Source organism: Mycobacterium sp. 1164985.4, assembly GCF_001668575.1.
In the GTDB taxonomy this organism is placed as follows: Bacteria; Actinomycetota; Actinomycetes; order Mycobacteriales; family Mycobacteriaceae; genus Mycobacterium.
Map to the genome: position 1 here is coordinate 1 of NZ_LZMD01000095.1, position 55,065 is coordinate 55,065.

General features: G+C 66.9%; 51 protein-coding genes and 1 pseudogene. 28 read left to right on the forward strand and 24 right to left on the reverse strand.

The window, feature by feature from the left end:
- Nucleotides 1-73: 73 nt before the first annotated feature.
- Both A5650_RS22320 and A5650_RS22325 read right to left on the reverse strand, forming a co-directional pair.
- The gene (locus tag A5650_RS22320; RefSeq protein ID WP_067296955.1) at nt 74-505 is read right to left on the reverse strand and encodes a Zn-ribbon domain-containing OB-fold protein; all 432 of its coding nucleotides are present in this window, start codon (nt 503-505) and stop codon (nt 74-76) included.
- Nucleotides 505-1,650 carry an acetyl-CoA acetyltransferase gene (locus A5650_RS22325; RefSeq protein WP_067296958.1) on the reverse strand — a complete coding sequence of 382 codons (1,146 nt, stop codon included), beginning with the start codon at nt 1,648-1,650 and terminating at the stop codon, nt 505-507. The genes A5650_RS22320 and A5650_RS22325 overlap by 1 nt, the downstream gene beginning before the upstream one ends.
- A gap of 5 nt (nt 1,651-1,655) precedes the next feature.
- Here A5650_RS22325 and A5650_RS22330 point away from each other — a divergent pair, with 5 nt between their 5' ends.
- The 4 genes from A5650_RS22330 to A5650_RS22345 are packed head-to-tail and all read left to right on the forward strand — an operon-like array spanning nt 1,656 to nt 5,563.
- On the forward strand, nt 1,656-2,519 hold the full coding sequence (locus tag A5650_RS22330; RefSeq protein ID WP_197501952.1) for an HpcH/HpaI aldolase family protein: 864 nt from the start codon (nt 1,656-1,658) through the stop codon (nt 2,517-2,519).
- A 32-nt stretch (nt 2,520-2,551) separates the two neighbouring features.
- Nucleotides 2,552-3,667 carry a TauD/TfdA family dioxygenase gene (locus A5650_RS22335; RefSeq protein ID WP_067296965.1) on the forward strand — a complete coding sequence of 372 codons (1,116 nt, stop codon included), beginning with the start codon at nt 2,552-2,554 and terminating at the stop codon, nt 3,665-3,667.
- The gene (locus A5650_RS22340) at nt 3,664-4,737 is read left to right on the forward strand and encodes a hydroxyacid dehydrogenase (protein ID WP_067296968.1); all 1,074 of its coding nucleotides are present in this window, start codon (nt 3,664-3,666) and stop codon (nt 4,735-4,737) included. The genes A5650_RS22335 and A5650_RS22340 overlap by 4 nt, the downstream gene beginning before the upstream one ends.
- Before the next feature lies 1 nt (nt 4,738).
- Nucleotides 4,739-5,563 (forward strand): enoyl-CoA hydratase/isomerase family protein, encoded by an 825-nt coding sequence (locus tag A5650_RS22345; RefSeq protein WP_067296972.1) that lies wholly within the window; start codon nt 4,739-4,741, stop codon nt 5,561-5,563.
- Between the two features lie 79 nt (nt 5,564-5,642).
- On the opposite strand, the gene A5650_RS22350 is transcribed toward A5650_RS22345, so the two are convergent.
- Nucleotides 5,643-6,830, reverse strand: a complete 1,188-nt coding sequence (locus A5650_RS22350) for an amidohydrolase family protein (RefSeq protein ID WP_067296975.1) — start codon at nt 6,828-6,830, stop codon at nt 5,643-5,645.
- Between the two features lie 224 nt (nt 6,831-7,054).
- On the opposite strand from A5650_RS22350, the gene A5650_RS22355 reads away from it, so the two are divergent.
- On the forward strand, nt 7,055-7,843 hold the full coding sequence (locus tag A5650_RS22355; RefSeq protein ID WP_067297092.1) for a TetR/AcrR family transcriptional regulator: 789 nt from the start codon (nt 7,055-7,057) through the stop codon (nt 7,841-7,843).
- Here A5650_RS22355 and A5650_RS22360 read toward each other — a convergent pair.
- On the reverse strand, nt 7,832-8,992 hold the full coding sequence (locus A5650_RS22360) for an acyl-CoA dehydrogenase family protein (protein WP_067296978.1): 1,161 nt from the start codon (nt 8,990-8,992) through the stop codon (nt 7,832-7,834). The genes A5650_RS22355 and A5650_RS22360 overlap by 12 nt on opposite strands.
- Before the next feature lie 101 nt (nt 8,993-9,093).
- Here A5650_RS22360 and A5650_RS22365 point away from each other — a divergent pair, with 101 nt between their 5' ends.
- Nucleotides 9,094-10,104 (forward strand): acyl-CoA dehydrogenase family protein, encoded by a 1,011-nt coding sequence (locus A5650_RS22365; RefSeq protein WP_067297094.1) that lies wholly within the window; start codon nt 9,094-9,096, stop codon nt 10,102-10,104.
- Between the two features lie 6 nt (nt 10,105-10,110).
- On the opposite strand, the gene A5650_RS22370 is transcribed toward A5650_RS22365, so the two are convergent.
- Nucleotides 10,111-11,019 carry an enoyl-CoA hydratase gene (locus A5650_RS22370; protein WP_067297096.1) on the reverse strand — a complete coding sequence of 303 codons (909 nt, stop codon included), beginning with the start codon at nt 11,017-11,019 and terminating at the stop codon, nt 10,111-10,113.
- Between the two features lie 121 nt (nt 11,020-11,140).
- Here A5650_RS22370 and A5650_RS22375 point away from each other — a divergent pair, with 121 nt between their 5' ends.
- Nucleotides 11,141-12,223 carry an NAD(P)H-dependent amine dehydrogenase family protein gene (locus A5650_RS22375; protein WP_067297099.1) on the forward strand — a complete coding sequence of 361 codons (1,083 nt, stop codon included), beginning with the start codon at nt 11,141-11,143 and terminating at the stop codon, nt 12,221-12,223.
- A 32-nt stretch (nt 12,224-12,255) separates the two neighbouring features.
- On the forward strand, nt 12,256-12,870 hold the full coding sequence (locus A5650_RS22380) for a nitroreductase family protein (protein ID WP_067297104.1): 615 nt from the start codon (nt 12,256-12,258) through the stop codon (nt 12,868-12,870).
- Here A5650_RS22380 and A5650_RS22385 read toward each other — a convergent pair.
- The 3 genes from A5650_RS22385 to A5650_RS22395 form a co-directional block, all read right to left on the reverse strand.
- A complete protein-coding gene (locus A5650_RS22385) occupies nt 12,840-13,838 on the reverse strand; it encodes a YihY/virulence factor BrkB family protein (RefSeq protein WP_067296980.1) in 999 nt (332 codons plus the stop codon). The two genes, A5650_RS22380 and A5650_RS22385, sit on opposite strands and share 31 nt — an antisense overlap.
- Nucleotides 13,839-13,931: 93 nt before the next feature.
- A complete protein-coding gene (locus A5650_RS22390) occupies nt 13,932-14,891 on the reverse strand; it encodes a DNA polymerase domain-containing protein (protein ID WP_067296983.1) in 960 nt (319 codons plus the stop codon).
- Nucleotides 14,892-14,918: 27 nt separating this feature from the next.
- Nucleotides 14,919-15,944 carry a CobW family GTP-binding protein gene (locus A5650_RS22395; protein WP_067296985.1) on the reverse strand — a complete coding sequence of 342 codons (1,026 nt, stop codon included), beginning with the start codon at nt 15,942-15,944 and terminating at the stop codon, nt 14,919-14,921.
- 147 nt (nt 15,945-16,091) lie between these two features.
- Here A5650_RS22395 and A5650_RS22400 point away from each other — a divergent pair, with 147 nt between their 5' ends.
- Together A5650_RS22400 and A5650_RS22405 are read left to right on the forward strand one after the other, a co-directional pair.
- Nucleotides 16,092-16,589, forward strand: coding sequence for a CsbD family protein (locus A5650_RS22400; RefSeq protein WP_353615197.1), 498 nt, complete (start codon nt 16,092-16,094; stop codon nt 16,587-16,589).
- A gap of 24 nt (nt 16,590-16,613) precedes the next feature.
- A complete protein-coding gene (locus A5650_RS22405) occupies nt 16,614-17,279 on the forward strand; it encodes an IF2 family translation initiation factor (RefSeq protein ID WP_067296992.1) in 666 nt (221 codons plus the stop codon).
- On the opposite strand, the gene A5650_RS22410 is transcribed toward A5650_RS22405, so the two are convergent.
- A complete protein-coding gene (locus A5650_RS22410) occupies nt 17,276-18,688 on the reverse strand; it encodes an NCS2 family permease (RefSeq protein WP_067296995.1) in 1,413 nt (470 codons plus the stop codon). The genes A5650_RS22405 and A5650_RS22410 overlap by 4 nt on opposite strands.
- 10 nt (nt 18,689-18,698) lie before the next feature.
- Nucleotides 18,699-19,133 carry a MarR family winged helix-turn-helix transcriptional regulator gene (locus tag A5650_RS22415; protein ID WP_067296998.1) on the reverse strand — a complete coding sequence of 145 codons (435 nt, stop codon included), beginning with the start codon at nt 19,131-19,133 and terminating at the stop codon, nt 18,699-18,701.
- Between the two features lie 51 nt (nt 19,134-19,184).
- Here A5650_RS22415 and A5650_RS22420 point away from each other — a divergent pair, with 51 nt between their 5' ends.
- The gene (locus A5650_RS22420; protein ID WP_067297001.1) at nt 19,185-19,820 is read left to right on the forward strand and encodes a TIGR03086 family metal-binding protein; all 636 of its coding nucleotides are present in this window, start codon (nt 19,185-19,187) and stop codon (nt 19,818-19,820) included.
- Here the strand turns inward: A5650_RS22420 and A5650_RS22425 are convergent.
- From A5650_RS22425 to A5650_RS22435, 3 genes are all read right to left on the reverse strand, one after another.
- Nucleotides 19,804-20,175: an NYN domain-containing protein gene (locus tag A5650_RS22425; protein ID WP_067297004.1), complete on the reverse strand. Its 372-nt coding sequence runs from the start codon at nt 20,173-20,175 to the stop codon at nt 19,804-19,806. The two genes, A5650_RS22420 and A5650_RS22425, sit on opposite strands and share 17 nt — an antisense overlap.
- A gap of 128 nt (nt 20,176-20,303) precedes the next feature.
- The gene (locus tag A5650_RS22430) at nt 20,304-20,714 is read right to left on the reverse strand and encodes an STAS domain-containing protein (protein WP_067297006.1); all 411 of its coding nucleotides are present in this window, start codon (nt 20,712-20,714) and stop codon (nt 20,304-20,306) included.
- Nucleotides 20,715-20,836: 122 nt separating this feature from the next.
- Nucleotides 20,837-22,081 carry a DNA polymerase domain-containing protein gene (locus A5650_RS22435; protein ID WP_067297009.1) on the reverse strand — a complete coding sequence of 415 codons (1,245 nt, stop codon included), beginning with the start codon at nt 22,079-22,081 and terminating at the stop codon, nt 20,837-20,839.
- 55 nt (nt 22,082-22,136) lie between these two features.
- On the opposite strand from A5650_RS22435, the pseudogene fadD2 reads away from it, so the two are divergent.
- Nucleotides 22,137-23,831 (forward strand): annotated as a pseudogene (gene fadD2 / locus A5650_RS22440) (long-chain-fatty-acid--CoA ligase FadD2); the annotation flags it as partial.
- A 191-nt stretch (nt 23,832-24,022) separates the two neighbouring features.
- On the forward strand, nt 24,023-24,802 hold the full coding sequence (locus A5650_RS22445) for an SDR family NAD(P)-dependent oxidoreductase (RefSeq protein WP_067297012.1): 780 nt from the start codon (nt 24,023-24,025) through the stop codon (nt 24,800-24,802).
- On the opposite strand, the gene A5650_RS22450 is transcribed toward A5650_RS22445, so the two are convergent.
- The 5 genes from A5650_RS22450 to A5650_RS22470 all read right to left on the reverse strand — a co-directional run bounded on the left by A5650_RS22450 (nt 24,799) and on the right by A5650_RS22470 (nt 29,837).
- Complete coding sequence (locus tag A5650_RS22450) at nt 24,799-25,110, reverse strand: hypothetical protein (RefSeq protein WP_067297015.1); 312 nt, start codon at nt 25,108-25,110, stop codon at nt 24,799-24,801. The genes A5650_RS22445 and A5650_RS22450 overlap by 4 nt on opposite strands.
- 40 nt (nt 25,111-25,150) lie before the next feature.
- Nucleotides 25,151-25,396: a hypothetical protein gene (locus tag A5650_RS22455; RefSeq protein WP_231992736.1), complete on the reverse strand. Its 246-nt coding sequence runs from the start codon at nt 25,394-25,396 to the stop codon at nt 25,151-25,153.
- Between the two features lie 89 nt (nt 25,397-25,485).
- A complete protein-coding gene (locus tag A5650_RS22460; RefSeq protein WP_067297022.1) occupies nt 25,486-27,690 on the reverse strand; it encodes an acyl-CoA dehydrogenase family protein in 2,205 nt (734 codons plus the stop codon).
- A 9-nt stretch (nt 27,691-27,699) separates the two neighbouring features.
- Nucleotides 27,700-28,719, reverse strand: coding sequence for a 2-hydroxyacid dehydrogenase (locus tag A5650_RS22465; RefSeq protein WP_231992738.1), 1,020 nt, complete (start codon nt 28,717-28,719; stop codon nt 27,700-27,702).
- Nucleotides 28,695-29,837 carry an alpha/beta hydrolase gene (locus A5650_RS22470; RefSeq protein ID WP_067297026.1) on the reverse strand — a complete coding sequence of 381 codons (1,143 nt, stop codon included), beginning with the start codon at nt 29,835-29,837 and terminating at the stop codon, nt 28,695-28,697. The genes A5650_RS22465 and A5650_RS22470 overlap by 25 nt, the downstream gene beginning before the upstream one ends.
- Before the next feature lie 194 nt (nt 29,838-30,031).
- Here A5650_RS22470 and A5650_RS22475 point away from each other — a divergent pair, with 194 nt between their 5' ends.
- Nucleotides 30,032-30,607, forward strand: coding sequence for a VOC family protein (locus A5650_RS22475; RefSeq protein ID WP_067297029.1), 576 nt, complete (start codon nt 30,032-30,034; stop codon nt 30,605-30,607).
- Between the two features lie 5 nt (nt 30,608-30,612).
- On the opposite strand, the gene A5650_RS22480 is transcribed toward A5650_RS22475, so the two are convergent.
- Nucleotides 30,613-31,230 carry a TetR/AcrR family transcriptional regulator gene (locus A5650_RS22480; protein ID WP_067297033.1) on the reverse strand — a complete coding sequence of 206 codons (618 nt, stop codon included), beginning with the start codon at nt 31,228-31,230 and terminating at the stop codon, nt 30,613-30,615.
- Between the two features lie 80 nt (nt 31,231-31,310).
- On the opposite strand from A5650_RS22480, the gene A5650_RS22485 reads away from it, so the two are divergent.
- From A5650_RS22485 to eccE, 13 genes are all read left to right on the forward strand, one after another.
- The gene (locus A5650_RS22485) at nt 31,311-32,201 is read left to right on the forward strand and encodes an oxygenase MpaB family protein (protein ID WP_067297037.1); all 891 of its coding nucleotides are present in this window, start codon (nt 31,311-31,313) and stop codon (nt 32,199-32,201) included.
- Nucleotides 32,202-32,253: 52 nt separating this feature from the next.
- A complete protein-coding gene (locus A5650_RS22490) occupies nt 32,254-33,144 on the forward strand; it encodes a class I SAM-dependent methyltransferase (RefSeq protein WP_067297041.1) in 891 nt (296 codons plus the stop codon).
- 109 nt (nt 33,145-33,253) lie between these two features.
- Entirely contained in the window at nt 33,254-35,095 is a 1,842-nt protein-coding gene (gene eccA / locus A5650_RS22495; RefSeq protein ID WP_286150393.1) for a type VII secretion AAA-ATPase EccA, read from the forward strand.
- The gene (gene eccB / locus A5650_RS22500) at nt 35,092-36,657 is read left to right on the forward strand and encodes a type VII secretion protein EccB (RefSeq protein WP_067297048.1); all 1,566 of its coding nucleotides are present in this window, start codon (nt 35,092-35,094) and stop codon (nt 36,655-36,657) included. Before eccA ends, eccB begins: the two co-directional genes overlap by 4 nt.
- Nucleotides 36,657-40,634 carry a type VII secretion protein EccCa gene (gene eccCa, locus A5650_RS22505; RefSeq protein WP_067297052.1) on the forward strand — a complete coding sequence of 1,326 codons (3,978 nt, stop codon included), beginning with the start codon at nt 36,657-36,659 and terminating at the stop codon, nt 40,632-40,634. The genes eccB and eccCa overlap by 1 nt, the downstream gene beginning before the upstream one ends.
- Nucleotides 40,634-40,942, forward strand: coding sequence for a PE family protein (locus A5650_RS22510; RefSeq protein ID WP_067297056.1), 309 nt, complete (start codon nt 40,634-40,636; stop codon nt 40,940-40,942). Before eccCa ends, A5650_RS22510 begins: the two co-directional genes overlap by 1 nt.
- 2 nt (nt 40,943-40,944) lie before the next feature.
- A complete protein-coding gene (locus A5650_RS22515) occupies nt 40,945-42,510 on the forward strand; it encodes a PPE family protein (RefSeq protein WP_156744276.1) in 1,566 nt (521 codons plus the stop codon).
- A gap of 52 nt (nt 42,511-42,562) precedes the next feature.
- The gene (gene esxG, locus A5650_RS22520; protein WP_067086999.1) at nt 42,563-42,856 is read left to right on the forward strand and encodes a type VII secretion system protein EsxG; all 294 of its coding nucleotides are present in this window, start codon (nt 42,563-42,565) and stop codon (nt 42,854-42,856) included.
- A gap of 29 nt (nt 42,857-42,885) precedes the next feature.
- Complete coding sequence (locus A5650_RS22525) at nt 42,886-43,176, forward strand: WXG100 family type VII secretion target (RefSeq protein WP_064346860.1); 291 nt, start codon at nt 42,886-42,888, stop codon at nt 43,174-43,176.
- A 6-nt stretch (nt 43,177-43,182) separates the two neighbouring features.
- Nucleotides 43,183-44,046, forward strand: coding sequence for an ESX secretion-associated protein EspG (locus A5650_RS22530; RefSeq protein ID WP_067297063.1), 864 nt, complete (start codon nt 43,183-43,185; stop codon nt 44,044-44,046).
- A gap of 44 nt (nt 44,047-44,090) precedes the next feature.
- Complete coding sequence (gene eccD / locus A5650_RS22535) at nt 44,091-45,476, forward strand: type VII secretion integral membrane protein EccD (RefSeq protein ID WP_067297067.1); 1,386 nt, start codon at nt 44,091-44,093, stop codon at nt 45,474-45,476.
- A gap of 52 nt (nt 45,477-45,528) precedes the next feature.
- Complete coding sequence (gene mycP, locus A5650_RS22540) at nt 45,529-46,890, forward strand: type VII secretion-associated serine protease mycosin (RefSeq protein ID WP_067297110.1); 1,362 nt, start codon at nt 45,529-45,531, stop codon at nt 46,888-46,890.
- Nucleotides 46,887-47,804, forward strand: a complete 918-nt coding sequence (gene eccE / locus A5650_RS22545; RefSeq protein WP_067297070.1) for a type VII secretion protein EccE — start codon at nt 46,887-46,889, stop codon at nt 47,802-47,804. The genes mycP and eccE overlap by 4 nt, the downstream gene beginning before the upstream one ends.
- On the opposite strand, the gene A5650_RS26990 is transcribed toward eccE, so the two are convergent.
- Nucleotides 47,791-48,993: an alpha/beta hydrolase family protein gene (locus A5650_RS26990; RefSeq protein ID WP_156744279.1), complete on the reverse strand. Its 1,203-nt coding sequence runs from the start codon at nt 48,991-48,993 to the stop codon at nt 47,791-47,793. The two genes, eccE and A5650_RS26990, sit on opposite strands and share 14 nt — an antisense overlap.
- A 33-nt stretch (nt 48,994-49,026) precedes the next feature.
- Between A5650_RS26990 and A5650_RS22555 the strand changes: the two genes are divergently transcribed.
- Nucleotides 49,027-49,788, forward strand: a complete 762-nt coding sequence (locus A5650_RS22555) for a trans-aconitate 2-methyltransferase (RefSeq protein ID WP_067297075.1) — start codon at nt 49,027-49,029, stop codon at nt 49,786-49,788.
- Here A5650_RS22555 and cysC read toward each other — a convergent pair.
- The 4 genes from cysC to A5650_RS22575 all read right to left on the reverse strand — a co-directional run bounded on the left by cysC (nt 49,776) and on the right by A5650_RS22575 (nt 54,788).
- Nucleotides 49,776-51,647 (reverse strand): adenylyl-sulfate kinase, encoded by a 1,872-nt coding sequence (gene cysC, locus A5650_RS22560; RefSeq protein ID WP_067297078.1) that lies wholly within the window; start codon nt 51,645-51,647, stop codon nt 49,776-49,778. The two genes, A5650_RS22555 and cysC, sit on opposite strands and share 13 nt — an antisense overlap.
- The gene (gene cysD / locus A5650_RS22565) at nt 51,647-52,558 is read right to left on the reverse strand and encodes a sulfate adenylyltransferase subunit CysD (RefSeq protein ID WP_067297083.1); all 912 of its coding nucleotides are present in this window, start codon (nt 52,556-52,558) and stop codon (nt 51,647-51,649) included. The genes cysC and cysD overlap by 1 nt, the downstream gene beginning before the upstream one ends.
- Nucleotides 52,555-53,355, reverse strand: coding sequence for a trehalose 2-sulfotransferase (gene stf0, locus A5650_RS22570; protein WP_067297086.1), 801 nt, complete (start codon nt 53,353-53,355; stop codon nt 52,555-52,557). Before stf0 ends, cysD begins: the two co-directional genes overlap by 4 nt.
- Nucleotides 53,356-53,420: 65 nt before the next feature.
- Nucleotides 53,421-54,788 carry a sulfatase family protein gene (locus A5650_RS22575; protein WP_067297089.1) on the reverse strand — a complete coding sequence of 456 codons (1,368 nt, stop codon included), beginning with the start codon at nt 54,786-54,788 and terminating at the stop codon, nt 53,421-53,423.
- Between the last annotated feature and the right edge of the window lie 277 nt (nt 54,789-55,065).

Consider the following 55,065-nt stretch of genomic DNA (forward strand, 5'->3'; position numbering starts at 1 on the left):
AGATGATTTTTGAACATATCGGGCGGCTCGACGATGTGATCATCGACGCTGATCAAGATCATGTCGTCCTTGTTCATTTCCGGTTCCTCTCTGTGCTTTCAGTCGCCGGTCGAAAAACCGGTACGACGAATCCGTCGTCGTCCTCGCGGAAGCCGATCTCCAGTTCCATGCCCGCACTGAGCCGCTCGGTCGGGCAGTCGACGATCTCGGTCATCAGGCGGGGGCCCTCATCGAGGTCGACCATTGCGACGACGTAGGGCACGACATCGAACGGCGCGACGTTCTGGTGGATGACGCTCCACGTGTAGAGCCGCGACCGTCCGGTGGCCGGGGTGAGACGCACGTCCTCGCTCCAGCAGTGAGGGCAGAAGGGCCGGGCGTACAACGAATTGCGCCCGCAGGAATCGCATGCGTTGATCATCAACGCGCGATCCTGAACCGCCGCCCACCAGCTTTCGCTGTCGCTGTCGATGGTCGGGCGGTTCGGACCGCTGGCCGACTGCATCACTGCCTCCCGAGGATCATCGTCGCGCTGTGGGTGAAGAACCCGCCCATCGCGTGCACACATGCCAGGCGCGCACCCTCGACCTGTCGTTCCCCGCATTCGGCGCGCAGTTGCCTAACCGCTTCGACCATCAGGAACATCCCGCGCATCCCTGGATGACACGACGCCAGCCCGCCGCCTTCGGTGTTGGTGGGCAGCGGGCCGCCAGGACGAAGCGCGCCGGAGCCGATGAACGGACCACCTTCGCCCTTGGCGCAGAACCCGAGATCTTCGACAGTCAGCAAGACGGTCGAGGTGAACGAGTCGTAGAGCTGACAGACATCGATGTCCGCAGGGGTCACGCCCGCTTGCGCGAATGCGCGCGGACCCGATTGTGCGGCCGCCGATGTCGTGAAATCTGGCCATTCGCTCATGCTCACGTGCGATGCGGCGTCTGAGGCGCCGAGTATCCAGATCGGCTCCTTTGCACAGCTTTTCGCCACCCTCTCGCTGGCGAGCACGACCGCGCCGCCGCCGTCTGTGCGCAAACAGACGTGCTTCGACGTGAACGGCTCGGCGAGCATCGGCGCTGCGGCGACATCGTCGGCGGTGATCCGGTCACGCTCGAAGGCGTTCTCATTCATGGCAGACCACTCGTGGGCGGCGACGGCGACCTCGGCCAATTGTTCCTCGGTTGTCCCGTACTCGATCATGTGACGCCTTGCCGCCATAGCGTACTTGGCGATCAGCGTGGCACCGTACGGTGCTTCGAACTGCATCGCGCCGCCGGTGCTCAGCGCCGCGGCAGAGGCCCGAACCCGGCGCTTGACGTCCGAGCGAGCGGTCGAACCGTAGGTCAACAGGGCGACATCGATCTCGCCCGCAGCGATGGCCGCGGCGGCGTGCCGCCCCATGACCTCCCACGAAGATCCGCCGACGTTGGTGGCGTCGACCCACGTCGGCCGCAGGCCCAGGTACTCGCTCACCTCGATGGGCGGCAACAGTGTCCCGTGGCCACCGAAGCCGTCGATGTCGTCCTTCTCGAGGCCGGCGTCTGCAACGGCCTGCCGAGCGGCCTGCGCCATCAGCGCCATCGCCGTCTTGTCCGGCACCCGCCCGCAATCGGACAGCGCGACGCCGACCACCGCGACCCGGTTCTCCGACATATGTAATGGTTACCACAGGCGATAATGGCGTTAACGCCATAGTGGAATCATCGTTCTCGCTCGGTTACCGTGGGTGGGTGCCGGAAGCGCTGCGAGATGCCTTGAAGGGCGATCGCCTGGTGCTGTGCCTCGCATTGCTGAATGCCCGCACGCCCGACGTCCCCGCGATTGCGGCGGCCAGCGGATATGACGCCGTATATGTCGATCTCGAGCACACCTCGTGCTCGCTCGAAACGGCGGGAATGCTCTGTGTGGCCGCACTCGGCGCCGGTATCTCCGGCCTCGTGCGAGTGCCGTCGCACGATCCCACTGTGATCGCGCGCGTACTAGACGCGGGCGCAGTCGGAGTGATTGTGCCGCACGTGAACTCGGCGCAGGAAGCGCAGGCTGTGGTTGACGCGGCCCGCTTCCCACCGGTGGGCCATCGGTCCATCTCCGGACCGAACGCGGTGAGCGGTTACGCACCTCGTCCTGCCGCCGAACTCACGGTCGAACTCGAGCGTCACACCGTGGTGGCGGTGATGATCGAAACGCCCGAGGCGGTGGCGGCGTCCGACCAGATCGCGAACGTCGACGGGGTCGACATGGTGTTACTGGGACCCAGCGACCTGACGGCCGAGATGGGGATCCACGGCCAATATGAGAATGAGCATTTCCACCGTGCAGTAGACTCTGTCGCAGCGGCCTGTCGTGTACACGGCGTGGCACTGGGAGTGGCTGGAATCAAGTCCATTGACCTGCTGGAACGCTTTGCGGGGCTGGGACTGCGATTCATCTCGGCGGGAACCGACGTCGGGATGATGACCGAGGCCGCCACCGCCCGTGCGCACGCCCTGCGTGAGCTCGAGAGGCGCGCGGCGAGCCGATAACCGAGAGCCTCGTCACGACAACAGGAGGACGGATGCCCACCGCGATCTACACCGAGCAAGTCACCGACCCCATGGCATGGACCGGCGCGGACTTCAGCAGCAAAGAGGACTTCGCCTTCGACCTGTCGTCACGCAATATCGCGGCGCTGGAATCCGTTCTGGCCAAGACCGCTCACAAGGATCGCGACGACATCACGCCTGAGGATGCCCGGCACCCGGATCTCGACGAGGACCTCGCGCGGCTGTACCGGGAACTGATGTTCGGACGGGGTCTGGCGTGCGTACGTGGTTTCCCCGTCGAGCAGCATTCGATCGAGGACCTGGAACGCATCTACTGGGCGTTCTGCACACACCTCGGTTACCTGGTGTCGAACAACTCCTTCGGCCACCGCATGGTGCGCGTGCAGGAGGAGGTGCTGCCCAACGGCGTGCAACCGGCGCGTGGCACCAAGTCCCGAGCCGAACTCGCGATGCACAACGATGCGGCGGACATCCTGTCGCTGCTCTGCGTGTACCCCGCGGCCGAGGGTGGTGAGAGCCAGTTCGCCAGCGGCCCGGCCGCACACAACCGGATTCTCAACGAGCGCCCCGACCTGCTCCCGGTGCTTTACCAAGGGTTCCCGCACCATCGGCGCAGCGAGCAACCCGACGATCAACCGGACGTGACCCCCTACGACGTACCGGTCTTCTCGCAGATCGACGGTCGCATCTGCATCAACTTCACCTACAGCAGCATCCTGCCCGCCATGCACACCCTCGGCCGCGAGTTCACCCCCGAACAGAACGAGGCCATCGAGTTGTTGCGCAACATCCTGGTCGAACAGCAGGTCGAGTTCCGGTTGGAGTCCGGCGAGGCCGCCGTCGCCAACAACTTCGCGATGTGCCACTCCCGCTCGGACTTCGTCAGCAGCACCGACCCGAAGAAGGCGCGCTGCTTTCTACGCGCCTGGATGGAGGTTCCGCGCGAGGATCGCCGCCTTCCCGTCGGGCGGGAGTACTTCCACATGGAGAACAAGGATCTGCGCCTGGGCTACGACCCCGTTCCGGGACGCGACGGCACGATCGCACGCAATGACTACAAGAACGTCGACCCCGCATTGGCCGACATGTTCAAGGCGGCTCAAGCGAAGCCCAAAATCAACCGATGACAACCCGTCCGCGGCTGGTCTACGAGAGGTGGACCGATCAGGTCGCAGGAGACATCCTGGCGGGGGCAGACATCGAGCTCGTCAAGCTCGACCTCGATGCGGCTGACGAAGAGGGTTGGGCGGCACTGGAATCGGCGCACGGATATCAGGTCGCCACCAGAACAGACGTCGCATCGATCGCCGACGGCGCGCAGTGGCTGGCCGGGCAGGCTCTGGTGGAACGGTGCCCACAGTTGCTTGCCGTGTGCTCGGCTGGGGCGGGCTACGACGTGATCGACGTCGCGGCGTGTACCCGCGCTGGGGTCGCGGTGTGCAACAACTCCGGTCCCGGTGCCGAGGCGGTCGCCGAGCATGCGCTCGGGCTCATGCTCGATCTGGCCAAGAAGATCACCGCCGCCGACCGGGCGCTGCGCAGCGGTCCGCTCGGAGATCGATTGGCGCTGCGGGGTACTCAGCTGTTCGGGAAAACGCTCGGGGTCGTCGGCTTGGGCGCCATCGGTGGAAGGCTTGTGCAGTTGTGCGCTCCGTTCGGGATGGAGGTCCTGGTCTTCGACCCCTACGTCGACGACGCGACCGCCCGCGCCAGGGGCGCGGTTCGGGTGGACCTTTCTGAACTGGTCGAAAGATCGGACTTCGTTCAGGTCACGTGCCCGCTGACCGCAGAGACACGAGGGTTGTTCGGGCGTAGGCAATTTGCCGCGATGAAACCGACCGCGTACTTCATCACCACCGCCCGTGGTCCGGTGCACGACGAAGCGGCCCTCTATGACGCCCTGGCCACCGGTGATATCGCCGGGGCGGGGCTCGACGTGTTCCATGAGGAACCGCCGAGACACGACAACCCGCTGCTGCGGCTCGACAACGTCGTCGCGACACCACATGTCGCGGGCATCACCGCCGAGGCGGCTCGCGATATCGCGGTCGCCACCGCCACCCAGTGGCAGACGATCTTCGCCGGGGACATGCCACCGCGGCTACTCAACCCGGAAGTGTGGCCGCGCTACTGCGACCGGTTCGAAGAGATCCTGGGCGTCCGGCCGACCGCCCGCGACACAGCAGCTGTGGAGTGAGATGAGCAATTACGACACCGTCACGTTCGAGGTCTCCGGTCACACCGCATGTGTGACGTTGAACCGGCCCGAGGTGCTCAACGCGATCAACGACGAGATGATCGCCGAACTCGCCGAGGTGTACGCCGAAATCGAACGTTCCCAGGACATCTGGACCGTCATCATCACCGGCGCCGGCCGCGCGCTGTGCGTCGGAGCCGACGTCAACAAGGCGGCCGACCACGATATGGAGAACGCGGCGGGCATCGACAACCAGGGCGAGCCGATCCTCAGCTCCATGCGTCAATGGGATGCGCCGCAGGAGGCGACACCCCCGTGGCTGCAGATGACCAAGCCGATCATCTGTGCCGTCAACGGAATTGCGTGCGGAGCCGGTATGGACCTCGTCACGACCGCCGACATCACGATCGCTTCCGAACGCGCGACGTTGATGGACCCGCACGTGAGCATCGGTGTGACATCGGGACGCGAAGGGGTCCGGTTGGCCCGGATCCTGCCGCTGCCGGTCGCCATGCGGTTGATCCTGATGGGCAAACACGAGCAACTCGACGCCCAGCGCGCCTACGACCTCGGCGTGTTCACCGAAGTGGTGGCCCACGAGACGCTCATGGACCGCGCGTGGGAGGTCGCCGAGATAGTGAATTCCAATGCGCCCCTGGCGGTGCGGGGATCGCGGATGGCGGTACGCAAGGGGTTGACGCTGCCGATATACGAAGCGGAGCTGCTCGCCGAGAACTACCGGATGAAGGTCGCCCTGACCAAGGATGCGATCGAGGGCCCGCGCGCCTTCCTGGAGAAGCGCAAACCCGACTGGCAAGCGCGCTGAGTTTCTTTCGCGAGCAGACGTAAAACTGCCGCTTTTCGCTCGAAAATGGGCAGGTTTGCGACTGCTCGCGGAGAGAAAGCTAGGCCAGACCGAAGAAGTTCTTCGCGTTGGTGGACAACACCTTTCGCTTGGTCTCCTCGTCGAGACCCGCGGTCGCCTTGTTGGCGACGTCCATGCTGTGGGGCCAGTTCGTGTCGTTGTGCGGGTAGTCGGTCTCGAACATCAGCTGGTCGGGCCCGACCAGATCGAGGATGCGGAACGCGACCGGGTCGCCGAAGGTGGAGAACCACACGCGGCCGGGCACCTGGGTGCTCGGCGGCTCGGTCAGCAGCGGGTGAATACCACCCCAGGCGCGGCGGTCCTCCCAAACCTCATCGACGCGTTGCAAGTAGTACGGGATCCACCCGGCCTGCGCCTCCGCGAACGCGAGTTTGAGTTTCGGGAACTGCCGCAGCTTGCCGGAGAACAGCCAGTCGACCAGGGCGATGGTGCAGTTGACCGCCATCAGGGCGCTGGTGACGACGTGCGGCGAGTCGGGTGACGACTTCGTCAGCGACGAACTCGAGCCGATGTGCAGCATGATGCCGACGTTGTTGCTCTCGCACGAGGCGAAGAACGGATCCCAGTATCCGCTGTGGATGGACGGCAGGTCCAGTCGCGCAGGCAGTTCCGAGAAGCACACCGCGGGCATGCCTTTGGCCGCCACCCGCTCGACTTCCTTGACGGCGAGCTCGACGTCCCACAGCGGGATGATGCCCAGCGGGATGAGCCTGCCGTTCGAGCCGCCGCCCCACTCGTCGACCTGGAAGTCGTTGTAGGCCTGAACGCAGAGCAACGCGAGTTCTTTGTCCTTGGCGTAGAGGAATCGCTGACCGCAGAACCGGACCAGCGTGTTGGGGAAGCAGGCTGAGGCCTCGATTCCGGCGACATCCATGTCCGCGAGTCGGTCGGCCGGTCGATAGCAGCCGGGGCGCATCTCGTCGTAAGTGATCGGGTCGGTGGAGAGTTCGTCGAGCTCGTAACCGGCAGCGGCGCTGATGAGTGGAATCGGGATGATCGAATCCTCGTAGTGCCAGATGTCGGCGTCGCGGCCGTCCTCATCCTCGATGAACGCGACATCGGAGGTGACCGACGGGTCCATCCGTCCTCGGTGCCGGACAATGCGCGGCCCGACATCCCGATAACGCTGGGGCAACCGGCTGGTCCACAGATCGGCCGGTTCCACCAGATGGTCGTCCGGCGACACGATCAGGATGTCTGCGGTCAACGCTGCACTCCTTTGGGAACGGCCTGCGGCACACTCGCGAAACTATTGTTTCCGCAATCGAGAATCGATGTTTCCACGATAGCCTACAGGCACCGACCGGCAGGCGGAGACCGCCGCGAAGCTCGATGGGGTCCGAAGTCCGGCGGGTTAGCGCCGATCCCGTCAAGGTGCGCGTGTAGGTAGGTGAGCAGGATCGGATGGGGAACGCGTATTCTCAGAAGATCATGACTGCTAAGAAGCGGAGCGCTCGCGACTCGGAAGCCGATCTCGAACTCGTCGAGGCAGAGGTCGAGATGCCGGGCAGCTGGCAGGAACGGACGATCGAGCGGCGGCTCAGTCAGGCACGTGCCCGCGCGCTCGCGCGCAGTTCGAGGTTCTTGGCCACGGCCCTCGAACTCGTCGAGGAATCCGGTCGCGCCGATTTCACGATCCAGACCCTCATCGACCGCTCGAACCTCAGCCTGCGCGCGTTCTATCAACATTTCGCGGGCAAGGAAGAGTTGTTGCTGGCGCTCTATGAGAACGCGACCAGCCAGTTCATCGAGGCGATCCGTCATGAGGTGGCGGCCGCGGACGGTCCGATGGAACAGCTCGAAGCGTTCTGCCGCGGATTCCTCTCGCGTGCAGAGTCGTCGGAAGCCATCGGTGGCCGAGTGATGACGATCTACAACCTGAGCCTGGAGATCGAGCGGCCCGCGGATTTCGCGAAGATCTGGGAGCCGCATCAAAAGCTGCTCACCAAGATCCTCACGTCGTGCTCACGCGCCGGCCTGGTTCGCAAGGACCTGACACCCGCCCAGCTCACAACGCTGCTGAACTCGACCCTCATCGCGCTCGCCCAGATCGGCGTGTTCCACCTGGGCGTCAAGGGCGCCGAACTCACCGAGGATCAGCTGTGGGCATGGTGCCTGCAGGCGCTGACGCCGCCCGCGAACGCGCCCAGGAAGGCGCTGACGACCAAGGCGGCGCCGCGCAAGCGGGCCGCCCGCAAGGCCAAGGACCTAACGGGGTAGGCCGAGCCCCCGCTGCGCGATGATCGTGCGCTGCACCTCGCTGGTGCCTGCGTAGATCGTCGTTCCGAGCGAGAAGCGCATGAGATGTTCGAAGCGTCCACGCTCCGGCGCCGTCGGCTCGAAGTGTGACCGCATCGCGTCCGGCCCGACGAGCTCGACGATGTCCTGGCTCGCACGCACCAGCGCCTCGGTGGAGAACACTTTCGACATCGGCCCCTCGGCCACCGGCGTTTGACCGTTCTCGGCCATCCACACGCATCGCCGCTGAAGCAGCGTTGCCACTTCCAGTTCCATCGCCACCCGCGCGATCCGCCGTCGCACATCGGTTTTCGTTATCTGAAGTGAGCCGTCGAGAGCGCGTGTGGTCGACGCCCACCGTTCGGCGTGGTGCAAGAGGCGGGCGATGTGCGGTCCCCATCCGGACGCGTGCTCATCCTGCAGCGACAGGCCCAGCACCTGCCAACCGCCGTCGACATCGCCGATCCGCCAGTCGTCGGCGATACGTACGTCGCTGTAGAAGGTGATGTTCGTGCGCTCTCCTGACAGCGTCCACACGGCCTGCGCCTCGAAGCCGTCGGAGCAGGACGGCACGAGAAACATCGTGAGCCCCTTGTGCTTCGGCTTCTCGGGACTCGTCCGGGCCAACAGAAAGACATAGTCGGCGATGTGCCCGTTCGTGGTGAACATCTTGGAGCCGTTGATGACCCATTCATCACCGTCGCGCACGGCCCTGGTCGCGGCGGCCGCCACATCCGAACCGCATTCGGGCTCGGTGAAGCCGAGCGCAATGGTCACCTCCCCACTCAAGGCTCCGGGGAGAATCCGTTCCTTCATCGCGGGTGTGCCGATCTGCCGGATGATCGACGCCACCATTCGAGTGGTCTCGGACAGGTACACCGGCGCGTCCGTCCGCATCAGCTCCTCGTTGAGCGCCTGCTCTTCCCACGCGTTGCGGTCCTGCCCGCCGAACTCGGCCGGCCAGCCGGGGGCGAAGTAGCCGTTCTCGACAAGCCCTTTGGCGAAATCGTCGTCGTGCGCGACACCACTGCGGTAGATCCGCTCCTCGAAGTCGGGACTCAGCATTCTGTCGAGATGCTCGCGCACACCTTTCCGGAAGGCTTCGGTCGCGGTGTCGGACTGAAAATGCATGAGCAGTAACCAATCTGTCGCAAAGCCCGCGCGGTCATCGTCGGCGATAATGTTACTCTCAAAACTGAGAGTACCCATATTCGCACGTGAGGATGTATTCGGTGGACTTGAGTCTGTCGGACGAGCAGCGACAACTCGTCGACTCCTTCGCGGCGATGTATGCCCGCGAGTCGACGTCGCAACGGGTGCGGGCGGCCGAACCTCTGGGATTCGACCCGAAGCTGTGGGAGGCACTGGTCCAGACCGGCGTCGTCGAGATGGCGGTGGGCGAATCCGACGGTGGCTGGGGGGCTTCCGAGTTGGAGCTGGCGCTGATCGCCGAGCAGTACGGCCGGGCGGTCGCATCGGCACCGGTTATCGAGGCGCAGATCGCTGCCCGGTTGCTGGCGGCCTGCGGGCGTGAGGAGCTGGTGGGCTCGGCCCTGTCGGGCGACCAGCTCGTCAGCTTCACGCCGCGGTCCTGCGACGGCGATGTGTTGGCACTCGTGCCCGGTGGCGCAGTGGCCGACGCCGTTGTCGCGCTGGCCGGCGAGCGTCTTGTGGCAGTTCCGGCCAAAAGCCGCATGTACGTGCAAAACCTCGGGTCTTTACCGCTGGCGGATGTGAATCTGCGAAACGACGCCACCGTTCTCGCCGAAGGAGAGCAGGCCCGCCGGTTGTTCTCCAACGCGGTCGACCTGTGGCTCGCACTCACCGCCGCGGCCCTGGTGGGCGCCGCCGCGAAGGCCGTCGAGCTCGGCGTCGACTATGCCAAGCAGCGCCGCGCGTTCGACACTCCGATCGGCGCCTTTCAAGCCGTGTCACACCCGCTTGCCGACAGCGCCACGGCAACGGACGGTGCGCGATTGCTGGCCCTTGAGGCGGCGTGTGCGTTCGCCGATGAGCCACGCCGCGCGACCGAGCTGGCTGCGATGGCGTTCGCGTTTGCATACGAGACCGCGCGTGATGCGACGTATCGGAGCCTGCACGTCCACGGCGGCTATGGCTTCGGCATGGAAGGCGACATCCAGCTCTACTACCGACGTGTCCGCGGGTGGGCGATGGCGTACAGCGAGCCGGCGGTTGCGCTGGACCGCGTCGCTGACGCCCGCTACGGAGCGGTCGGCGGCTGAATCCCGTCAGGCTTCGGCGCGCACCTGGTCTTTGACCGACAACACGATCGGGGGAGCGGTCCGCCAGTTCGGCACGCCCTGCTCCTCGCCGGCGGTCGCCCGCTTGTCGTCGCGCACGCCGACCCAGTGCGAATGGTTCAGCTGGTGCAACGTGAAGCACGACTGCAGGGCGTTGTAGAAGCCCATGTTGTCCACCGACTGATTGACCGATTCCTTGATGAGCAGGGCCGCCATCGTTGGCACCGTGGCGATGCGTCGCGCCATCTCCAGTGTACGGTCGGCCAATTCGTCGCGTTTGAAGATCTTGCTCACCATCCCGAGGCGGTAGGCCTCCTCGATGTCGATGGCGTCGCCGGTCAGCATCAGCTCCTTGGTGCGTCGCGGGCCGAACTCCCACGGATGACCGAAGTACTCCATGCCACACATTCCCAGGCGGGTGCCGACAACGTCGGCAAAGCGCACCTCTTCGCTGCCCACGATCAGGTCACACGCCCAGATCAGCATCAGACCCGCCGAGAACACGTCGCCGTGCACCTGCGCGATCGTGATCTTGCGCAGATTTCGCCACCGCAGGTTGTTCTGGAAGAAGTAGTGCCACTCCTGAAGCATGATCTTCTCCGCACCCTCTCGGGTCCCGCCGTTGATGGCGGCCGTGGGGTGTTGTCCCGGTCCCGGCGTGAACTCGGCGCGCGCCTGTTTGGATCCGATGTCATGGCCCGAGGAGAACATCGGCCCTTCGCCGGCGAGGATGACCACGCGGACGTTGTCGTCGGCCTCGGCGCGCCCAAACGCCTCGTCGAGCTCGACCAGCATCCCGCGGTTCTGTGCATTGCGCTGCTCCGGGCGGTTCAGCGAAATCCGCACTATTTGGCCGTCGTCAAACATCTCCCATTTCAGAAACTCGTAATCGCTCATCGTGTCCTCCGGTTCTTCGAGCATGGCAATGGTGATATCAATATTTGAGAAGCTATGTTCTCACGGGTCACAGGGACCGGTGGAGAAGGGTGACATGTCGGACTGCCAACGTAACCCGCGGGTGATTCTCTGGGGGCCAGGTCAGGTCGGTGTCGGCGCGTTGCGTGCACTGATCGCGCATCCGGGCCTGGACCTGGTCGGGGTTGTCGTGCACGCCGAGACGAAGGACGGCATGGACGCGGGCGCGCTGTGCGGCATGCCCGCGACCGGCGTCGTCGCCACTCGTGACATCGACGCCGCGTTGTCGCTGGACGCGGACGTGGTCGCCTACTTCGCATCCGGCGACTACCGGTACGCGGAGGCCGCGGACGACATCGCTCGCTGCCTGCGGGCTGGTAAGAACGTCGTGTGCACGTCGCTCGTCCCGATGTGTTATCCACCGGCAGCGGACCGAGAGACCGCCGAACTCATCGCCGCCGCGTGCGAAGCCGGTGGCGCCAGCTTCTTCAACAGCGGCGTGGACCCAGGGTGGGCCAACGACGTGATCGCACTGACCATGACCGGGTTCAGCAGCCGCGTCGATACGATCACCATGCAGGAGTTACTCGACTACGGCCCGATCAACCAACCCGAGATCATGTTCGACTTCATGGGATTCGGCCACCCGCCCGACCATCCGGCGCCGCTGTTCGACACCGAACGTCTCGCCGCGCTGTGGGCGCCCACCGTTCACCTGGTGGCCGACGGTGTCGGTCTGCCGTTGGATCGCGTCGTGACGACGATCGAGAAGTGGCTGGCCACCGAGCGGTACGAAGTGGCCTCCGGCGTCATCGAGCCGGGCACCATGGGCGGGATGCGATTCAAGCTCTCGGGCATGGTCGATGGCGAGGAGCGGGTCGTGCTCGAGCACATCACGCGTATGGGCGAGGGTTCGGCGCCGGACTGGCCACGCCATCCGTCCTCACACGGCGGCTACCGTGTCATCGTCGACGGCCTTCCGACGTACACCGTCGACATCGAAATGCACGGGCGCGGCAACAACATGCGCGGCCTGACGTACGCCACCGTGATGCGGGAACTGAACGCCATCCCGGCCGTGTTGGCCGCTGCGCCGGGGGTGTTGTCGACGCTGGACCTCCCGCTGATCACCGGACCGGTTCGCGGCGGGACTTGGCGGGGCGTCCTGCCCGGCACTGCATCATGAGCCGAGCACGGGCGAACGACATCTGGACGGTGATGGAGACCGCGACCGCGGTGCGGCGGTATAGGGACGAACCGGTCGACGACGAGACGCTTGGGAAATGCCTGCGCGCGGCCAGTTGGGCGCCGTCGGGCGGCAACCAGCAACCGTGGCGGTTCGTGGTCTTGCGCTCAGAACGGGCTCGCGCGATCGTCACCGACGCCGCGCACCGGACGTGGGAGGAACTGCAGCAGTTCTACGGAGTCTCGCCGCCCGAGGACGGAGCGAGCGATCCGAAATCACGGATGCTGAGGTCGATGGCCGAACACATGCGGATCGGCGGCGCGGCACCGGGTCTCGTCCTGTTCTGTGTTCGGCCGCAGGCCGGAGCGTCCGACCTACAACAGGGCGGCTCGATCTTCCCCGCGGTTCAGAACTTCCTGCTGGCGGCGCGTGCACAGGGGTTGGGTGCGGCGATCACGTTGTGGCACAGCAGCTGTGAAGCGCAATTGCGTTCGCTGGTCGGCATTCCAGACGACTGGATGTTGGCGGCGCTGGTGACCGTCGGATGGCCCGCGGGCCGCCACCGCACGGTGAGTCGCAAGCCGCTGCCGGAGGTGGCGGCTGTGGACCGTTGGGATCAGCCCTGGCCCTCCGACGGTCCGCGCTGATCCGGTGACGCGCCGCGGTTGACGTCGAAACGCACGCTGACCTTCTGAAAGCCTTTAGCCCGTTCGGCTTTCGCTCGTCGGGTGTAGGTGCGGCGGTCGGCCGGCGTCAAGTTCACGTCGTCGGTGAACGGCGTCATCAACGAACGCGGATACAGCTGGTCGACGCGTACGACGTTGACCTCCGCGCACATCACCAGCGTCACCGAGATCAGATACAGGAACGCGAGCAGGCCGAGAACCAATGCGAAGACGCTGTTGGTGGCGCTGGTCGACTTCACCACGTGGGCGACGTAGTTCGCACCGAACCACTGCAGCAGCTGCCAGATCACTGCGGCCGCGAGCGCGCCGGGCAGCACATCGCGATACGTCACCGACCGGGCGGTGGTGACGCGGAACGCCACCAGGCAGATGCCCGCGTTGATCGCGATGGTCACGAACGTGACACCCACCTTGCCGAACCAGCCCAGACCGGCGGTCGCGTGGCCGACCGCCGACAACACCGTCGCGGCGATCGCCGCCGAACCGAGCACGAACAACAGCAACAGGCTGCGCAAGCGCGACCGGACCGGGTCGGGGCGGTTGTTGCGGGGCACCGCCCACACCGAGTCCATCGCGTTCTGCAGCGCCTGTCCGACACCGAGGCCGCCGTAAAGAGCCCCGCCGATACCGACCACGACGGCCGTAACGCCGCCGCTGAGTTGATCCGGCCGCTGCAGCTGGCTGCCGATCACCGGGAACTGGCTGAATGTGGACTGCAGCACCTGCTGTTGTAGGTCCGGGTGTCCGACGAGCACGACGCCCAGCGCGGTGGTCAACAACAGCAGCAGCGGGAACAGCGAGACGAACGCGTAGTAGGTGATCAACGCGGCCAGATAGCCGCCCTGATCGTCGAGGTATTTGTAGATGACCGCGATCACGAAGCCGACGCGGCGGTTGCGTCGCTGCAGCCGGTCCAGCCAGCCCACCATCTGCGGACCCCCTCGGCCTGGATCCTCGCTGATCAGCTCGGCGATACCCGATTCGGCTGAAGGTCAATCCATGCCGGTGTGGCCGGCGACCGGTCAGCTGCCCTGCGCCCGCCGCGCCCGCGCCCGGCGCTTGCCCTCGTGCATCGCGGCCACCCGGGCCACGGGGATGGTTCTGCCGTGTTCGATCAGGTCGGCGGGCAGCGTCTGCGGCGCGGGTATCGCGTCCGCCCACGGGTCGCGGCCCGCCAGGGCGTCGATAGCGGTGTGCACGGTGAAATCCGCGGGCGTGATGCGGTCCAGGTCCGACCAGTCGAGCGGGAACGAGACCGGGGTGCCGGGGCGCAACCGCGGGCTGTAGGCCGCGACGACCGTCGCGCCGCCGGAACGAGTGGAGTCGATGAACACCTTGCCTTCGCGGTCGTCGACAATGAAAGCGGTTGTCGCGCAGCTCGGATCGAGCGACTCGGCCCGGGCGGCCAGCGCACGGGTGGCCGCGGCGACGTCGTCGACCGGCGCACCGTCATCGATCGGAACGAACACGTGCACACCCTTGGCGCCACTCGTCTTCACCGCCCCGGCCAGCCCACAGTCCGAAAGCGCCTGTCGGACAAGCTCTGCGGCGGTCACAACGGCGGCGAAGTCGCTGTCCGGTGGCGGGTCCAGGTCGAGCACCAGATGCGTTGGGCGGTATATGTCGTCGGCCAGGCCCAGGGTCGGGTGGTATTCGACGGCACGCTGGTTGGCCAGCCACAGCAAGGTGCGCCGGTCGTCGCACAGGGCGTAGCGCACTTCGCGGTGTGAGGACTCCGCCCACATCGAAACGGTTTTCACCCACTCCGGGGTGTACTTCGGCACGTTCTTCTGCATGAACGGTGCACGCCCGCGCAACACCCGCAACACCGTCAGCGGTCGCCCCGCGAGACCGGGCAGTATCCGGTCGGACACCGCGTCGAGGTAGTCGATCAGATCGCGCTTGGTGGCATCCGCGTCCGCGGTCAGAGGCTGGTCCAGGTTGGTCAACTCCACCCCGGCGCGCTGTTCCTCGGCGCTCATCTGTTCACCATAGGCGCCGGGTCCCGATCAGATGCTGAGCCGGCGGTAGCGCTGCAGGCGCCGGACACCCGCGGCCGAAACCGGACCGTGGTGTGGCGCCAGCGCCGCTTCGACGCGTGTGCGGACATCACCGACGTCGAGGTGCGTCCCGATCGCGACGATCACGTTCGTGGATGCCGATGACGGCGCGTTCGCGATGTGGACAGACGTGCCGACCACATTGACCACATAGCGGCGCGTGCGCTCGCGGCACTGGATCGCGACCGTGCCCTTGAGCCGATACACGCCCGCGGGCGGTTGTTCGAGCAGGTCGATCAGCGCCGCGGGATCGACGTGACCGTCGCTGGTGACGGTCACCGAATCGGCGTGGACGTGGAGGTGTTCGGGCTCGTCGCCCGCAGCGACCAACAGCTCCCGCAGTGACAACTGCTCACCGATCTCGACGGACGCCGACACGTCGTACAGCAGGGCCGGGTCGACCCGCCCCGCCGTCGCGCCCACGATGTGGACATCCGGATTCCGCTCGCGCACACGGCTTTCGATTCGACCGAGGACCGTTTGGCGGTCACCCTCGGGAATTTGGTCGAGCTTGTTGACCACCACCAGCGAGGCCGCGCCGTAGCGGGCGGGCGGGGTGGCGTGGTCGTCGACGGTGTCGAAGTGGGTGGCGGCGTCGATGACGTCGACGACGCCGCCCGGCCGTATGCGCTCCACGCCGCTGAAACGGATGATTCGCGAGATCGCGATCGGGTCGGCCAAGCCGCTGGCCTCGATGATGACGGCGTCCAGCCCGAGCTTCGGATCGGCGAGTTTCGCCAGCGCGTCGTCGAGCCCTCCGTCGTCGGGAAGGCAGCAGATGCACCCCCCGGCGATCGAGGCAGGTTCGTCGACCTGACCGGTGACCAGCGCGGCGTCGACGTTGAGCTCGCCGAAGTCGTTGATGATCACCCCGACGCGCGCACCCGGCTGGCGCAATACGTGGTTGAGCAGCGTGGTCTTACCCGCGCCGAGGTAACCGGTCAGGGCGATGGCCGGGATCGTCGTCGCTGTCACGCGTCACATGATCGCAGCGCGGCACCTGTGCGTCCGCCCACAGGGTGTTTCGGACCCCCACGGGCGTGGAACCTTGAGGCGTGAGAGGAGGCCCGAATGACGGACCACGATAAGGCGGGCCAGGCACGAGAAGGCCTGATCGACTCGGTGAAGGGCAAGGCCAAAGAGATGTTCGGTGCGATCACCGGCAACGACTCGATGACCGCCGAAGGCCAGCTCCAGCAGGCCGAGGCCGAACGCCGCAAGGAAGCCAACACGGTCGAAGCGGTCGCCGACGCGCAGGCGCGCGATGCGCGCAACGAGGTTGCGGAGGCGAAGCGCGAAGGCGTCAAGGAACGCGCCGAAGCGAACGCCGAGGCCGCAGCCGAAAAAGGCACGGTGGAGAGCCAGAAGGCCGCCCAGAAGCGCGCCGCCGAGGATGCCGCACACCAGCAGCTCGAGCGGGAGCGCACGCGGGCCGAACTCGAGGCGGAGCGCAAGGCGCGCGAGGCGCGGGTCGAGCAGCGCGCGGAGGTGCACGACGCTGACACCCAGCTCGCCGGCGCGCTCGAAGAACACCGCGAAGCGGTCGAGGAATCGGCAAGCGCGAAGGCGGAAGCCGCCCGCATCCGGCGCCAGGCCGACAACCTCAATGACAACGCCTGATCAAGGCATAGAAGGAGCTTGACCATGAGTATCACCGCTATTCCGAAGGCGGTGCTGAGGTTTCAGTACCAGGTGGCCCGTGTGCCGCTGCAATTGATCGACGATCGGTTCGTCGCGCGGATGAACGACGAGGCACCCGCGCGCCTGTTCTACGAGCGTTCCCTGGGAATGCTGGACACGGCCGTCGGCACCGCGCTCGGCGACCGGGAGCTCCAGAAGCGGGGTGCCACACTCGTCGAGCGTAGCGACGCCCTGCGCCGCGCCGCCGAGCTCGACGCGGCCGCCGACGAGAACGTCAAGCAGGCGGACCGAGAGCTGAAGGTGACGCGCGAAAAGGCGTTGCAGGACAAGCAGAAGGCATTCGAAGAAACCGAGGCCGAGGCCCGTCAGGCGCGCACCGAGGCTCAGCAGCGTAAGCGCACAGCGGTCGAGGACGCCGAGAAGAAGATCGTCGAGAGCAAGAAGCGGGCCGACGAGATCGCTGAGCAGCGCAAGAAGAGCGTGGAGACCGCGAAGCGCCGCGAGGAAGAGCAGATCGAGGCGGCTGAGCGCACTGCGGCCAAGGCGGCCAGTGTCAAGATGGCCGACGCGCAGGACAAGCGCGTGGACGCCACGGTGACGCGGGCGCAGGCCGACAAGATCGAAGACCTCGCCGACGCCGAGAAGGACAAGCGCAAAGCCGACGGCTAGATCCCGAGCAGCGACTCGATCCAGCCTCGCGCGAAATACAGCAGGAAGCCCGCGGCGACCACCCATAACAGTGGGCTGATCTCGCGGGCTTTTCCTGCTGCTGAGCGCAGCACCGCCCACGCGATGAAGCCGACGCCGATGCCGTTGGCGATCGAGTACGAGAACGGCATCGTCGCCACCGTCAGCACCACGGGCAGCGCGACCGAGAACTCGGAGATGTCGATGTGGCGCAGGTGCGACACCATCATCGCGCCCACGATCACCAGCGCCGCCGCTGCCACCTCCGTCGGCACCACCGACGCGAGCGGCGAGATGAACATCGCCGCGAGGAACAGGACGCCGGTGACGATGTTCGCCAGCCCGGTCCGAGCACCCTCGCCGATGCCCGCGCCCGACTCCACGAACACGGTGTTCGACGACGCCGACGAAGCACCGCCGACCACGGCGCCGGCGCCTTCGACGACCAGGGCCGACCGCAGGCGCGGAAACGTGCCCCGCTCGTCGGCCAGACCGGCCTCCCGCGACAGCCCGGTGAACGTGCCCATCGCGTCGAAGAAGTTCGCGAACACCAGCGTGAAGACGAACATGGTTGCGGCGATGACCCCGATGCGGCCGAAGCTGTCCAAGCTGAACGCGCCGACGAGCGAGAGATCGGGCAGCGCGAACGGTGATCCCGACAGGGCCGGCACCGACAGGCTCCAGCCACCGGGCTTGTCGACGGCGGACCCGAGGTGCCAGATCGCCTCGATCACGACCGCGACGACAGTGCCGGTGATGAGCCCAATGAGGATGCCGCCGCGCACTTTTCGGGCCACGAGAATACCCGTCAGCAGCAGCGTGAAGGCGAACACCACGGTGGGCACCGTGCTGATCGAACCGCTGCCGTCGACGCCGAGGCCGACCGGCGGCGACGGTCGCCCGGTCGAACCGATGAACCCCGCGTCGACCAGGCCGATGAACAGGATGAACAACCCGATGCCTGCCGTGATCGCGAGCTTCAGCTGCATCGGTACTGCGTCGAACACCAGTCGCCGCAATCCGGTCGCCGCCAGCACCACGATGATGAGACCGTTGATCACCACCAACCCCATGGCCTCGGCCCAGGTGAGAGAGCTGACGAGCGTCGTCGCGACGAACGAGTTGATACCGAGGCCGGCGGCAAACGCGAACGGCATACGGGCGATGAGCCCGAACAGGATCGTCATCACGCCCGCTGCCAACGCGGTGACCGTCGAGACCTCGGCGAACTGCAGCCTGTTGCCGGCGACATCCTCGGAGCTGGACAGGATGATCGGATTCAGCACGATGATGTAGGCCATCGCGATGAACGTGACCAGGCCGCCGCGGGCCTCTGCTGCGACCGTCGTTCCGCGCGCCGAGATCTCGAAGAAGCGGTCGAGGCGGTTCATTCCTCAGACCCTATGGGGTGTCGTCGACGCGCGTCATCTCGTGCAGAGCCCGCAGGAAGGCCCGGCGGTCGGCGGGCGACAACACCGAGAGCCACCGTTCCTCGCCGCGTTGGATCTCCGCCTGCACCGAATCCTTCAGTGCGCGGCCGGCTTCGGTGATTGCGAGCAGCCGGACGCGCCGGTCGGCGGGATCGGGCCGTCGTTCGATATAACCCTTGTCCTGCAGCTCGTCGAGCGTGGGGATGATCCGCGTCTTGTCGGCGCCGATCGCCTCCGCGAGGGCGGCCTGGGTACGCACCGGGGACTCGTCGAGCGCCAGCAGCACGCTGTATCCCCACATCGAGACGCCGTGCTCGGTCAGCACGGGGGTTTCGAGAGCGATGAGTCGACGGAGCAGCGGGGCGAGCATCGCCGCGAGGTCTTGTCGTCGCGGCTTCGGCGGCATGCAGGGATATTAAGCGTTGACCGATAATATGCTTAGGTATATTATAAGCGCATGCATACTAATATCGATCCGCGACCGGCCCACCGGATCGCGGTCACCGCCACAATGGACATCGTCTCGGAAATCACTGCCGCTGACCTCGACCGCCCTACGCCGTGTGCGGGATGGAACCTGGCCGATCTGTTGACCCATATGACCGTGCAGCACAAAGGATTTGCCGCTGCTGCACGCGGGGTCGGCGCTGATCTCGCGGTGTGGGAGCCCGCGGCCGTGGCCGAGGCGGTTCGCGCGGACCCCGGCGGCGTATACGCAGCGGCGGCCGCCGAGGTGTTGGACGAATTCGCCGCCGACGGCGTGCTGGAAGCGACGTTCGCGCTACCCGAGTTCGGTCAGGACGCGACCGTCCCGGGTGCAATGGCGATCGGTTTCCATTTCGTCGATTACGTGGTGCACGGCTGGGACGTCGCCCGCAGCATCGGTCTGCCGTACGCGCTGCCCTCCGAAGTGATCGACGCCGTGCAGCCATTGGCATTCGCGGTACCCGACGGCGAATTCCGCGAGATGGACAACTCGCCGTTCGCCCGCGCGGTGGCGCACGAGGACGGCGAGGGTGACCTCGACCGGATTCTGCGTCACTTGGGCCGATCGCCCGACTGGCGGGCTGAAGGCGTCACCGCGGTTCGATGAGACCCCGTAGCCTCTCGGCCGGGACGACGGACGCGCCGGCCGCCCGCACCCGTTCGGCGAGGGTTCGGTCGGAGGTCGCAACGCAGATGTCGGCCGTTTGACCGTCTGCACAGACCAGGCGGACGATCTCGTCGTCGGCCGAGTTGGCCGCCGCGCGGGGCGCAAACGCGACGGTGACGACGGTTGATTCGATGGGCGGCTTCGGGGGGCGTTCGAATACGACGGTGACGTCGTCACCCGCCCGACGCCACGCTTCTAATCGCTCGACGAGGGTCACCATGGCCTGGTGACGATTTCGCCACCAGCCGTCGGGGCGCGAGCCGATCACGTTCATCCCGTCGATGATCCATCGCATCACGCGTCGAGGACGGGCGTCGATATGTCCGGCTCAGTAGGCGTGGCCGGTCTGCTTGGCCGCCGGATGCCGACGGCCAAGCAGGTAACCGAGCCAGCGAATGTCGAGTAGCACCTGGTCGCCTTCCGCTATGCAGTCTTCTGGGTCAGCAGCGGCAGGAGCCGGCGCCGTTTCTCGATGCTCTCCGCGAAGTGGTGAAGAGCATCGGGCACTGACACGGCAACCGGGACGCTCACTCCGGAGCCGCGCAGTACTCGTTGGACGTCGTCACTGACGATGACAGCCCAGTCCACCTCCGCGTGATAGCAGCACTCATCGACGTCGTACATCAGCGAAATAAGTTGCTCTGCGCATGAACTCACACCACTCAAATCGAGAACGAACGGCTTTTCGGCCAACACGAATCGGCGAGCGAAGGCGGTGATTCGTTCGATGTTCCGGTCGTCGATGACGCCGTCTACCGTCACGACAGTCGCCAACTGGCGGCACACCGCATGAAGCTGGGCACCGGCGCAGTCGAATGTCGGGTTCCCGTACATCACTGCCTCCTTTGGTAGGTCAGCTTCGTCGATGACCTCAATGTAAGAGGTGAGATTAAGGCAACCGGCAACACCGGCTAATACTTTGGTAAGAAGCACAATTTGCTTCAGCCAGCAAACCGTCAATTACCGCGCATCCACTGGGGGCCCGAATAGTTCTCCCAGGGGCTGTAATCGGCGAGCAACTTCTCCTGCGCGGGCCGTTGGTCTTCAGGCACGTGCTGCAGGTTGATCCGTATGCGGTACCAGATCGAACTGGGCCCGCGCATCCCGTCGACGAGAATGTCTGCGGGCTCTAATTTTTCGGCCACCGACGGGTGGCGCCGTCGCCACTCGTCGAGCGCCGCCATCGCCTCGTCCTTGGTCTTGGTGCGGGCGATCTCGATCAGCGGTTTGGAGGACACCCGCCGGCCGCTGCCTCCGCCCGAACGCTTGGCTCCGCGCGGCGCCTTCTCCGCCGGGCCGAGGCGGTCGGCGAGGTCGAGTAGCGCGTCGAGCGATCCCGCCGCATCGTCGATGCCCTCCCACGGGTCGCCATGTTCGGCGAACCGCTGCGGCACCGTTGCGATCGTGAAGGCCTCGGGGCGGCAATCGGGCACCTCACTCCAGAGCAGCGGTGTCGACACCCTGGCGTCCGGTGTCGCGCGCACCGAATATGCCGAGGCGACGGTTCGATCGAACGCGTTCTGGTTGAAGTCGACGAAGACGCCTTCACGCTCCTCCTTCCACCAGCGCGCGGTGGCGATGTCGGGGGCGCGGCGTTCGACTTCCCGGGCCACCGCCTGCGCGGCGAGGCGGACGAACTTGAAGGGCCAGCGCCGCTGGATCCGGGCGTAGATGTGGAAGCCCCGCGACCCGGATGTCTTCGGCCACGCCGTCAGCCCGTGATCCTCGAGGACCTCGCGGGCGACCATCGCGACGTCGATGATCTGTGGCCACGTCACGCCCGGCATCGGATCGAGGTCGACGCGCAGCTCGTCGGGGTGGGCGAGGTCGTCCACGCGCACGGGGTGCGGATTGAGGTCGACACATCCGAGGTTGACCGCCCAGACCAGGCCGGCCTCGTCGCGCAGCACGGCTTCGGCCGCCGACGTCCCGGACGCGTACTTCAACTCGGCGATGTCGACGAAGTCCGGTCGGTTCTTCGGCGCCCGCTTCTGGAACACGGCTTCCTCGGTGATGCCCTTGACGAACCGCTTGAGGATCATCGGCCGGTCGCGAACACCGCGCAGGGCGCCGTCGGCGACGCTGCGGTAGTACTGCATCAGGTCCGCCTTGGTGACACCTATATCGGGGAAGACGACCTTGTCGGGGTGGCTGACGGGCACCTGGTGACCGTCGACCTCCAGATACCGGGGTACGGCCATAGCGTCATGCTAGTTTCCCGGCCGCACTGCGACGCGGGTCACATATGGTGGGGTCATGGCCAGACTTCAGGAGCTCCCGCTGCAAGCGTTCGCCAAGGCTCAGCAACTCGTCGAACGCGGGTCGGCCGAGCTGCACTACGCCGCGAAGATGTTCGGCGCGGGTGCGTTCAAGATCGAACCACCGCAGAATGTCGCCGCGATGCTCGCCGACATCCGGCGGTGGGGCGAGTTCGGGATGATCCCGGCGCTCAATGCCCGACGTACCCCCAACGGGACGGCGATCATCGACGACTTCGGCGAGATGACCTTCAAGGAACTCGACGATGCCGCGCATTCGGTGGCCAACGGGCTGCTGGAGAAGGGCGTCAAGGGTGGTGACGGCGTCGCGATCCTGGCCCGCAACCACCGGTGGTTCCTGGTCGCGCTGTACGGCGCCGCGCGCACCGGCGCCCGCATCATCCTCCTCAACAGCGAGTTCTCGGGCCCCCAGGTCAAGGAGGTGTCCGAACGCGAAGGCGCGAAGCTGATCATCTACGACGACGAGTACTGCGAGGCCGTGTCGAAGGCCGACCCGCCGCTGGGCAAGTTGCGCGCGCTGGGTGTGAACCCCGACGCAGATCAATCGTCGGCCTCCGCCTCCGGCGACGAGCCGTCGAAGAGCACCGACGAGACGCTCGAGGACTTCGTCTCGCGCCACACCGGTAAGCCCGCGCCGAAGGCGACCAAGCACTCGTCGGTCATCATCTTGACCAGTGGTACGACGGGAACGCCCAAGGGTGCCAACAGAAGTACGCCGCCGACCCTGGCCCCGATCGGTGGTGTGCTGTCGCACGTGCCGTTCAAGGGCGGCGAGGTCACCGCGCTTCCGGCGCCGATGTTCCACGCGCTGGGCTTCCTGCACGCGACGATCGCGATGATGCTGGGCACCACGCTGGTGCTGCGCAGGAAGTTCAAGGCCGCCAAGGTGCTCGAGGACATCGAGAAGCACAAGGTGACCGCCATCGTGGTGGTGCCGGTGATGTTGTCGCGCATCCTCGATGCGCTCGACGGCATGGACCACAAGCCCGATCTGTCCTCGTTGCGGATCGTCTTCGTGTCGGGTTCACAGCTGGGCGCGGAGATGGCGCAGCGTGGGCTCAAGGCGCTCGGACCGGTCATCTACAACCTGTACGGGTCGACCGAGATCGCCTTCGCCACGATTGCGCGGCCCCAGGATCTGGAGAAGAACCCGGCGACCGTCGGGCCGGTGGTCAAGGGCGTGAAGGTCAAGATCCTCGACGACGACGGCAACGAACTGCCGCAGGGCGAGGTCGGGCGGATTTTCGTCGGCAACTTCTTCCCGTTCGAGGGCTACACCGGCGGTGGGCACAAGCAGATCGTCGACGGGCTGATGTCCTCGGGTGACGTCGGCTACTTCGACGAGAACGGCCTGTTGTATGTCAGCGGCCGCGACGACGAGATGATCGTGTCCGGCGGCGAGAACGTGTTCCCGGCCGAGGTGGAGGACCTGATCAGCGGTCATCCGGAGGTCGTGGAGGCCACGGCGGTCGGTGTCGAGGACAAGGAGTGGGGCCATCGGCTCCGGGCCTTCGTGGTCAAGGCCGACGGCGCCTCGATCGGCGAGGACGAGATCAAGCATTACGTCCGCGAGCACCTCGCTCGCTACAAGGTGCCCCGCGAGGTCGTCTTCCTCGACGAGCTGCCGCGTAACCCGACCGGAAAGATCCTGAAGCGCGAGTTGCGGGACATGGACCTGGACGGAGGCGGTGAAAAGACAGCCGACGGAGGCGGCGAAAAGGCAGAAGCCGACGGTAAGGGCAATAAGAAGGGCAAAGCCGACGGCGAAAAGGCCGAGGCCGACGGTGCGGAGAAGAAGTCGGGCAAGAAGGCGGACGCCAACCAGTCGGAATAGTCGCGCCGCCGCCGAGGTAGTAGCAGGGCGTGAACATTGATCTGTCTGGAAAGACCGCGCTCGTCACGGGGTCGACCCAAGGCATCGGGCTGGCGATCGCCGAGGCCCTGGCCAACAGTGGCGCACGCGTCGCCGTCAACGGCCGCAGCCGCGAACGCGTCGACGAGGCCGTTGCGAAGCTGGACGGCGACGTGCTCGGCGTCGCGGCCGACGTGGCCACCGAGGAGGGCGCGGCCGAGCTGCTCGAGCGGCTACCGGACGTCGACATCCTGGTCAACAACCTGGGCATCTTCGGCGCAGTACCGGCCCGCGAGATCACCGACGAGCAGTGGCGTACCTATTTCGAGGTCAACGTGTTGGCAGCAGCCCGGCTCATTCGTGCTTATCTGCCGGCCATGACCGAGCGGGGCTGGGGGCGGGTCATCCAGATCGCCAGCGACTCCGCGCTGGTGATACCCGAGGAGATGATCCATTACGGCGTGTCCAAGACCGCGCTGTTGGCGTTGTCACGAGGGTTCGCCAAGGATGCGGCGGGCTCCGGTGTCACGGTCAATTCCGTGATCGCCGGGCCGACACACACCGCGGGTGTCGAGGACTTCGTCTACCAACTCGTCGACAAGTCGTTGCCATGGGAGCAGGCGCAACGCGAGTTCATGCGTGAGCATCGGCCGCAGTCGTTGTTGCAGCGGCTCATCGAACCGGCCGAAATCGCCAATCTGGTCACCTATCTCGCGTCGCCGCTGGCATCAGCGACGACGGGAGCGGCGGTGCGCGTCGACGGCGGCTACGTCGATTCGATCGTGCCCTAGTCGGCCATTGCGGCCGCGCCGGGAATGGCCAGACACACGAGCATCAGCAGGAGCAGGAACCACCCGGCGCCCTGCCACTGCACCCAGGCGCCCTCGGCCTTCCACTCGCGGTACGTCCTGACGAACGCGCCGACCCCGCCGAGGAACAGGATGGCCGGGACGGTCGAGGCGGCGACGATCGAGGTCTTCGAAACGACCGCGTAGATGACGAAGGCGAGGGCGGCGACCGCGACCACCACCGCCGTGTAGATGGCGGCGGCCCGAAACGCTCCCGGCCGGTCCCAGCGCTTCTCGACGTCGTTGGTCATGACTCAATAGTTGCCTTCGAGGAGATCAATAAACGTTCCATCAAGGCCCGTTGACGTACCACGACAGGCATCCGGGGATGTCGCGGCACGCGATCACGGCGGTCTGGTCGGGAGGACCGCCGCGGACCTTCGGCGGCCGCTTACCGAAGTTGCAGGAAGTCGCCCACGGGTTGCCCGGGATGATGCCGGGATAGCACGGCGCAGCCTGCTCGCGCGGTGCAGGACCGTCGCCGATGACCGTCGGCGCGACGAACAGCCCCGCCATCGCCGCGGCACCCACAGTCACGCGGGCCAGACGAATACCGCAGCTGCTCATCACTTCCGCCAAACATCGGGCCGTGAACTTGATTCCAGGCTACGCCCGTGGCGAGCGCCTTACGGATCGCGCGGCAGTCCCAACAGGCGCTCGGCGATGATGTTGAGCTGCACTTCGGTGGTCCCACCGTAGATCGTGGTGGCCCGACTGCCGAGCAGGTACTCCGCCCATCGGCCGGGTTCCTGCTTCGGATCCCCGATCGCGCCGTCGGTGCCGAACGACGACACCGCGAACTCCGCGTAGCCCTGGCCGGTCTTCATCGACAGCAGCTTGGAGATCGCCGCCGCGGGCATCGGATCACCACCGGCCAGCGTCAGCAGCGTCGAACGCATGTTGAGCACCTTGGCAGCATGGCCTTCGGCGATCAGCCTGCCCGCGGAATTCTGCTCGATCTGGTCGAACTGACCTTCCTGGAGGAACGTGATGAAGTCGGCGAGGCTGGCGAGGAACGGCGGTTCGCTGCTGCCAATCGAAACGCGTTCGTTGGTCAGCGTGTTCCTGCTGACCTCCCAGCCCCGGTTCACCTCGCCGAGCACCATCTCGTCGGGCACGAAGACGTCGTCGATGAACACGGTGTTGAACATCGCGTTGCCGGTCAGCTCGCGCAACGGCTTGATCTCGACGCCTTCGCTGGCCATGTCCAACAGGAAATAGGTGATGCCGTTGTGCTTGGGCGCATTGGGATCGGTGCGCGCGAGCAGCGCGCCCCACTGCGAGAACTGCGCACCCGTGGTCCAAATCTTCTGCCCGGTGATCCGCCAACCACCGTCGACCTTCGTCGCCTTCGTCGTCAGGCTGGCCAGGTCCGATCCCGCACCCGGCTCGGAAAACAGCTGGCACCAAATCATTTCGCCACGGAACGTCGGCGGCAGGAAGCGCTGCTTCTGCTCGTCGGTGCCGAACGCCACGATCGAGGGGATGATCCACGCCGCGATGCCCATCTGCGGGCGCTTGACCCGACCGGCGTCGAACTCCTGGGCGATGATGATCTGCTCGACGGGGCCGGCCGCGCGTCCCCACGGCTTGGGCAGATGCGGCTGCACCCAACCACCCTCGGCGATCGCGACGTTGCGCTCTTCGCGCGAAATGGCCTTGAGCGCAGCCACTTCCGCGCGGATCTCATCGCGCAGCTTCTCGGTGTCGGGATCGAGGTCGATGTTGAGTTTGCGCATCCCCGTGGTGGTCGCCACGTCGACGACCTGCTGCGGGTAATCGGCGTGCCTGCCGAAGCCGGCCGCCAGCACCAGCGCGCGCCTGTAATAGACGTTGGTGTCGTGCTCCCACGTGAAGCCGATGCCACCGTGCACCTGGATGCAATCCTGGGCGCAGTGCTGGCCCGCTTCGGGCGCCAGGGTGGCCGCCACAGCCGCGGCGAACTCGAAAGCGGCTTCGGTCGAACCGGTTTCGCGGAACTCGTCGATGGCCCGGGCGGCATCCCACACAGCTGCGGTGGCGCGCTCGGTGTCGGCGATCATCGAAGCGCACTTGTGCTTGATGGCCTGGAACTGACCGATGGGCCTACCGAACTGTTCGCGGATCTTGGCGTATGCGGCGGCGGTGTCGGTGGCCCACCGGGCAACGCCGACGCACTCCGCGGACAGCAACGTCGAGATCAACGCACGTGCCAGCGGGCGGCTCAGGTTGCTCAGCACCCGGTCGTCGCCCACCTCGACGGCGTTGGCGCGTACGTGCGCGACGGGCCGCAGCGGATCCAGGCTCGTGACGGGTTCGATCTCCAGCTGGTCGGCGTCGAGGACCACCCACTCTTCGCCGCTGTCGATAGCGACGGGCAGCACCAGCAGCGACGCCTGCCCGGCGACAGGCACGGCGCGCACCTCGCCGCGAATGACCAGCCCGGCCGCTTCGCCTTCACCGTGGCGGGTGGCGGTCAGGCTGGAATCGATGGCGTAGGTCGCGATCGTCGCGCCGGAGGCGAGGTCACCCAGTTGCGGGGCGTTGGGGTCGTGGGCCGCGATCAGCGCGCTGGCGATGGCCGACGGCACGAATGGCCCCGGGACGGCGCCGTAGCCGAATTCGGCGGCGACGATGGCGAGCTCGAGGATTCCGAAGCCTTGTCCACCTACGTCTTCGGACAGGTGCACACCCTGCAGGCCCTGTTCGGCCGCGCCCTTCCAGTAGGGCGGCGGGTTCGGGATCGGTGTCTCCAGGGCCTCGTGCAGCACCTCAGACGGTGCCACCCGAGCGACGAAGGACCGCACCGAGTCGGCCAGATCGTTGTGCTCAGGACTGATTGCAATGGGCATACGTGCACCTCACTGTGACGGAGTGTCCCTATTAACCGGTCGGTTGGGAGACACGATACCGTTCACGACGTTGGCCAGTTCACGGCCGTCCCACAGGCGGCGACAGTTGTCGACCGCGTGCTCCAGGTACCGACGCATCGTGTCGACGGTGTACCAGGTGACGTGCGGGGTGAGCACCACGTTGTCGAGCGACAACAACGGATTGTCGGTCTCGACGGGTTCGGTCGCGAACACGTCGAGACCCGCGCCGGCCAACTTCTTCGCGCGCAGCGCGTCAGCGAGGGCCGTCTCGTCGACGATCGCGCCGCGGCTGGTGTTCACCAGCACCGCGCCGGGATTCATGCGGTTCAGCGCCGTGCGGTCGATCATGCCGGCCGTCGCATCGGTCAGCGGGAGATGAAGCGAGACGATGTCGCTGGCGGCCAGCAGGTCGGGTACCTCTCGCCAGCCGGGGTGCCCGTCGTCGCGCGTGCTGGTGTGCAACACCTCGGCGTCCATCGCCCGCACGATGTGCTCGACCTTTTTGGCGACATTGCCGTAGCCGATCAGACCCACGGTGCAACCGCCGATGTCGCGGACGGTCTCGCCCAGGCTCGGGTCGGACGGCCAACCTCGGCCCTCGCGGGTCACACGATCGAGTTCGGTCAGCCGGCGCAGCACGGCGAGCATCAGCAGCACGGTTCCCTCGGCGACCGATGGGGCGTTGGCCCCGGGCATGTTGGCGACCGCGATGCCCAGGTCAGTCGCGGTCGCCACGTCGATCGTGTTGACCCCGGCGCCCATCTTGTGCACCAGCCGGCAGCGTCGCGCTTCGGCGAGGTCGTCACCGGAGATCGGCCGCAGCACGTGCCAGATGACGTCGGCCTCGGAGAGTTCGCGGTAGAAGGCGGCCTCATCATCTTCCGCGCAATAGCGGATGTCGAGCCAATCGGACTGCGGCGCAACGAAGTCGATCGCCCTGGGGCCGGGAGTGAAATGGGCGAGGACCCTCAGCGGCTCGTTTGCTACCGCCACCGCTTCGCGATCCACTTCGCGATCGTATCGGCTTGTTCGCTGCGCGCCCCCGGCGTGGTGAAGTAATGGTCGGTGTCGATCGAACACTGGGCTTTGTCCGTGCTGGCCAACGCGTCGAAGATGTGCTCCGCGTCGGATGGGAACACGCCGGTGTCCTGATCGGCGTTGATGACCAGTGCCGGGCAGGTGATCCGGTTGAGGTGCGGTTCGGCGCGGGTCTGCGCGTAGCGCAGGCTCCACATGCCGATCCAGTTGCGTAGTGTGCAGGCCGCCGCGATGCCGCGGGCAGATCGGTTGGCCTGCACGGGGACTCCGGCGTAGCACATGTTCGCGGGCCGTTTCGTCGGCTCCAGCGTGGGGTCGACCATGCGCGGATCAGCCCACGTCCGCATCACCGTGAACGGGCGGTCGGAGAACCCCGCGGCCCGCACGTGCTCGAGTTCGGCCTCGGCCCAGTCCGTGATGGCGTGATTCCGGGCGACCTGGGCTGCGCGGTATCGCTCGACGAACTCCTCCGAGAACGGAGGGCCATTGCGTTCGTCGAAGAGGTCGAGATCGGGATCGGTTGCCACGGCGTCTGTTTCGTCGACGACCGACGCGTCCATCCAGGCTGTGAGCACGTCGGGGCGGCCGGGATGCGCGGCGGTCGAGACATAGCCGTCGGCGGGTAAGAGGTCGTTGAGTCCGCCGGCCGGGCGCATCCCAGGCAGCGGTGTCACGTGGGGATCGACGGCTTGCGCCTGGTAGGCCGCCATCAGCGATCCGCCGCCGGAGTTGCCCAGAAGCACAACGGTTTCCACGCCGGCAACCTCGCGCAGCCACCGCACACCGACACCGATGTCGACGAGCGCATGGTCGAGCAGGAAGCTGCTCTCGAACCCGCGATAGCGCGTGTTCCAGCCCAGGAACCCGATTCCCCGGGTGGCCATGTAATCGGCGAGATAGTGCTCCGAGAAGTCGATCTGATAATGCGTGGCGATCATCGCGACCTTCGGTTTGCGTCCGACGCCGCGGTGGTAGATGCCCTGACAGGGGTGACCGCCCGCACCGGCGCGGCGGGCGGTGGGGGAGTCCAGGCCGACGAACTCGCGGGTGACGCCGGGGGTTGCGGTGGTCGACGGTGTTTTGGTCATTCGAGCCCCCCGGGATCGGCCGAAAAATCAAGGGATGCAGGCTGTTCTGCGATCTTGAAGATCGGCCCGATCGGCAGCGGGACGCGCGGGACGATCGTCATAGCGGTGCCGGTCCGTTCGTCATTGCTCGTGATTGCCCCTGATGCTAAGTTCGATTTGCGTTTCTGGCCAGAGATTCGCGCTAGGAGGCGCCCGTGATCAGGCCCGATAATCCCAACACCGAGTTCGAACTCGGCGGTATCAACCACGTAGCGTTGGTGTGCTCGGACATGGCGAGGACCGTCGACTTCTACAGCAACGTCCTCGGAATGCCGTTGATCAAGTCGCTCGACCTGCCGGGAGGCATGGGTCAGCATTTCTTCTTCGACGCCGGAAACGGCGACTGTGTCGCGTTCTTCTGGTTCGCCGACGCGCCCGACCGGGTTCCCGGCGTCTCCTCTCCGGAGGCCATCCCGGGCATCGGGGACATCGTCAGCGCCGTCAGCACCATGAACCACCTGGCGTTCCATGTGCCCGCCGAGAAGTTCGACGAGTATCGGGAGCGGCTCAAAGCCAAGGGTGTGCGGGTCGGCCCGGTGCTCAACCACGACGACAGCGAGGCGCAGGTTTCACCGACCGTGCATCCCGGCGTCTACGTCAGGTCGTTCTACTTCCACGACCCTGACGGCATCACGCTCGAATTCGCCTGTTGGACCAAGGAGTTCACCGAGCGCGATGCGAAGGCGACACCCAAGACAGCGGCGGACCGGCGCCCGAGAGTGACAGCCTGATCGGATCAGGCGTCGGTCGTCGGCACTCCCGAAACCGCATCGATGTTCGCCGCGAGACGGTCGACGAGTTGGTCGGCGTCGAGTTCGAGGTGCCCCGCCAGCCACGCACTGATGCTCTGCCCCACCCCGCCGACCGCGAAATGCGCGGTCGCCTCGTCGAGTTCGTTGTCGGGCGGAACGACGCTGCCCGCGTGCTGCAGCAGTAGGTGGGCGAACAGGGCCGTGGACTCGGCGCGTTTGCGCACGATGACTGTGTTCGACAATTGGACGCTGAACACCAGACGTCCCACCCGCGGATCCGCGGCGACGGTCCGCACGATGTTGTCCATCGCCGCGCGGGAGCCCTCACGCAGCGGTGCGGCGGCGACGGCCGCCTGGGTCGTCGCGGCGATGTCCGCGATCACCCAGTCGTAGACCTGCGCGGCGAAGTCGTCCTTGTCGGTGAACGTCTCGTAGAAGTACCGGACCCCCAGCCCGGCCTGCGCGCAGATGGCGCGCACCGTCAACTCGGCGGGGTCACCGCCCGCCCCGAGCAGCTCGAGCCCGGCCTCGAGCAGGCTCTGCCGCCGTTGCGCCCGGCGTTGGGCCGCGTCTACGCCGCGGTAGGGCCGGACCTGTGCCATGGCTGTCATCTTGACACCCGGTGCCGACCCGGGGCAATATCAGGAAACACGTGTTCTCACATTTGTGATAGGGGTTCCCGATGGTCACCCAGCCGATCGACCACGTCGGACGACCGGTCAACGACGCGCCTCTGCCGGGGCGCAAGCTGCTCCGCGACGTGTCACCGGAGGACGCGATGCTGGGCATCGGGTTGTTGTCCGGACCGGCCAACGTGATCATGGAGCTCGCGCGCCCGGGAGTCGGCTACGGCGTCAAGGACAGCCGCGTCGAAAGCGGCCGGGCCGACCGGCATCCCGTCAAGCGCGCGCGGACCACGTTCACCTACCTCGCCGTCGCGCTGGCGGGCACCGACGAACAGAAGGCCACGTACCGGCGCGCGGTCAACCGGTCGCATCGCGAGGTGTACTCGCTGCCGGACAGCCCGGTCGAGTACAACGCGTTCGACAAGGACCTGCAGCTGTGGGTGGCCGCCTGCCTGTACAAGGGCTTCGTCGACGTGTACCGCGTCTTTGTCGGCGAGATGGATGACGCGTCCGCCGACCGCCACTACCGCGACGGCGCGGCGTTGGGCACGACGCTGCAGGTGCCCGCAGAGATGTGGCCCGCCGACCGGAAGGCGTTCGACGAGTACTGGCAGCAGTCGCTCGACAAGGTTCACATCGACGACGCGGTGCGCGAATACCTGTGGCCGATCGCGGCGGGGCGCATCGGCAACCTCAAGTTGCCGGCGTGGCTGCAGAAGCGCACCGACGCGGTCAACCTCTTCATCACGACCGGCTTTCTGCCGCAACGGTTCCGCGATGAGATGGGGCTGCCGTGGAGCGCGGCCGAACAGCGGCGGTTCAACCGCGTCATGCGCCTGCTCGGCCGCATCAACAACGTGATGCCACGGTTCGTCCGCCAGTTCCCGTTCAACGTCCTGCTCAAGGATCTGGACTGGCGCGTGCGCACCGGCCGTCAGCTGGTGTAGTCAGTCGGTCCTGCTCAGCCAGCTGTCAGAATCGCGGCGTACAAAGAGGTACATGCGTACCGATAACGACACGTGGGACATCACCACGAGCGTCGGCTCGACCGCGTTGTTCGTCGCCGCGGCCCGCGCGCTCGAAGCGCAGAAGCGCGCCCCCCTTGTCATCGATCCGTTCGCGGAGACATTCTGTCGCGCCGTAGGAGGTGAGTGGGCCGATCTGCTCGACGGCGGCGCGCCCGACCACGCTCTGCGCACCGACGACTTCGGCGCGCATTTCGTGGACTTCCAGGCCGTCCGCACCAAGTACTTCGACGACTACTTCCGCGCCGCGGCCGACGCCGGAGTGCGGCAGATCGTGCTGCTGGCAGCGGGGCTGGACTCCCGCGCGTATCGCCTCGACTGGGCCGACGGCACCGTGGTCTTCGAGTTGGACCAGCCGCGGGTGCTCGAGTTCAAGCGGCAGGCGCTCGACGGCCACACCCCGCGGGCCGAGCGCCGCGAGATCCCGATCGATCTACGCGATTGTTGGCCGCGAGCACTGCGCGACAACGGATTCGATCCGCACGAGCCGTCGGCCTGGATCGCCGAGGGCCTGTTGATTTACCTGCCCGCCAGCGCCCAGCGCGAGCTGTTCACCGGGATCGATTCGCTGGCCGCCACCCGTAGCCACGTCGCCGTCGAGGAGGCGGCGCCCATGGACGCGGCAGCCTTCGAGGCGAAGAGGGAAGAGGAGCGGTCCGTCGGTGGCGAGGACAAGTTCTTCAGCCTGGTCTACAACGAGCAGCACCAGCCGGCCGCACAGTGGTTCGGCGCCCGCGGTTGGCGCGCCAAGGCCACCCCACTCGTCGACTATCTGCGCGAGCACGGCCGACCGGTGCCCGAAGAGGGTTCGGAGGCGGGAACGATGACCGGCACGATATGCCTGGTGAGTGCCATCAGATCGTGAGCCCGCTCACTCGCCGAGGCCCCGAGGTGCATCTGTACAAGTTAGCTTAGTCAATGCTAACTTCGCCCCGTAAAGTTAGCCTGCCATAACTACGGGGAGATCACGGCGCGTGCCGCTACAAACGGATTTTGCTGCGACTTCGCGCGTCGACCACGACGTGGTAAGCCGGTTCGCCACGTGTTGCCGCGCCCTTGGGCTGTCGGTGCACGACCGTCGACGCCCACCGGACCAGGCCTTGGCCCGGACCGGGTTCTCAGAGCTCACCCGCATCGCGCGCGACCAGTGCGATGCGTGGACGGGTCTGGCCGCAGCGGGAAACACCAGCGCCAGGGTTCTCGAGGCCATCTGGCAGACCGTCGCGACCGCGGGTGTGCTGCAGCGTCACGTCCAGCTCGCCGAAGGGGACCTCGCCTTCACCTACGACACCGGGCTGTACCTCACGTTCTCCGCATCGACCCCGGACGACTTCCAGCTGGCCTACGCGGTCACGCTGTGCGATGCCGGTGAATACGCCGAGGCGGACGAACTCGTCGAGCCCCTGATCGACCGGCGGCCCAGCTGGCTGGACGCCCGGTGGGTGCGGATCGCGATGTACTACCGCACCGAGCGGTGGTCGGACGTGGTCCGGTTGATCACCCCGATCGTCAACGACTCGCGTCTCGGCGAGACCTACGCACACGCCGCGCGGGTCGCGCTCGGCACATCGCTCGCGCGCCTCGGCATGTACGCCCCCGCGCTGTCGTATCTCGAAGAGCCATCCGGCCCAGTCGATGTCGCGACGGTCGACGGCACGCTGGTCAAGGCGCTGTGCCTGCGCGCCCAGGGTGAGGAGCTCGACGCGGGCGATGTGCTCGCCGAGCTTTACGCCGCCAACCCGGAGAACGAGCAGGTCGAGCTCGCGCTGTCGGACACCTCGTACGGAATTGTGCCGACCACTGCCGCGCGCATCGAGGGCCGCTCCGATCCGTGGGATCCCGCCACCGAGCCGAGCGAGTCCGAGTTCGTCGACCCGGGCGCCAAGGAGCGCAAGGCCCACCTGCTGATAGAAGCCGAGGCCGAGCTTGCCGAGTTCATCGGCCTCGAAGAGGTCAAGTATCAGGTCGCGCGGCTGAAGAGTTCGGTTGCGATGGCGATCCGTCGTCAGGAGCGCGGCCTGACCGTCGCGCAGCGCACCAACCATCTGGTGTTCGCGGGCCCACCCGGTACCGGTAAGACCACGATCGCGCGCGTCGTCGCCAAGATCTATTGCGGCCTGGGCATTCTCAAGAAGGAGACGGTCCGCGAGGTGCACCGTGCCGACCTGATCGGTCAGCACATCGGCGAGACCGAGGCCAAGACCAACGCGATCATCGACAGCGCGCTCGACGGCGTGCTGTTCCTCGACGAGGCCTATGCGCTGGTGTCGACCGGCGCCAAGAACGACTTCGGCCTGGTCGCGATCGACACGCTGCTGGCACGCATGGAGAATGACCGCGAGCGGTTGGTCGTCATCGTCGCCGGCTACCGCAAGGACCTCGACGCGTTCCTCGACACCAACGAGGGTCTGCGGTCGCGGTTCACCCGCAGCATCGAATTCCCTTCGTACACAGCGCATGAACTGGTTGAGATCGCCGTCCGGATGGCCGAGAAGCGCGACAGTGTCTTCGAACCGGCGGCGCTCGCGCACATGGAAAACCTGTTCGGACGACTGGCCTCGGCGACGACGCCCGACGCCGCGGGTGTGGAGCGGCGCAATCTCGATATCGCCGGTAACGGCCGGTTCGTCCGCAACCTGGTCGAGCGTTCCGAGGAGGAGCGCGAGTACCGACTCGATCACTCCGGGCCGACTGGCGGTTCCACCGCCGAAGCCCACGACTTCACAGATGACGAGCTGATGACCATAACCGATGAAGACGTCACCAAATCCGCCATTCCGCTGCTGCGTGGCCTCGGCCTGACGGTGCCCGAATGAGCAATCCGGACAACTCCGACCGTCGGGCGTTCGCCTCGCGCACGCCGGAGAACGAAAACCCCGACCGCGTCGTGTACCGCCGCGGGTTCGTCACCCGCCATCAGGTGACCGGGTGGCGATTCATCATGCGGCGCATCGCATCCGGTGTCGCCCTGCACGACACCCGCATGCTCGTCGATCCGTTGCGTACCCAGACCCGTTCGGTGCTTGTCGGCGCACTGGTGTTGATCACCGTGGTGGCGGGATGTTTCGTGTTCTCGTGGATCCGGCCCGGCGGCGTCGCGGGCAACGACGCGATACTCGCCGACCGCACCACGTCAGCGCTCTACGTCCGCCTCGGCGAGCAGCTGCACCCCGTGCTGAATCTGACCTCCGCGCGGTTGATCGCCGGCCGTCCCGACAACCCGTCGCAGGTCAAGACCAGCGAGATCGACCAGTTCCCGCGCGGCAACCTGATCGGCATCCCGGGTGCACCCGAGCGCATGGTACAGAACACCACCCGCGACGCCGATTGGACGGTGTGCGACGGGGTTTCGGGGCCGGCGGCCGGTGTCACGATGATCGCGGGGCCGTTGGCCGACGGCGGTGAACGCGCCGCGCCGCTGGCCGATGACAAGGCGATCCTGGTCGCAAACCCGGCCGGACCCAACGCGGGCACATGGCTGTTGTGGAACGGCCGCCGCAGTCCGATCGACATGAACAACCGCGCGGTCACCAGTGCCCTGGGTCTGGGCACCGGAGGTGCCGATGTGCGCCCGGTCGCGGCGGGCTTGTTCAATGCGGTCCCGGAAGCTCCCGCGCTGAGTCCGCCGGTCGTTCCCGGTGCCGGCGAGCCGCCGCGATACCCGCTGCCGGTGCAGGCGCCGGTCGGCGCAGTGGTCGCATCCTTCGCCACCGACAACACCCTGCGTCACTATGCGGTTCTCATCGAAGGGCTGCAACCGATTTCGCCGGTCGTCGCCGCGATCATGCGCAACACGAACTCATACGGGCTCGAGCAGCCGCCGCGGCTGGGCGCCGACGACATCGCGCGTCTGCCCGTCGCCGACACCATCGACGTCGACGCCTTTCCCGCACAACCGGTTACGCTCGTCGACGCCGCCGACGCGCCGTTGACGTGTGCCGAGTGGAAGCGACCCGCGGACGCCACCAGCGCGACGCTGGACCTGCGCACCGGTGTCACGCTGCCGGTGTCTGATCAGCTGCACCCCGTGCAGCTCGTGGGGGCGGGCTCCGGGACCACCGCGAACAACGTGGTGCTGGTCCCCGGCCGCGGCTACCTGGTCCAGACCGTCGGTCAGGACGGCGGAGGTGTGTCGACGTCGCCCGCCGGCGGAGCGTCGTTCTGGCTCAGCGACGTCGGGGTGCGCTACGGCCTCGACACCGACGGTGACGAGAACGCCATCACCGCCCTCGGGCTGAACCCGCCCGCCCTGCCCATCCCTTGGTCGATGTTGAGCCAGTTCGCTCCCGGCCCGACGCTGTCGCGCAGCGACGCGTTGCTGGCCCATGACGCCCTGGCCGCCGACCCCCGCCCCGCTGTCGTGAGGGAGACGCCGTAGTGAGCCGGCTCATATTCGAGGCGCGACGCCGCATTCCGGTGCCGACGACGCGCAAAGGCACCATCGCGATCGAACCGCCGCCGGAGCTGCCGCGGGTGATTCCGCCATCGCTGCTGCGGCGGGTGCTGCCGTTCCTGATCGTCATCCTGATCGTCGGCATGATCGTGGCCTTGGTGGCGACGGGTATGCGACTGATCTCGCCGACAACGCTGTTCTTCCCGTTCGTCCTGCTGCTGGCCGCGACAGCGCTCTACCGAGGCACCGACAACAAGATGCGCACCGAGGAAGTCGACGCCGAGCGTGCCGACTACCTGCGCTACCTGTCGGTGGTCCGCGACAACGTGCGCGCACACGCCGCCGAGCAGCGCGCGGCGATGGAGTGGTCGCATCCGGATCCGAAGCTGCTCATCGACGTGCCGGGAACCCGCCGACAGTGGGAGCGCGACCCGCACGACCCCGATTTCCTGGTGGTACGAACCGGACTGCACGACGCACCGCTGAACGCGTCGCTGCGGGTGAAGGACAGTGCGGACGAGGTTGATCTGGAACCGGTGTCGCACAGCGCACTACGGGCCCTGCTCGATGTGCAGCGGACGGTGCGCGACGTGCCGGCCGGCATCGACGTCGGCAAGGTCTCGCGCATCGCGGTGCTCGGCGAGCCCGACGAGGTGCGCGCCGCGCTTCGCGCATGGATCGCCCAGGCCGTCACCTGGCACGACCCCGCTGTGCTCGGCGTCGCGTTGTTGTCACCGGACATCGAGAGTGATGACTGGGCATGGCTGAAGTGGCTGCCGCACAACGACATCCCGGGTGCCGTAGACGGTGCTGGCCCTGCCCGGTACCTCGCGTCCGACATCGGCGAACTGCGCGCGCAACTCGCCCCCGCACTGGACGACCGGCCGTCGTTCGGCATTGATGACGACGCCGAGGTCAAGCACCTGCTCATCGTCGTCGACGACCCCGACGTGGACACCACTACCCTCGTCCCGCGGGCCGGATTGGCCGGTGTGACGCTGGTGCAGCGCATCGCCGAGCCGCCGCACCGCGAGCAGTATCCCGATCCGGAGCGACCCATCCTGCACTTGAGCGGCGGCAGGTTGCAGCGTTGGCAGACCGGCGGTTGGCAGCCTTATGTCGACGCCGCAGATCGGCTAGACGTCGCGACCGCGCGCCACATCGCGCGTCGGCTGTCGAAGTGGGATTCGAACCCGAGCCACGCACGCACCGGCAGCACCGGTGTCGCCACCTTCTCCACGCTGCTCGGCATTCCGGACGCCGCGGCGTTGGACGTTGCGAGTTTGTGGGCCCCGAGGGCGCGCGAGGACGAACTGCGGGTGCCCATCGGCGTGACCGCCACCGGGGAACCGCTGATCTTCGACCTCAAAGACGAGGCCGAGGGCGGTATGGGCCCGCACGGCTTGATGATCGGTATGACCGGCTCCGGTAAGTCGCAGACGTTGATGGCGATCCTGTTGTCGCTGTTGACGACTCATTCCGCTGATCGGTTGATCGTGATCTATGCGGACTTCAAGGGTGAGGCCGGGGCGGATATCTTCCGGGACTTCCCGCAGGTGGTCGCGGTCATCTCGAACATGGCCGAGAAGCGCTCGCTGGCTGACCGGTTCGCCGATACGCTGCGCGGTGAGGTGGCCCGGCGTGAGCAGTTGCTCATGGAGGCCGGCCGCCGGGTGCAGGGCAGTGCGTTCAACTCGGTGCTCGAGTACGAAGCGGCGATCGCGGCGGGCCACGACCTGCCACCGCTCCCCACGCTGCTCGTCGTGGCCGACGAGTTCTCGCTGATGCTCTCCGACCATCCCGAGTACGCGGACCTGTTCGACTACGTTGCGCGCAAGGGCCGTTCGTTCCGCATCCACATCCTGTTCGCCTCGCAGACGCTGGACGTCGGCCGGATCAAGGACATCGACAAGAACACCTCCTACCGCATCGGCCTCAAGGTGGCCAGCCCGTCCATCAGCCGCCAGATCATCGGTGTCGAGGACGCGTTCCACATCGAGGCGGGACCCGAACACAAGGGCGAGGGCTTCCTGGTGCCGGCGCCGGGTGCGATGCCGGTCAAGTTCCGCAGCACCTACGTCGACGGCATCTACGACCCACCGCGGGTGGAGAGGTCGGTTGTGGTGCAGTCGGTTCCGGTTCCGCAGCCGTTCACCGCCGGACACGTCGAGGCGCCCGCCGAGACGGTTGTCGTCTCCGATCCGGCCGCCCACGAGGAGCGCGCGCCGCGCAAGCTCATCGCCACCATCGGCGACCAGCTCGCCCACTACGGTCCGAAGGCACCGCCGCTCTGGCTACCGCCGCTGGAGGAGCCGATCCCGCTCGAGGATCTGCTCGCCCGTGTCGACGTGTCCGAGCGGGAATGGCGTTGGCCGCTGGGCGAAATCGACCGGCCGTTCGCGATGCGCCGCGATCCGTTGATCTTCGACGCCAGGTCGGCGGGGTCCAACCTGTTGATCCACGGTGGACCCAAGTCGGGCAAGACCACGGCGCTGCAGACGTTCATCCTGTCCGCAGCGGCCCTACACTCACCGCGCGACGTCACGTTCTACTGCCTGGACTACGGCGGCGGCCAGTTGCGGGCGCTCGAAGACCTCGCCCACGTCGGCAGCGTCGCGTCGCCCCTGGAACCCGAGCGCATCCGCCGTACCTTCGGCGAGCTCGAACAGCTGCTGCGCGCCCGCCAGGCACGCGGTCATTCCGGTAATGGGGGAAGCGGAGAGGTCTACCCCAAGACTTTCCTTGTCATCGACAACCTCTACGCGTTCAGCCGCGACAACACCGACACCTTCAACACGCGCAACCCGTTGCTGTCGAAGGTGACCGAGCTGGTCAACACGGGAATGTCCTACGGGATCCACGTGGTCATCACGACGCCGAACTGGCTCGAGGTTCCGCTGGCCATGCGCGACGGCCTCGGCCAGCGCCTCGAACTGAAGCTGTCGGACCCGCGCGACAGCAACGTGCGGGTCACCGGTGCCCTGCGCCGGCCCGCCGAGGCGGTGCCCGCCGATCAGCCCGGTCGCGGCCTGACCATGGCCGCCGAGCACTTCCTGTTCGCCGAGCCGTCGCTGCGTGACATCGCGGTGATCAATGCCCGTCATCGCGGCGTCAGCGCGCCACCGGTGCGGTTGCTTCCGCACGAGCTCGCGCCGAGCGCCGTCGCCCCGCTGTATCCGGCTCTGGAGACGGTGGTCATCGGCCAGCGCGAGGAGGATCTCGCGGCGGTGCCCATGGCGTTCGGGCAGAACCCGCTGCTGATGGTGTTCGGTGACGCCAAGTCCGGCAAGACGACGTTTCTGCGTCACGTGATTCGCACCATCCGCGAGAACTCGACGTCAAACAGCGTCGCATTCACGGTGATCGACCGGCGTCTGCACCTCGTCGACGAGCCGTTGTTCCCGGACAACGAATACACCCCGAACATCGATCGAATCACCCCGGCGATGCTCGGGCTGACCGCCCTGCTGGAGAAGCGCCGCCCGCCGGCGGATATGTCTGCGCAGGAACTGACCAGGTGGAACTACCGGTCCGGCGACGACACGCATACTCACTACCTGATCATCGACGACGTCGACCAGATCCCGGACGCGCCCGCGATCAGCGGACCGTTCGCGGGACAGCGGCCGTGGACCGGCATCATCGGATTGCTCTCCCAGGCAAGCGAACTGGGGCTGCGCGTCATCGTGACCGCGCGGGCCACCGGCTCGGCGCACGCCCTGATGACCGCGCCCCTGCTACGCCGGCTCAACGAGCTGCAGGCCACGATCCTCATGCTGTCGGGCAACCCGCAGGACAGCGGCAAGATCCGGGGGCACCGGTTCCGCCGTCTGCCCGCGGGCCGAGCGATGCTGCTCGACGACGGCGACGGGCCGACGTTCCTGCAACTGGTCAATCCGTTCGCGGACGCGCTGGCCGAACGCTCGAGCAACAACGGAAACAGTGGAAGGGAGTACAACTGATGACTCTTCGCGTCATTCCCGAAGGCCTGGCCGCGGCAGCCTCGGCCGTCGAGGCGTTGACGGCCCGGTTGGCGGCCGCCCACGCCGCGGCGGCGCCGGCGGTGACGGCTGTGATCCCGCCGGCCGTCGACGCCGTATCGATCCAGACGGCCGTCAGCCTGAGCGCTCACGGCACGGAGCACAATGCCGTCGCTGCCCATGGCGTCGAGGAGCTCGGCCGCTCCGGTCTCGGGGTCGGCCAGTCCGGCACGAGTTACGCCACGGGCGACGCGGCGGCCGCGGCGAGCTATCTGGTGGCCGGTAGCTGATCGTGACGGCTCCCATTTGGATGGCGCTTCCTCCGGAGGTGCACTCGACCATGCTGAGCAGCGGGCCCGGGCCGGGTTCGCTGTTGGCGGCGGCGGGGGCGTGGCAGTCACTGGCAGCCGAATACTCCTCTGCCGCAGCGGAGTTGACCGCCGTGCTCGGGAATGTGCAGGGTGGCGCCTGGGAGGGTCCGAGCGCCGCACAGTACGCGGCAGCACATGCGCCGTACCTCGCGTGGCTGGCGCAGGCCAGCGCGAACAGCGCCGCCGCCGCGGCACAGCACAGTACCGCCGCGGCCGCGTACACCACGGCGCTGGCGACGATGCCGACGATGGCGGAGCTGACGTTGAACAAGTCCACCCACGCGGTGCTGCTCGCCACCAACTTCCTCGGTATCAACACGATTCCGATCGCGTTGAACGAAGCCGACTACGTGCGGATGTGGATCCAGGCCGCCACGACGATGAGCACCTACCAGGCGGTGTCGGGTGCGGCGGTGGCGGCGACGCCGATGACCACCCCCGCGCCATTCGTGTTGAAACCGGGTGTGGGCGAGGCGGGTGCGGCGGCCGCCGACATGCAGCAGTCGGCGGCGATGGCGACTGCCGCCGACTCCGGTGGCGCACGAAACATCGCGGACTCCATCGCCGATCTGCTGCGCGACATCATGAGGTTCTTCGAAGACTTCTTCGAGTCGATCCTGAACTTCGCACGCCAGTTCTTCGGCAACGTCCTCGACGCGCTCAGCGACTTCATGAACAGTTTCTTCGGGTGGCTGTTCAATCCATCGTCGGGACTGGTGCTGTTCTTCGTTCTGTATCAGGCGATCACTCAGCCGCTCGGATGGACGACGTGGTCGCTGATCTTGAGCGCCCCGATCTGGCTGCCCCTGCTGATCGGTCTGATCGTCCAGTCGCAGACCCCGCCGCCGCTCCCGGCCGCCGCACCCGAACCGGCACCCGCGGGCGCTGCACCTGCGCTGACCGACGGGGCGGGCGCGGCCGGCGCGGTGGGGACCGTCGGCGCCACGGTGGCAACCGGCGGGAGCGATTCTGCGCGCGGCTCCGCGATCGGCCGGATGGGGGCCGGGGCGGGGGCGGGTGCCGCGCCGGCGGCCGGTGCCGCACCGGCGGTGCCGTACGCGGTGGCCGGGCCCGACCCCGAGGGCGGTGTCTCGCCGACGTTCCGGGAGGGCACGGGTGTGAAGGCGCCCGCATCGGACATCGCCGCGTCGGCAGCCGCCGCGGCCGCGGCGTCGTCGTTGGCGAAGCGCAAGGCCCGGCGTAAGCGCCCGCAGCCCGTGCACCAGCGGCAATACGCAGACGCGTACATGGACTACGAACCCGACGAGCCGGAAGACGCGGCCCCGCCACGCGAAAGCGTTCGGCGCCCGCACGTTGCCGCGTCCGAGAAGGGCGCCGGCGCAGTGGGCTTCAGCGGCGCGGCGACCAAGTCGGACGCCGAGCAGGCCAGCGGGCTCACCGAGCTCGCCGGCAACTCGTTCGGCGGCGGACCTACCGAGCCCATGCTGCCCAGCGACTGGGATCACAAGGGGGGAGAGAACGACTGAACCGAACTGACCGAAACCTATTCCGCCGAACCACAATCCGAAAGGAACATCCATGAGCCTCCTGGACGCTCACATCCCCCAACTCGTGTCATCCGAGGCAGCGTTCTCGGCGAAGGCAGCACTGATGCGCAGCACCATGGCGCAGGCTGAGCAGGCCGCCCAGTCGGCGCAGGCATTCCACATGGGCGAGTCGTCGGCCGCGTTCCAGGCCGCACACGCCCGCTTCCTCGAAGTTTCGGCAAAGGTCAACGCGCTCCTGGACATCGCCCAGGTCAACCTCGGCGATGCTGCGGGCACCTACGTGTCGCAGGACGCGGCTGCGGCCAGCACCTACACCGGTATCTGAACTTCGAACTGACCTAGAGGGAGAACCTGATGTCTCAGATCATGTACAACTACCCGGCGATGCTGGCTCACTCGGGCGAGATGGCCGGTTACGCGGGCGCACTGCACGCCGTCGGGGCCGACATCGCCAGCGAGCAGGCGGCACTGGCCGGGGCCTGGCAGGGCGACACCGGAACCACTTACCAGGCGTGGCAGGCACAGTGGAACCTCGCGCTCGAGGAACTCGTGCGCGCTTACCGTGCAATGGCCGCCACCCACGAGCAGAACACCATGACGATGAGCGCCCGGGACCAGGCCGAAGGCGCCAAATGGGGTGGCTGACCGACGGTGGCAGTTAACGCAGTCGAGCTGACCGCGGAGCAGGCCTGGTTCGTCGCCGACGCATCCGGGGTGGGGAACTACCCCTGGGTGCTGGCCATCACCCCGCCCTATACCGAGCACGCCGAGCGGGCGGCCTTCGAGTCCAGGATGTCGGCCGAACTCGTGGAGCTGGGTGTGATGGCGGCCGACGGGACCGTCGAACCTCATGTCCGGCAATGGGTTACGACGACATGTCGGGCTCGGCGATGGCTCGAATTACGGTTTGTCCGCGGCTCGGGGAGCATGTTGCGGGGCCACGTCGCGCGGCGCGACGACCACACCGTCGTAGCGCTCCGCGGCGGCGGCCTCGTCACGCTCTCCGAGTTGCAGGTGGACCACCCGCAGGCCCTGGTGCCCATCCTCACTGCGGGGCTGTCGGGTCGTCCGCCCGCCAGGTTCGACGAGTTCGCGATCCCAGCCCGGATCGGGGCGCGCGCGGACGAAAAGCTGCGCAACGGCGCGACGCTCGACGATGTGATCGAGTTCCTCGGCATCCCGCCGAGCGCACGCGACGTCGTCGAAGCCGCTTACGCGACGGACCGCAGCTATGTGGAGATCGTGGCGGGTGACCACCGGGACGGTCACCGCGTCAGCACCGATGTCGGCGTCAGCGTCGTCGACACCCGGGAAGGCAGGGTCCTCGTCCACCCCTCGAAGGCCTTCGACGGCGAGTGGGTATCGACCTTCACTCCCGGCACGCCGCTGGCGATCGCGTCCGCGGTCGAGCGGCTCACCGCAACGCTGTCCGACGGGGCGTGGTTCCCCGACCTGAAATTGACCCGAGACTTCGACTCCAACCAGAGAACGGAACACCAATGGCAGACAGTTTGAGCGGCGCTACAGCGTCTTCGGCGGACCCAGCCCCGTCGCGGTCGATGCCGATCGTCCGTGTCGCGGTGCTCGCCGCGGGTGAGGCCGGCGGTCGGGTCACCGACATGGCGTTGCCCACCGAGCTCCCCCTGCGCGAGATTCTGCCCGCCGTGCGGAAGATGGCGATGCCCGCCGACGAGGAATACGGCGACGCGTCACCGGTCGTGTTGTCGCTGGCCCCGATCGGCGGCGCACCGTTCAGCCTCGACGCGACGTTGGAAACCGTCGGTGTCGTCGACGGCGATCTGCTCGCGCTGCAACCGCTTCCGGCCGGGCCCGCGGCACCGCGAATCGTCGAGGACATCGGTGATGCCGCGGTCATCTTCTCGGCGGCCCGTGAGAAGCCCTGGGGTGCAGCGCATATTGCCCGCAGCGCTGCGGCGGCCGTGAGCTCGATCATCGTGATTGCCACCGTTTTCGCCGCTGTCCACAGTGAGATCGCCGGTGGGTTCGCCGGACTCGCTCTTGCCAGCGGCACGGCCCTGGTCACGGTCCTGGCCGCGATGCTCTCGTGGGGTCGCTCACCCCGGCTGGGCACTGCGCTGGCCGTGACGGCGCTCGCACCCATCGGTGTCGCCCTCGCGCTCGGCGTACCAGGCGACTTCGGGCCGTCGCACGTGCTGCTGGCCGCCGCGGGCGTGACGGCCTGGTCGATCGTCAGCATCGTTGTCGCACAACGCGCCATCGCTGTGTTCACGGCGGCCACCGTCGTCGGCGGTGGAGCGTTGATCACCGCGGGCGCGGCCACGATCTGGCATCTCAACCACCTGATCGTCGGATCGATCCTGGTGGTGTCGGCGCTGGTGATCACGGTCCAGGCCGCGCAACTGTCCGCACTGTGGGCGCGCCTGCCGATGCCGGTGATTCCCGCCCCCGGTGACCCGACGCCCGCGCCGCACCCGTTGACGGTGCTGGCCGACCTCCCGCGGCGTGTCCGGATCAGCGACTCGCACCAGACGGGCTTCATCGCGGGCGGCGTGCTGCTGTTCACCGCCGGAGCGGTGACCCTGGCTGCGCCACAAGATGTTTCACCGTGGACGTGGTATGTCGTGGCCGCCGTGGCGCTGGGTGCGGTGCTGCGGGCGCGGGTGTGGGATTCCGCTCCGTGCAAGGCGTGGCTGTTGAGCCAGCCGTTCCTGCTCGCGGTCTCGTTCCTGGTCGTGTTCGCCGTCGACGACCGCATCACCGCGGCGTGGTGGGCGCTCGCCGCGCTGGGTGGACTGACGGTGGTGTGGGTGATCGTGGCGCTGTTCCCGAAGGTCGGTTCGCCCGAGACCTACTCGCTGCCGATGCGCCGCCTGGTCGGATTCCTGGCATCCGGGATCGATGCATCGCTGATTCCGGTCCTCGCGTATCTCGTCGGGTTGTTCGCCTGGGTGCTGAACCGATGAGGCATCGGTGACGCGCGATCGCGTGCGCTCTGTGCTCGCGGCCACGGCGGCGATGACGGTCGTGATCGCGAGTTCGCCCGTCGCTCAGGCGATCGCACCGCCTCAGGTCGACCCCGCCGTGCCGCCGCCGTCGGGAGCCCCCGGGCCTGTCCAGCCGCAGTCGCAGCGGGGACCATGTGTCAGTGCCGGTGTGCTGCCCGGTAGCGACCCGGCTGCGGCCAGTCCGAATCAGACGCTGCTCAACCTCGACGGTGCGTGGAAGTACAGCCGCGGCGACGGACAACTCGTCGCGGTCATCGACACCGGCGTCAGGCCCGGACCCCGATTGCCGAACGTCGAACCCGGCGGGGATTTCGTCGAATCCACCGACGGCCTGAGTGACTGCGACGGCCACGGAACGTTGGTGGCCGGGCTGATCGCGGGTCAGCCGGGGGACGACGGGTTCTCCGGGGTCGCGCCCGGCGCGCGTGTGCTCGCGATCCGGTCGACCTCTTCGCGGTTCTCTCCGCGCGAGATCGGCGAGAATCCGGCGACGGCGCGTGTCACCCTCGACGTCGCGACCCTGGCCCGCGCGGTCGTTCACGCGGCGGATCTGGGCGCGAGGGTCATCAACATCTCGGCCGTCACCTGCCTTCCCGCCACCGAGAACGTCGACCAGAGAGAACTCGGTGCGGCCCTGCGGTATGCGGCCGTCGAGAAAGACGCCGTGATCGTCGCCGCCGCGGGCAACAACAAGGTGGGGTTGAACCCGGGGTCGGCGTGTCCGTCGAATCCGCTGTCGAATCCCAGTCGACCCGAGGACCCCCGCGATTGGGCCGGGGTCACCTCGGTGTCGATACCGTCGTCCTGGCAGCCCTACGTGCTCTCGGTGGGATCACTCGACACATCTGGGCGGCCGTCGGACTTCACCATGGCAGGTCCGTGGGTGGGCATCGCCGCGCCGGGGCAGGACATCGCTTCGGTGAGCAACGGCGACGGCGGCGGTCTAGCGAACGCACTGCCCGATGACCGCGGACGGTGGTACCCCCTGAACGGTTCGAGCTTCGCGGCGGCTTACGTGTCGGGCGTTGCGGCCTTGGTGCGCAGCCGCTTTCCCGGCCTGACCGCCGAGCAGGTCAGGGACCGTCTCACCGCCGGTGCCCAGGGCGCGGCGCGGGCGCCGTCGAACTTGACCGGTGCGGGACTCGTGGATCCAGTCGCCGCCTTGACCTGGGATGTGACGGCGGCGGTCGCCGGTCCCGGCGAACCAGAACCCCGACCCGTCGCCGCGCCGCCTCGGCCCGAGGTGCCGGACTCAACGCCGAAGGTGGTCGCGTTCGTCGGCACCGGCGTGCTGGCCTTGATCGCAGCCGTCACGGCCGCGGTCGCCGTTTATCGGCGAAGAACCCTCGACAATCAAGCGGAGGCATCGTGACCGTTCGAATTGCGTTGGCGTCGTCAGCCATCGCCCTGGCGGCAATGGCATACCCGTGGGAATCGACCACGGACTGGTGGATCTTCGGCGTCGCTGTGGCCGTGGCGGTCGCCGTGTTCGCCTGGTGGCGCGGCCAGTTCGTGACAAACATGGTAGGCAGGCGGTTGGCCGTGGTTCGGCGCAACCACTCGAAGCGCAAGGCGCAGAGTCCGAATCAGGTCACCGTAGTGCTGCAGGTCGAGGACCCGGCGGGTCTCGGTGTGCCGCTGCCCCTCGCATCCGGATATGTCGAGCGGTTCGGCGTCCGCAGCGAAAAGGTCCGCGTCACGGCCCACGACCGTGACGGCGCCCGCACCACATGGATCAGCCTGACACTCGATGCCGAGGCGAACCTTGTTGCATTACAGGCACGGTCGGCGGAGTTGCCGCTGCGTGAGACTGCCGAGATTGCCGGTCGGCGGCTCGCCGATCAACTGCGCGAGGCCGGCCTCGATGCCGTATTGGTCGAGGATCCCGACGTGCCGCTGGTCGGGAAGGCCCGCGAGAAGTGGCGCGGCGTGAAAGACGAAGCCGGATTCGTCACGGCCTACGGGATTCCGGTCGACGAGCGCTTGGGGGAGCGCCTCGCGGAGGTGCGGTCGGAACCGACGGAGACCTGGACGGCCGTCGAGTTCAGCGGTTCGGCGCCGCGACCGGCTGTGGCGGCGGTGTGTGCTTTCCGCAGTCCCGAGGTGGTGCGTGGCGTGCCGGTGTCCGGCCTGACCGCGCATCGGGGTGTGCAGAAGCCGTTGCTGACCGCGTTGGACCCCAAATCCGTTGGCCGGTTGAATGTTCCGGTTCGGTACGTCGCTCCGGAAGTACTGGCGCGAATCGACTGGCCGGCCGGAGCACAGGCCGAACTCAGTCGAACATGAAGCCGCGCATGAAGCGGGTCATCCGACGCAGGTAGTCCGGCTGGCTGACATGCAGGATGTGGTTGCCGGGGAACCAGTGGAACGCGCAGCGGTCCCAATGCTCCCACAGCATCTCGGCCTGCTCCGGCGGCGCCAGCCGGTCACCGAGACCGGTGATGATCAACCTGCGGTCCTTGGGCACCAGCGGCGCGTAGTTCAGCGGTGACGAGAACATCGTCGCCGCGCCGGTGAGTTCGGCATCGGTTCCCGTCAACAGGTTTTGCAGCCCGACCACCTTGTTGGCGGGGAACCATTCGCCCACGGTCTGATCGGGTGCGACCACGGGGACGTTGGGGATGACGGCCTGGATGCGGTCGTCGACGGCCGCGATCAGCGCGGACGTGTATCCACCCAGCGACATCCCTGTCAGGGCGATGCGGTCGACTCCGGTGAACTCGAGATAGTCGAGGACCGAGCGGAAGTCGTGCACGGCCTGCGCCATCGCCTCGGCGAAGCCGGAGAACCCGTTGGCGAAGAACCCGTACCCGCTGAAGGGTGAGCCCTTCTCGGCGCGGGGACCGTGAAAGGGCATGGTGTACAGCAGGACGTCGTATCCCGAACGGAAGAACCACGGCAGCGAGAAGAACAGGCCGTTGAACAGATACGGCGAGCCCATGAAGCCGTGGATCAGGCACAGCGTCGGATGCGGTCCGTCGTCATGGCGCCAGTGCTGGGCGTGCACGACGTTGTTACGTTCGAAGCCGCGGCACTGTTCGCGCAGCGCGGGATTGACTGCCTCGAAGCTGCTGTCGAAACGAATGTTCTGGACGCGGCCCTTGGCGATCCACTCGGCCAGCGGGTTCGCCGTCCTCGATGCGACGCGGGGCGGCGACGAAGGTGCGGCAAACGAACGGACGGGATCCTTGGCCGTGGCCAGTTCGGCGTAGAACTGTAGTTGTTCACGTTCGGCGCGTGACTGCGACCGGCGCAACCCGCCGACCAGAGTCGGCAGCATCGTGGCCGCGAGCAGCGACGCGATCGCGGTGCGCAGTGCGATATCGGCCACGGCCGACGAGTCGACGATGAACCGTTGGCGCAACGTCAGGTCGGCACGACGCGGCAGACCGCGGGTGGCGTCTGCTCCCGGAACATCGGGAACGGGGATGGGTGGATCGATCGGGTTGGCGTCCGATTGGCTCACGTTCCGCATGGTATCCCGATCGGGCGATGTCAAACTGTCGTCATGTGGAACCCCGAGGCGTATCTGTCCTTCGCCGACCAGCGCGGGCGTCCGTTCTTCGAGCTCCTGTCGCGGGTTCGCGCCGATGCGCCGCGGCGCGTCGCGGATCTGGGTTGCGGGCCGGGGAATCTCACCGCCACGTTGGCGCAGCGCTGGCCGCAGGCGGACATCGAGGCGTTGGACAGCTCCGCGGAGATGGTGCGGGCCGCGCGGGAGCGGGGGATCGACGCGAACGTCGGCGACGTCGCCGACTGGACGCCGAAACCCGGCACCGAGGTCGTGATCAGCAACGCCACCCTGCAGTGGGTGCCCGACCATCCGCGACTTCTCGTCCGGTGGGCCGGCGAGCTGGCACCCGAATCATGGATCGCGATGCAGGTGCCGGGCAATTTCGACGCGCCCTCACATCTCGCGGTGCGCGAGCTCGTTCGTCGTGGGGAGTGGTCAGAGCGGTTGCGGGACTTCCCGTTTAGGGAGGCGCCGGTCGAGGATCCGGTCGGATACGCCGATCTGCTGGCCGGTGCCGGGTGCACGGTCGACGCGTGGGAGACCACCTATGTGCACGTGTTGACCGGCGAAAGCCCCGTGCTGGAATGGATCACCGGCACCGCGCTGCGCCCCGTGCGCAGCAGGCTGTCGGATCCCGAGTGGGAGGAGTTCTGCGCCGAACTGATTCCCATACTGGATTCCGCGTATCCCCGGCGGTCGGATGGAACCACGTTCTTCCCGTTCCGGCGAATTTTTGTGGTGGCTCAGGTCGGTTGAGCGTCGCGCCGGGCGTTGAGCAGATCGATCACTTGCTTGACCAGGTCGTCGATGTCCGCGCCGGTGGTGTCGAGCACCAGATCCGGGTTTTCCGGTGGCTCGTACGGGGCGTCGACGCCGGTGAGGCCCTTCAGTTCTCCCGCACGCGCCCGTGCGTACAGGCCCTTGGGATCTCGCCGTTCGCACTCGTCGACAGGCGTGGCGATGTGCACTTCGATGAAGGGGAGCTTGGCAGCGTCGTTGAGCGCGCGGGCGGTCTCGCGGTCGGACTTCAGCGGTGAGACCAACGACGCCAACGCCACCACACCGGCGTCGGCGAACAATCGGGTGAGATGGCCGACCCGGCGGATGTTTTCCGCGCGGTCACCGGCCGAGAACCCCAGATCGTCGGAGAGCCCGTGTCGGATGTTGTCACCGTCGAGAAGATAGGCCACGTCCCCGGATTCGACGAGGGCGCGTTCGACGGCCACCGCGATCGTCGACTTGCCCGATGCGGGGAGGCCGGTGAACCAGATGGTGGCTCCACGTTGGCCGGTGGCCGACCATCGGAAGTCCCGGTCGAGGGACGATGGGTGCCAGCGGATGTCGTTGCGTGTCTGTTCGCCCGGTTTGACCTCACGCGGCTCGAGGATCGTTCCCGCGCCGACGGTGTCGTTGGTGGCCTCGTCGATCAGGATGAACGCGCCGCTGTCCCGGTTCTCGGCGTAGGGGTCGGCGATCACCACCGAGCTCGTGCGTAGGGTGATCTCGCCAATGTCGTTGAGCACCAGCTCAACCGGATTGTCCAGCTCGTCGAGCGTCTCCGGATCGAGGCGGCTGTGCAGCGCCTGCACGGTGGCGCGAACCGTCTTCGCTCCCTGTTTGAGCGCAAGTCGATCGCCTGCGCGCAACGGGCCTTCCCGGAACCAGCACACCGTCGCGTCGAGTTCCCGGGCGAGCACGGGGAGGACGGCGTCGTCGGAGCCGCTGACTAGAACGTCACCACGACCGACGTCGATGTCGTCGGCCAACTCCACGGAAACCGACAGTGGCGCAACGGCAACGGATCGCTGGTCGTCGAGCGTATCGACCAGCGTCACTGTGGAGCGGGTGCCGGAAGGGAGGCTGACCACCGGGTCGCCGACCTTGAGCGTCCCGCCGGAGAGCCGTCCGGTGTAGCGGCGCCGCTGCTCGGCGGTGGGGCGCGACACCCACTGCACCGGAAGCCTCAACATGGTGGATTCCGCCTGCGGCGCAGTGAGCTCGATGCTCTCGAGATACTCCAGCAGCGTCGGCCCGTCATACCAGGGGGTGTTCTGCGACCGGTGGACGACGTTGTCACCGAGCTTGGCCGCGATCGGGATCACCGTGATGTCGATGTTGCCGAGGCGGGCGGCGACCTGCTGCAGCTCCTTGTGCACTTCGGTGAATCGGGTCTCGTCGAAGTCGACGAGGTCGATCTTGTTGACGGTCGCGACGAAGTGCTTGATGCCCAACAATTTCGCGATGCGCGCGTGTCGATTGGTCTGGCGCAGGACGCCGGCGCGCGCGTCGACGAGCAGGACTGCGGCGTGAGCGTTGGACGCACCCGTGAACATGTTGCGGGTGTAGCGCTCGTGACCAGGCGTGTCGGCGAGGATGTAGCTACGTGTGTCCGTCGAGAAGAACCGGTAGGCCACGTCGATCGTGATGCCCTGCTCGCGTTCTGCGCGCAGACCGTCGGAGAGAGCCGCCAGGTCGGCGATGCCCTCCGCGTCGGTGACGGCCTCGAGGTGATCCGTTGGGAGGCTGTCGGTGTCGTGTAGAAGGCGCCCGATCAGCGTGCTCTTGCCGTCATCGACCGATCCGGCCGTGGTGATGCGGAGAAGTTGACGGGTCATCAGAAGTACCCCTCGCGTTTGCGGTCTTCCATGGCGGCGACCGAGGTGCGGTCGTCGGCTCGCGTCTCACCACGTTCCGACACTGTGGCAGCGGAGATCTCGGCGATCACCCGCTGGATGTCGACGGCTCGCGAGCGCACCGCACCGGTGATGGTCAGGTCACCGACGGTCCGGTAGCGCACCCACTCGACCGAAGACGCCTCGCCGTCGCCGGGTTTGGCGTACTCGGACACCGCGAGAAGGATGCCGTCGCGTTCGAAGACCTCGCGTTCGTGGGCGAAGTAGATCGACGGCAGCTCCAGGTTCTCGAGTTCGATGTAGCGCCACACGTCGAGCTCGGTCCAGTTGCTCAGCGGGAACACGCGGACCTGTTCGCCCTTCCTGATGCGGCCGTTGTACAGCGACCACGGCTCCGGTCGCTGGGCCCGGGGATCCCACTGGCCGAACTCGTCGCGGAAGGACAGGATGCGTTCCTTTGCACGGGCGCGCTCCTCGTCGCGGCGGGCCCCGCCGAACGCCGCGTCGAAACCACCCGCCTCGAGCGCGTCGAGCAGCGTGCGGGTCTGCTGGCGATTGCGCGAGGCGCCGGGTCCGGGATCGGGGACGCGGCCCTTGTCGATCGACTCCTGCACCGATGCCACGATCAACCGGTGCCCTTCGCCTTCGACGCGGCGATCGCGGAACTCGATGACCTCGGGGAAATTGTGTCCGGTGTCGACGTGCATGACCGGGAACGGCAGCGGCGACGGGCGAAAAGCCTTCTCGGCGAGGCGAAGCAACACGATCGAGTCCTTGCCCGCGGAGAACAGCAGCACCGGGCGCTCCAGTTCGGCGACCACCTCGCGGATGATGTGGACCGCCTCGGCCTCCAACAGCCGGAGCTCGTCGACGTGCAGGGTGTCGACCGTCATGTGGGAAGCCCCTCCTTCTCGGCGTCCGCCCGGTAGCGGTCGACCCATTCGTCGGAGCGTTGGTCGGCCTGCCGTTCGAGTACCGGTTCCGGCGCAAGCCGCCGGTCCTGTCCGAGCGCTTCGAGGATGTCGCCGACGATCTGGGAAAGGTTGCGCCACAACACCGGATACGGCACCTCCAGCGGAGCGACCCCTTCTTCGGCGAACCAGTTGCGCCAGCCCTCTTCTTGGGCCCGCAGCATGGTCACGACGTGGGCGATGGCACCGGCGTGGTATTCGGCGCGGGCATCGCGTGTCGGATCGGGCCGTCCGCGCCATACCCGCGTCTGCACCGCCCGCCAGAACGAAACAGCCTGCGACACAACATCAGGGCGGTGGACGTGGATGAAGAACGGGTCACTGCCGACGACATCCCGGATGGCTGACAACAGGCCGGTGCCGGATCGGTCGGACAGCCCGCTGGCCCGCTCGAGCAGCAGCGGCGTCTGGTTCCACATCAGCTTGCCGCCCCAGATGCCGTTGGGGGTGCGGCCCACTGTGCGGATGTAGTCACGCCAGATCTCTGGGGGAGCGAGGTCGGGCTTACCCTCGTCGAGAGGGTCCAGGAGGCGCAGGATCGACTCGTCGGTCACGCCCTCGAACCACTGCCGCGGCTGTGGCGACTGACTTGTGCTGGGCAGGTATTGAAAGAACTCGCCGGGTTCACCGGCGACACCCGTCGCGCGCAGTGACTCCACGAGCAGCGTGCTGCCGCTGCGTTGAGAGGCCAGGACGAGATAGGCCGTCGGGGCTGACATGCGCGCAGCTTACCCACACGGCAATAGTCTGACACCACATGCGGTTTCGCTCACGCTGAGCGTAATTATTGGCCGCTGTGGTCGTCCTCGATGCCGCGCTCGGTCGCGATCGCGGAGCGGCTCGGCAGGGGTCCCTGGATACGCATGTAGGTTTCGGTGTAACGCTCCGAGATCCGGGTGCCCGCGAACTCCGACGGGATGACGTCGTTGGTCTTGACGCGCCAGTCGTTGAGGAGCAGCGCCAACTCATTGGCAATCGCTTCCGCCTCGTCCGGCCCGCCAGGGCCGAGCAGGTTGGTCGACTCGGACGGGTCGGCGCGCAGGTCGTAGAGCTCCCGTTGCGGTCGCTCGGCCCGGACTAGAGGAGCGACGATCCGACCGGGCGCGCTGTCGGCGATGTCCCACGGCAGATCCAGCAGCGGCCTCGACGCGTAGTTCTCGATGTAGCTGTATTCCTTGGTCCGGATCGCCCGGATCGGGTCGAAGGAGTCATGGTACGTCTTCGTGGTGTACACCTCGGTGCGAACCGGCGGCTCAGGGCCGGCCAGCAGAGCGGGCTTGTGCGACACCCCTTCGACGTCTGTGGGCACTTGGAGGCCGAGGAGTTCGAGCAGAGTCGGAAGCAGGTCGACACCGCTGAACAACTCGTCGTAGACCCTCGGCTCGATGTCGGCGTCGAGGGGCGGGCGCACGATCATGGCGATGCCCGTACCTGCGTCGTACAACGTCGATTTGGCGCGGGGCAGAGCCGGGCCGTGATCGGTCATGAACACCACCCAGGTGGTGCGGTCCAGGCCCGTCGCCGACAGACTGTCGAGAAGCCTGCCGACGGCGGCGTCGGCCACCGAGATCGCTCCGTAGAACTCGGCGAGATCGTCACGGACCTCCGCTGCGTCGGGCAGATAGTCGGGTACAGCGACGCCGGTTGCGTCGGCCGGCTCGTATCTGTCGCGGGGATACGGTCGGTGGGTCTCGAAGAAGCCCGCGGTCAACAGGAATGGCTCCTCGGGCGTGTTCGTCAGCCACTTCGCCGCTTGTTCAACGACGTACTCGCAGTAGGAGTTCGAGACGTCGAATTCGTCGAAGCCCAGCTTCGCCGGGTACGAGGTCTCGTGTTGCATGCCGAACAGTGCTGTGTGCCAACCGGACTCGGACAGGATCTGCGGCAGGGTACGGACGCCGGAGCGGTACTCCCATCCGTGGTGCGCCAACCCCACCAAGCCGTTGCTCTGGGGGTATCGGCCCGTGAACAGGGAGCCACGCGACGGTGAGCAGAGTGGTGCGGTCGCGTGCGCGCGGGTGAAGAGGATGCTCTCGGCGGCGAAGGCGTCGAGGTGGGGACTCGACACGTCGTCGTGACCGTACGCGCCGAGATAGCGCCCTAGGTCGTGCCAGTGCACGATCAGCACGTTGTCTCGCCGCGGGTCTGTCACTGCGGATCCTTTCGTCGTCGTCGACGTTCCCACTTCATCCTGCGAAGCGTGAACGGGCAACCCTTTGACTCACGGCCATGGCCTCAGGTCTGCCGTGACCTGACGCTCGGTGCCGCGGGTCCACGGCAGGTTATCCCCAGGTTTTGGGCCGACGGTTCTCGGAGTTGTCCCCAAGTTCTGGTTCATCCACAGATGTGGTTGTGGCGGGTGGTTGGGGGTGGGGCGGGTCGGGGGTGGTGGTTAGTTGGTAGGAAGGCGGGGGGGTTCGTTTTGGGGG

Excerpts from the sequence above, each read along its gene's own strand:
- A5650_RS22360 (WP_067296978.1), bottom strand. The coding sequence starts at position 8,992 with ATGCATTTTCAGTCCGACACCGCGACCGAAGCCTTCCGGAAAGGTGTG.
- A5650_RS22325 (WP_067296958.1), bottom strand. The coding sequence starts at position 1,650 with ATGTCGGAGAACCGGGTCGCGGTGGTCGGCGTCGCGCTGTCCGATTGC.
- A5650_RS22490 (WP_067297041.1), top strand. The coding sequence starts at position 32,254 with ATGCGTACCGATAACGACACGTGGGACATCACCACGAGCGTCGGCTCG.
- cysD (WP_067297083.1), bottom strand. The coding sequence starts at position 52,558 with ATGACGGTCGACACCCTGCACGTCGACGAGCTCCGGCTGTTGGAGGCC.
- A5650_RS26990 (WP_156744279.1), bottom strand. The coding sequence starts at position 48,993 with ATGCGGAACGTGAGCCAATCGGACGCCAACCCGATCGATCCACCCATC.
- A5650_RS22410 (WP_067296995.1), bottom strand. The coding sequence starts at position 18,688 with ATGAACCGCCTCGACCGCTTCTTCGAGATCTCGGCGCGCGGAACGACG.
- eccB (WP_067297048.1), top strand. The coding sequence starts at position 35,092 with ATGAGCAATCCGGACAACTCCGACCGTCGGGCGTTCGCCTCGCGCACG.
- A5650_RS22385 (WP_067296980.1), bottom strand. The coding sequence starts at position 13,838 with ATGGTGGGCTGGCTGGACCGGCTGCAGCGACGCAACCGCCGCGTCGGC.
- cysC (WP_067297078.1), bottom strand. The coding sequence starts at position 51,647 with ATGACCCGTCAACTTCTCCGCATCACCACGGCCGGATCGGTCGATGAC.
- A5650_RS22405 (WP_067296992.1), top strand. The coding sequence starts at position 16,614 with ATGAGTATCACCGCTATTCCGAAGGCGGTGCTGAGGTTTCAGTACCAG.
- A5650_RS22470 (WP_067297026.1), bottom strand. The coding sequence starts at position 29,837 with ATGACCAAAACACCGTCGACCACCGCAACCCCCGGCGTCACCCGCGAG.
- A5650_RS22355 (WP_067297092.1), top strand. The coding sequence starts at position 7,055 with ATGACTGCTAAGAAGCGGAGCGCTCGCGACTCGGAAGCCGATCTCGAA.
- A5650_RS22430 (WP_067297006.1), bottom strand. The coding sequence starts at position 20,714 with ATGTACGGGAACCCGACATTCGACTGCGCCGGTGCCCAGCTTCATGCG.
- A5650_RS22480 (WP_067297033.1), bottom strand. The coding sequence starts at position 31,230 with ATGGCACAGGTCCGGCCCTACCGCGGCGTAGACGCGGCCCAACGCCGG.
- A5650_RS22330 (WP_197501952.1), top strand. The coding sequence starts at position 1,656 with ATGGTTACCACAGGCGATAATGGCGTTAACGCCATAGTGGAATCATCG.
- A5650_RS22435 (WP_067297009.1), bottom strand. The coding sequence starts at position 22,081 with ATGGCCGTACCCCGGTATCTGGAGGTCGACGGTCACCAGGTGCCCGTC.
- A5650_RS22450 (WP_067297015.1), bottom strand. The coding sequence starts at position 25,110 with ATGACCAACGACGTCGAGAAGCGCTGGGACCGGCCGGGAGCGTTTCGG.
- A5650_RS22555 (WP_067297075.1), top strand. The coding sequence starts at position 49,027 with ATGTGGAACCCCGAGGCGTATCTGTCCTTCGCCGACCAGCGCGGGCGT.
- A5650_RS22320 (WP_067296955.1), bottom strand. The coding sequence starts at position 505 with ATGCAGTCGGCCAGCGGTCCGAACCGCCCGACCATCGACAGCGACAGC.
- A5650_RS22525 (WP_064346860.1), top strand. The coding sequence starts at position 42,886 with ATGTCTCAGATCATGTACAACTACCCGGCGATGCTGGCTCACTCGGGC.
- A5650_RS22510 (WP_067297056.1), top strand. The coding sequence starts at position 40,634 with ATGACTCTTCGCGTCATTCCCGAAGGCCTGGCCGCGGCAGCCTCGGCC.
- A5650_RS22425 (WP_067297004.1), bottom strand. The coding sequence starts at position 20,175 with ATGCGATGGATCATCGACGGGATGAACGTGATCGGCTCGCGCCCCGAC.
- A5650_RS22380 (WP_067297104.1), top strand. The coding sequence starts at position 12,256 with ATGGAGACCGCGACCGCGGTGCGGCGGTATAGGGACGAACCGGTCGAC.
- A5650_RS22340 (WP_067296968.1), top strand. The coding sequence starts at position 3,664 with ATGACAACCCGTCCGCGGCTGGTCTACGAGAGGTGGACCGATCAGGTC.
- A5650_RS22390 (WP_067296983.1), bottom strand. The coding sequence starts at position 14,891 with ATGAGCGCCGAGGAACAGCGCGCCGGGGTGGAGTTGACCAACCTGGAC.
- eccD (WP_067297067.1), top strand. The coding sequence starts at position 44,091 with ATGCCGATCGTCCGTGTCGCGGTGCTCGCCGCGGGTGAGGCCGGCGGT.
- A5650_RS22485 (WP_067297037.1), top strand. The coding sequence starts at position 31,311 with ATGGTCACCCAGCCGATCGACCACGTCGGACGACCGGTCAACGACGCG.
- A5650_RS22345 (WP_067296972.1), top strand. The coding sequence starts at position 4,739 with ATGAGCAATTACGACACCGTCACGTTCGAGGTCTCCGGTCACACCGCA.
- stf0 (WP_067297086.1), bottom strand. The coding sequence starts at position 53,355 with ATGTCAGCCCCGACGGCCTATCTCGTCCTGGCCTCTCAACGCAGCGGC.
- A5650_RS22420 (WP_067297001.1), top strand. The coding sequence starts at position 19,185 with ATGCATACTAATATCGATCCGCGACCGGCCCACCGGATCGCGGTCACC.
- mycP (WP_067297110.1), top strand. The coding sequence starts at position 45,529 with ATGACGGTCGTGATCGCGAGTTCGCCCGTCGCTCAGGCGATCGCACCG.
- A5650_RS22370 (WP_067297096.1), bottom strand. The coding sequence starts at position 11,019 with ATGAGCGATTACGAGTTTCTGAAATGGGAGATGTTTGACGACGGCCAA.
- A5650_RS22415 (WP_067296998.1), bottom strand. The coding sequence starts at position 19,133 with ATGCCGCCGAAGCCGCGACGACAAGACCTCGCGGCGATGCTCGCCCCG.
- A5650_RS22460 (WP_067297022.1), bottom strand. The coding sequence starts at position 27,690 with ATGCCCATTGCAATCAGTCCTGAGCACAACGATCTGGCCGACTCGGTG.
- A5650_RS22335 (WP_067296965.1), top strand. The coding sequence starts at position 2,552 with ATGCCCACCGCGATCTACACCGAGCAAGTCACCGACCCCATGGCATGG.
- esxG (WP_067086999.1), top strand. The coding sequence starts at position 42,563 with ATGAGCCTCCTGGACGCTCACATCCCCCAACTCGTGTCATCCGAGGCA.